Source organism: Limnohabitans sp. 2KL-17 (genome assembly GCF_003063415.1).
GTDB lineage: Bacteria > Pseudomonadota > Gammaproteobacteria > Burkholderiales > Burkholderiaceae_C > Limnohabitans_A.
Genome location: NZ_NESK01000002.1, coordinates 113464 through 156357, shown reverse-complemented (window position 1 = coordinate 156357; position 42894 = coordinate 113464). Strand labels below are relative to the sequence as shown.

Below are 42894 nucleotides of genomic sequence, written 5' to 3'. Positions count from 1 at the left end.
GGCTTACAAGTGGGCCAAGGCGAACAAAAAACGAAGGGAATATCAGAATGCGAAAGGAAAATCAAAAAAATCAAAACCATGCGGGGCGAAATTGCGCTCGCGAATGGGGTATTTCAGCAGCCTGTTAAACACCTGTCCCAAATTCGGGGTCCACTTCAAACTGCACTGCCGTGAGGTCAGGATAGTTGTCGTTAAGCAGCCGGGCGCAACAACTCTGAATTTGCCCGGTATGGCTCGGTGGGCTACACGCTGGAGAAGAAAAAGGCGGTGATTGAGCGGTTAGTGGTTTGAACAGTGGGTTGGGCTCCTTGCGGCGGAGCCAAACGACTTTCGCTGCTTGTTAAATTGCGCACGGCGCTTTACCATTAGCTACTTTTGTAGCGAAGGAGTTGCGCCATGGGTATGCCAGTCAGAATTGACAACCTGCTTTATGAACAAGCGAAAAATGAAGCCAAAGCAGAACACCGCACCATTGCTGGCCAAATAGAATTTTGGGCCAGTGTGGGTCGGGCTGCAATCGACAATCCCGAGCTGCCTGTTGAGTTTGTTGTCCAGGTATTGGGTTCGATGAAAGAGCCCCGCAGCGATGCGACGCCATTTCTGCCTCGTAGCCGCGCATGAGCTACGAAGCGGTCCAGACCCGCAGGTTCGCGCGCCAATACAAAAAGCTGCACGACAACGTTGCAGCAGATGTAGATGCAGCAGTCGGTGCTGTGACGAATTCCCCAACAAGCGGCGACAAGAAAAAGGGTGACTTGGCTGCGTTGTACGTGTACAAGTTCCGAAGTCAAGGACAACTGTATTTGCTTGGGTACACGATTGGCGAGGAACTCAAGTTGGTTTACCTCGAAGCAGTGGGGCCACATGAAAATTTTTGTCGCGATTTAAAATAATCGAATTGGTTTTTACTGACCGAAATGCCAGTAAGAAGCTAAAAAATAGCCCCAGCAGCCATCCAGTTACAGATGGCTACCCAAACGCCACCACCTTTGGCGACTTCAGGCTGCCCGTCAGCGGGTCATGCCGTACACCCACAAACCCAGCCATTCATGCAGTGCCATCTGCCAGCGCAGCAGGCTGTGGGCCAGCGAATACTCGGTGAGCGGGGTTGACTCACCCGTGCGAAAGTCCACCGGGTAGGGCGTCAGCTTGCAACCCATTTTGTCAAATTCAGCCTCAAACTCGGCCATCGCACGTGGCATGTGCCAGGCCGAAGTCACCAACAACCAAGGCTGCTGGCACTTGCCGGCCAGCAGCTTGGCGACTTGTTGGGCGTTTTCTCGGGTGGTGCGTGAGCCGCCTTCCAGCTTCACACGGCCCATGTCCAGGCCCTGCTCTGTATAGAAAGCCTTGGCCAGCTCGGCCTCTGTCACGCCCGTAGCCAGCAAGCGCCCTTCCCCACCTGAAAAAACCAACGCCAGTTGGGGGTGCTGCCGCATCAAGCCCACCGGCACCGTCATGCGCTCAGCGGCTTCGCCCAAGGGCACTTGGCCATGAGCGGCAAAACTGTCCGGATGGCCCACCGCGCCACCGAGCACGATGATGCCGATATGGCGGTCGATGGCCTGGGCCGCAGGCACCGGGTAGCGGTTTTCCAGCGGGCGCAGCAAGGCATCTGGCACAGCCAAAAACCCGAGCAGCCCCAAAACCACCAGCCCAAACCACAGCATGGTCACCGCCGCCCTGCGCCAACGCACCAACATCCACAGGGCCATGGCCCACCAAAGGGCCAGCCAGAACATGGGCTGGGTGATGGCGGACAGCAGTTTTGAAAATATGAACATGGGATGGGTTTTGGTCTTTGCGAACCGTAGACGATAACCGCACTCAGCCTGGTGACCAAGCCACTTGAAGCTGCTGTGCAGGTCCACCCGAGCAACAAGCTCAGTTGAAAGATAAGCCCCGAAACGCAAAAAACCGCCAGGTGGTTAAACCTGGCGGCCTTTGTCGTTGCATATGGTGGAGCTGGGGGGATTTGAACCCCCGTCCATAAGCCTTTTTCGTACAGTTCTACATGTGTAGTCGTCTGATTTGAGTCTCGCCAAATGAACCGCGCAGCGACACGCTGAACACCCAGCCAGTACCCTTTTTTCTCACACCATCCCAAGGTACCCGGGGTAGTGCCAGCCCATATGTTTTACCTTGCAGCCTGGACTTTGGGTGCTTTAACACCCCCATCACCCTGACCCAGCCTATCGGCCAACTGTTGCAAGGCTCACCGGATTAAGCGGCGAGTGCGAAACGTTCGTCGTTTGCAGTTAGTTTTTTTCTGCTGTTTTACGAGGATCAGAACCTCGACATGCCCTGCCACGCGTCCGAACCCATGTCGAAACCAGTGCAGCCCCTGAGTGTCGTATTTTAGGCGCTCTGGAGGAATTTCAAGAGGTCTATCGGAGAATCAATGTGCAAATGGGCGTTCCAGCGCGAAATATCAGTCTGTTGGCCTAAATAACCGTAGGTGGCAGCGACTGTGCCCATGCCCGCGGCAAGGCCCGCCACGATGTCGCGTTCGTCATCGCCCACATAAACGCAGCGGGCAGGGTCGACCGACAGCCGGCGAGCCGCCTCGAACAGGGGTTCGGGATGGGGCTTGGCGTGCGGTGTGGTGTTGCCGCTGACCACGGCACCTGCGGTCGAAAACAGCGCCATGGCCGAAGTCAGTGGATCTGTGAAGCGGCTGGATTTGTTGGTGACCACGCCCCAGGGCAAGCCTCGGGCAACCAGGCTGGCGATCATGTCGGCTACGCCGTCAAAAACGCGGGTTCGCTCGGTCATGCAGTTTTCGTAGTTGACGAAAAACTCTTCTTTCATGGCGTCGAACTCGGGGTGTTCCGGCGTGAAACCAAAAGCAATGCCGATCATGCCGCGCGCGCCGGCACCGGCCATGTGGCGGTAGTGTTCTAGGGGGAAAGAAGACAGGCCCCGGTCGGTGCGCATTTTGTCTACGGCAGCGCCCAAGTCGGGGGCGCTGTCGATCAAGGTGCCGTCCAGGTCGAACAGAACGGCTTGTGTGTTTTTAAACATATGGGATTAATCTTTGCGACAGGCCAGCAAATAGTTCACGCTGGTGTCCTGGCTGAGCCAGTAGCGCTTGGTGAACGGGTTGTATTCCATGCCCTTGAAGCCCTGTGCGTCAAGGCCTGCGTCACGCGCCCAGGTGACCAGCTCACTGGGTTTAATCAGGCGGGCAAATTCGTGTGTGCCTTTGGGCAACAGGTTGAGAATGTATTCGGCACCCACAATCGCAAAGAGGAATGATTTGGGGTTGCGGTTGAGCGTGGAAAAGAACACCCAACCACCGGGCTTGACCAACTGAGCGCAGGCTTTCACAACAGAGGCCGGGTCGGGCACATGTTCCAGCATTTCCATGCAGGTGACCACATCGAATTGCGCGGGTTGCTCGGCGGCCAGTGCTTCGGCACTCACCTCGCGGTATTGCACGCCCGTTGTGCCCGCCTCCAAGGCATGCAACTGGGCCACCTTAAGGGATTTGGTGGCCAGGTCAATGCCCAAAACATCTGCCCCTTTGCGGGCCATGGCGTCTGAGAGGATGCCGCCGCCACAGCCAATGTCGACCACCTTCAGCCCGTTCAAGGGCACCAGGCCGTGTAGCCACTCAAGGCGAAGCGGGTTGATTTGGTGCAAAGGCCGAAATTCACTCTCCGGGTCCCACCAGCGATGGGCCAGATCAGAAAACTTGGCCAGTTCGGCCGGGTCGACGTTGGACGAGACGTTGGAAGGGGCGTTCGAAGTTGAGGCGTTCATAGGTTCGATTGTCGGTGAACACGCATGAACGCTGTGCGATGGCCAAAAAAAAGCCCCATTGCTGGGGCTTTTTTGGAGCGTTGTGAAACGATCAGTTAGGGCGTGTACCCACGACTTCGATTTCAACGCGGCGGTTCTTGGAACGGCCAGCAGAAGTTTTGTTGTCAGCAACTGGCTGCTTCTCGCCTTTGCCTTCGGTGTAAACACGGTTTTTCTCGATGCCTTTGGACACCAAGTAAGCCTTGACGGCATCAGCGCGCTTGACAGACAGTTTCTGGTTGTAAGCGTCAGCGCCAACGGCGTCGGTGTGACCCACAGCGATGATGACTTCCAGGTTGATGCCCTTGACTTTACCGACCAGGTCGTCCAGCTTGGCTTTGCCTTCTGCTTTCAGGACAGACTTGTCAAAGTCAAAGAATGCGTCAGCAGCGTAAGTCACTTTGGTGGCGGCTGCTGGTGGAAGTGCTGGAGCTGGAGCTGGAGCTGGAGCGGCAGCTTTGGGGGCTGGCGCTGGAGCGGCTTGAGGAGCTGGGGCTGGGGCAGCTTTAGGAGCAACAATGGCGCCGTCGCAACCGGCAGCAGCAGTAGCAGGCGTCCAGTTGGCACCACGCCAGCACAGGTCTTGAGTGCCGTTTTTCCAGACGAGGTCGCCAGAGCCATTGCGCCAGTTGTCAACAGATTGCGCGCCGGCGGCTGTTACGAGAGCTGCGGAGGCCAACAACATCGCCACTTTGTTGAATTTATTCATGTTCTTCCTCTTGAGGGATAAAGCCGCAGACACGCTGCGAAAAAAAATACGTTTCGGGTGACCGTCACCTGAACCGTTAACAAATATTGTGCCATAGACGGCGGGGTGATTCGTTAAATGGCTCACGTACACAGAATGCAGACCTCGAATGAATAACAAATGTTGCTTATGCGCGACAGCCGCTTGCACTTAAAATCAGCCATTTAATGCGCCCCTTACCACCTCCAAGTTTATGACCCAGTTCGCCAAAGAAACACTGCCCATCAGTTTGGAAGAAGAAATGCGGCGCAGCTACCTCGATTACGCGATGAGCGTGATCGTGGGCCGCGCCCTGCCGGATGCACGCGATGGCTTGAAGCCTGTGCATCGCCGGGTCTTGTTCGCCATGCATGAGCTGAACAACGATTGGAACCGCCCCTATAAAAAATCAGCCCGTATTGTGGGCGACGTGATCGGCAAATACCATCCGCACGGCGATCAGTCGGTGTACGACACCATCGTCCGCATGGCGCAAGATTTTTCGATGCGCCACATGCTGGTTGATGGCCAGGGCAACTTCGGTTCGGTCGATGGTGACAACGCGGCTGCGATGCGTTACACCGAGATCCGCTTGGCCAAGATCGCCCACGAAATGCTGGGCGACATCGACAAAGAAACCGTCGACTTCGGCCCCAACTACGACGGCTCTGAAAAAGAGCCCCTGGTGTTGCCATCACGCCTGCCCAACTTGCTCATCAACGGCTCAGGCGGTATCGCGGTCGGCATGGCCACCAACATCCCTCCGCACAACCTGAACGAGGTGGTGGACGCCAGCCTGCATTTGCTGCGCAACCCGGAAGCCACGATCGACGACTTGATGGAGATCGTTCCGGCACCTGACTTCCCGACAGGCGCCATCATTTACGGCATGACAGGTGTCAAGGACGGTTACCGCACAGGCCGTGGCCGCGTGGTGATGCGGGCCAAGTGCCATTTTGAGGACATCGACAAAGGTCAGCGCCAGTGCATCGTGGTGGATGAGTTGCCTTACCAGGTCAACAAAAAGACCCTGCAAGAACGCATGGCCGAGTTGGTGCACGAAAAGAAAATCGAGGACATCAGCCACATCCAGGATGAGTCTGACAAGTCGGGCATGCGCCTGGTGATCGAGCTCAAGCGTGGATCTGTGCCCGAGGTGGTGCTGAACAACCTGTACAAACAGACCCAGTTGCAAGACACCTTCGGCATGAACATGGTGGCCCTGATTGACGGGCAACCCAAGCTGTGCAACCTGAAAGATCTGGTCCAGGTCTTCTTGCAGCACCGCCGCGAAGTGGTCACACGCCGTACGGTATTCGAGCTGCGCAAGGCGCGTGACCGTGGCCATGTGCTGGAAGGCTTGGCTGTGGCCTTGGCCAACATCGATGATTTCATTGCCATCATCCGGAGCGCTCCTACGCCGCCAGTGGCCAAAGTGGAGTTGATGAACCGCAGTTGGGACAGCGCCATGGTGCGGACCATGCTGACGCGTGCCCGTGACGATGGCTCGGTTATCAACGCCGACGACTACCGCCCAGAAGGCCTGGAGCGCGAATACGGCTTGAGCAAAGAAGGCTTGTACCGCCTGTCCGATACACAAGCGCAAGAGATTTTGCAAATGCGCCTGCAACGCCTGACCGGGCTGGAGCAGGACAAAATCGTGGCCGAATACAAAGAGGTCATGTCTGAGATCGAGGACTTGTTGGACATTTTGTCCAAGCCTGAGCGTGTGTCGACCATCATTGGTGACGAGTTGGTCACAGTGCGCCAGGAATTTGGGCAAACCAAGGTCGGTGCCCGCCGCAGCGAGATCGAACACAGCGCACAAGATCTGTCGACCGAAGACCTGATCACGCCGACCGACATGGTGGTGACCTTGTCGCACAGTGGTTACATCAAGAGCCAACCCTTGAGCGAATACCGCTCACAAAAACGGGGTGGGCGTGGCAAGCAAGCCGCTGTGACCAAGGAAGACGACTGGATCGACCAACTCTTCATTGCCAACACACACGACTATTTGCTGTGTTTCTCGAACCGGGGTCGCCTTTACTGGCTCAAGGTTTGGGAAGTGCCTGCGGGCTCACGCGGCTCGCGCGGTCGCCCCATTGTCAACATGTTCCCGTTGCAAGAAGGCGAGAAAATCAACGTCGTCCTCGCCCTCACAGGCGAGATGCGAACTTTCCCTGCTGACCACTATGTGTTCATGGGCACCTCGATGGGCACGGTCAAAAAGACGTCGCTGGATGAATTCAGCAACCCGCGCAAAGGCGGCATCATTGCGGTCAATTTGGACGAAGGCGACTTTTTGATCGGTGCAGCCCTGACCGATGGCAAGCACGATGTGATGCTGTTCAGCGATGGTGGCAAGGCTGTTCGCTTTGATGAAAACGATGTGCGGCCTTTGGGACGCAGCGCTCGCGGTGTGCGCGGCATGATGATCGAGGAAAGCCAGAGCGTGATCGCCATGCTGGTGGCCGGAGACGAAACACAAAGCGTGTTGACCGCCACAGAAAACGGCTACGGCAAACGCACGTCAATCGTTGAATACACCCGACATGGCCGAGGCACCAAGGGCATGATCGCGATCCAGCAATCCGAGCGCAACGGCAAAGTCGTCGCAGCCACTCTGGTGCATGCCGATGACGAGATCATGCTGATCACCGACACCGGCGTTCTGGTGCGCACCCGCGTGTCTGAAATCCGCGAGTTGGGTCGTGCCACTCAAGGGGTGACTTTGATTGGCCTGGACGAAGGGGCCAAGCTCTCAGGCCTTCAACGCATTGTCGAAAACGATGCGAACATTGCCGATGGCGAGACGGGCAGCACCGATGGCGATGACACCCCGGATGACAGCGCAGCGCCTGCCGAATAAGTGATGGGGCGCGCTTTCAACTTCTCGGCAGGTCCTGCCGTCATGCCAGAGGCCGTGCTGCAGCAAGCTGCGGCCGAAATGCTGGACTGGCGCGATGCGCAAGGCCGCTCGTCCGGCATGAGCGTGATGGAGATGAGCCATCGCGGCAAAGAGTTCATCGGCATTTACGAGCAAGCCCACAATGACCTGCGCGAGTTGTTGGCGGTGCCACCCAACTTCAAGATCTTGTTCATGCAAGGCGGGGGCCTGGCCGAAAACGCCATCGTGCCTTTGAACCTGTCGCAAGGCGGGGCCATGGACTTTGTGCTGACCGGCAGCTGGAGCCAGAAATCGCAAAAGGAAGCCAGCAAATACGGCGCAGCCCGTGTCGCTGCATCGGCCCAGGCCGACGGCTTCACCACCCTCCCCTCACCGGCCACCTGGCAAATTGGCCCAGACAGCCGGTACGTGCACATCTGCAGCAACGAAACCATACACGGCATCGAATACCACGAACTGCCCGACCTGAAAGCGCTGGGTTGCAACGCCCCTTTGGTGGTGGACTTTTCCTCGCATGTCGCTTCGCGTTCTGTGGACTGGTCCCGCATTGGTCTGGCTTTTGGCGGTGCCCAAAAAAACCTCGGGCCGGCAGGTCTGACCTTGGTCATCGTGCGTGAAGACCTGATCGGCAAAGCCCACCCCCACTGCCCCAGCGCTTTTGACTACAAGCTGGTGACCGACAACGAGTCGATGTACAACACGCCGCCGACCTACAGCATCTACATCGCCGGTCTGGTGTTTCAATGGTTGAAAAAACAGGGTGGCATCGCGGCCATGGAGCAGCGCAACATCGCCAAAGCCCAGCTGCTGTACGACTTTCTGGACAATTCCAGCCTGTATGTGAACAAGGTGGCCAAGGACTGCCGCTCGCGCATGAACGTGCCCTTTTTTCTGCGCGACGAATCGCGCAACGAGGCATTTTTGGCAGGCGCCAAAGCCGCCAACTTGCTGCAGCTCAAAGGCCATAAATCCGTGGGTGGCATGCGCGCCAGCATTTACAACGCCATGCCGATCGAGGGCGTGCAGGCCTTGGTGGCCTACATGCGCGAGTTCGAAAAAACACAGGCCTGACGCTCACCACGTCACCCCCCCCTGAACAGGCCACTTGAAAGACGCGCAGCCATGAGCCAACACCCCATTCAGTCGGACGCCCTGGGCGCCTTGCGCGTTCAGATCGACACGCTGGACAAACAACTCCTGAGCCTGCTGAACCAGCGTGCCCATGTGGCCGAACAGGTGGGCGAAATCAAGCGCGCCGAAGGTTCACCGTTTTTTCGCCCGGACCGTGTGGCCCAGGTGATCGACAAGATCACGCAGGCTAACCCAGGCCCGCTCAAGAACGAACATGTCGCTTCCATCTGGCGCGAAATCATGTCGGCTTGCCTGGCGCTTGAGGCGCCGCAACGCGTGGCAGTGCTTGGCCCTCAGGGCACATTTTGTGAACAAGCCGCCATCGAGTTTTTTGGCAGTGCGGCCAACCTGATTTATTGCGCCAACTTCGACGAAGTGTTCCACGCCACCGCCGCCGGCACCGCCCAATATGGGGTGGTCGGCATGGAAAACTCCACCGAAGGCGTGGTCGCCCGCTCGCTCGATTTGTTTTTGCGTTCGCCCGTGCATGTCGTGGGCGAGGTCAGCCTGCAGGTGCGCTTCAATCTGCTGCGCCAGCTCAACTCGGATGCAGGCATTGAGGTCGTCATGGCCCATCCCCAAGCACTGGCGCAGTGCCAGGGCTGGCTGTCCAAGCACCTGCCGCATGTAGAGCGCCGCGCTGTATCGAGCAACGCCGAAGGCGCACGGCTGGCCGCGACCAACCCGGCCTGGGCGGCCCTGGCCAGCGAACGTGCAGCCAGCCAGTTTGGCCTGCACATCGTGCACCACGCCATCCAGGACGAGGCCTTCAACCGCACCCGCTTTGCCGTGATCGCCTTGCCGCAAACCCTGGCCACGCCCCCTGCATCCGGCAAAGATTGCACCAGCCTGGTGGTCTCGGTGCCCAATCGCCCTGGCGCTGTGCACGACTTGCTGGTACCCCTCAAGAACAACGGCGTGTCTATGACGCGCTTTGAGTCGCGCCCTGCCAAATCAGGCCAGTGGGAGTATTACTTCTACATCGACTTGCAAGGACACATCAGCCAGCCCCATGTGGCGGCTGCCCTGCAAGAGTTGCAGGGCTTGTGCGCTTTCTACAAGGTGCTGGGTTCTTACCCCGTTTCGGAATGACGCCCGAGCGTCCGACCGCGCCGCATTTCAAGCGCCTCGCCCTGATCGGCTGCGGCTTGATGGGTGGCTCGTTCGCCCTGGCCTTGCGCCAGGCGGGTCTGGTGCAACAGATCGCCGGCTTCAGCGCCTCTGAAAAAACCCGTCAACGCGCCCTTCAACTGGGCGTGATCGACCAGGCTTGCAACAGCGTGGCCGAAGCCGTGCAGGATGCCGACCTGGTGCTGTTGGCCGTGCCCGTAGGCGCCATGCACAGCAGCTTTGCCGCCATGCGAGATGTGCTTCAGCCCAATGCCTTGCTGATGGACGTGGGCTCCACCAAGTGCGATGTGATTGCCGCTGCGCAAGCCGCATTGGGCGAGCGCCTGTCCTGCTTTGTGCCAGCCCACCCGATTGCGGGCAAAGAAGTGGCGGGCATTGAACACGCCGAAAGCATGCTGTACCAAAACCGGCGCACCATCCTCACGCCACTGCCCAAAACCGGTATTCAGCGCCTGCAAGCTGCACACGGTGTCTGGAGCGCCATCGGCAGCCATGTCAGCACCATGACACCCGAAACACACGACGCCACTTTTGCCGCCGTCAGCCACCTGCCCCATGTGCTGGCTTTTGCAGCGGTCAATGCCTTGACCGCCCAAACCCAAGGTGCCGAATTTCTGGAAATGGCGGGCCCAGGCTTCAAGGATTTTTCTCGCATTGCGGCCAGCGATGCGGCGGTCTGGCGCGACATACTGAGTGCCAATCACGCCGAAGTGCTGTCTCAAATGTCGCACTTTCGCAAAGCCCTTGAGCAGTTTGAAAACGCCTTGAAGAACGGCGACACCCAAGCGCTTGAGCACCTGATTCAACAAGCCAGCGATGTGCGCGCCGCCTGGACGCTGCAAGCGGGCAACGCATGCAACCCCGTTTTCGAGACTTGAACCATGTTCGCCACAGCCTTTCTTGATATTCCCGCTTTGCAAGGCGCATCTGGCACCGTGACACTGCCCGGCTCCAAAAGCATTTCCAACCGCGTGTTGCTGCTGTCGGCCCTGTGCCAGGGCACGACCGTGGTGCACGACCTGCTGGACTCAGACGACACCCAGGTCATGTTGGCCGCCTTGCGGCAACTGGGCTGCGGTGTTCAGGTCGAGGGCACCACAGTCACCATCAAGGGCTTGGGTGGGCAGCTTTCTCACCAGAAGGCGATCACTTTCTTCATGGGCAACGCGGGCACGGCCATGCGCCCGCTGACCGCCGCGCTGTCGGTGCTGGGCGGCGACTTCACACTTCAAGGCGTGCCCCGCATGCACGAGCGGCCGATTGGCGATCTGGTCGACGCCCTGCGCGAACTGGGCTGTCGCATCGACTATCTGGGCAATGAGGGCTTTCCGCCGCTGCACATCGGCCAACCGAGCTTGAAGCTGGATGCGCCCATCCCCGTGCGCGGCGATGTGTCCAGCCAGTTCCTCACCGCCTTGTTGATGGCATTGCCTTTGGCCGCCCAAGACCGCAGCATCACCATCGAGGTGGTGGGCGAGTTGATCAGCAAACCTTATATCGAGATCACCCTGAACCTGCTGGCACGCTTCGGCATTGATGTGGAGCGCCAAGGCTGGGAGCGCTTCGTGATCCCGGCCGGCAGCCGCTACCAATCACCCGGCACGATCCACGTCGAGGCCGACGCTTCTTCGGCGAGTTATTTCATCGCACTGGGTGCCATCGCCCAGGGTGACGGCATTCGCGTGAATGGCGTGGGGGCCGATTCCATACAAGGCGATATCCGATTTGTCGAGGCGGCCGAGCGCATGGGCGCCCAAGTGACGAGTGGCCCCAATTGGCTCCAAATCAGCCGAGGTGCCTGGCCACTCAAAGGCATTGAACTGGACTGCAACCACATCCCCGATGCGGCCATGACCTTGGCCGTGATGGCGCTTTATGCCGACGGCCCCACCCTGCTGCGCAACATTGCCAGCTGGCGCGTGAAAGAAACCGACCGCATCGTGGCCATGGCCGCAGAGTGCCGCAAACTGGGTGCCACCGTCGAAGAAGGCCCCGACTGGCTGCGCATTCACCCTTTGCCCAATGGCCCGTTCACCCCCCCTGCAGCCCAGGGCCAATGGCAGGCCGCGAGCATCCACACCTACGACGACCACCGGGTGGCCATGTGCTTTTCACTGGCGGCTTTCAACGCGGCGAAGTTGCCTGTGCGCATCGAAGACCCCAAGTGCGTGGCCAAGACCTTTCCCGATTATTTTGAGGCGCTGTTTTCGGTGGCCACCGCCGAGGTCACGCAAATTCCCGTGATTTGTATCGATGGCCCCACCGCCTCTGGCAAAGGCACTTTGGCCAGCCGGGTGGCAGCGCAATTGGGCTATCACTACCTCGATTCGGGTGCGCTCTACCGCGTCACGGCCCATGCCGCTCTGCAAGCCGGACTGAGCCTTGAAGCGGCCGATGAGTCCCGCATTGCCGAATTGGCCCGCCAACTGCCCGTGCACTTTGAGGGTGAGCAGGTCTTGCTGGGCGGCGAGGATGTGACCGATGCGATCCGCAGCGAACATGGCGGCATGAACGCCTCGAAAGTGTCGGTTTTGCCCGCCGTGCGCGAGGCTTTGGTGCAACTTCAGCACAGCTTTCGCCGCCTGCCCGGTCTGCTGGCCGATGGCCGCGACATGGGCACGGTGATCTTTCCCAATTCGACCTTGAAGGTGTTTTTGACCGCCAGTGCCGCCCAAAGGGCTGAAAGACGGCATAAGCAGTTGATTTCTAAGGGTTTTTCGGCTAATATCAACAATCTTCGCGCTGATTTGGAAGCGCGTGACGCCAGGGACATGTCCCGAAGCGTTGCGCCTTTGAAACCCGCGCAAGATGCCTTGCAACTGGACAACTCGTCCTTGACCATCGAAGCCTCGGTGGAACAGGTGATGGTCTGGTGGCAAAGCCGGCAGGTTTTTGGTTGAAACACTGAAAACGGCCATCCCAGTCCGCCCTGTGCGGGCTGGATAGAGGTTCCACCTGGCTCTCTTCGTGCAGCTTGCACACTGGCCAGATGGATTTTTTAAACCAACCGCGGCTCACGCTGCACAACAACCGCCACAGTCAGCTCCTGGAAACGACGCATTCCGCGTTCGTCAGTCCTGTTTTTGTGGATGAGGAAATCACATGTCTGAATCTTTTGCCGCCCTATTTGAAGAATCCCTGACGCGCACGGAAATGCGCCCAGGTGAAGTCATCACCGCTGAAGTGGTTCGCATCGAACACAACTTCGTGGTGGTCAACGCCGGTCTCAAGTCCGAGTCGTATGTGCCCCTTGAAGAGTTCAAGAACGACCAGGGCGAAGTTGAAGTCCAGGTCGGCGACTTTGTCTCCGTGGCCATCGGCTCCATCGAAAACGGCTACGGCGACACCATCTTGTCCCGCGACACCGCCAAGCGTCTGGCTTCGTGGATGTCTCTGGAAAAAGCCCTGGAAACTGGCGAATTCGTCACCGGCGTGACCAGCGGCAAAGTCAAGGGTGGCCTGACCGTGCTGGTCAATGGCATCCGCGCCTTCCTGCCCGGCTCTTTGGTCGACACACGTCCCACCAAAGACCTGTCCCCCTACGAGAACAAGACCCTGGAATTCAAGGTCATCAAGCTCGACCGCAAGCGCAACAACGTCGTGCTGTCACGCCGCGCTGTGGTGGAAGCCTCCATGGGCGAAGAGCGCGCCAAACTGATGGAAACCCTGCGCGAAGGCTCCATCGTTCACGGTGTGGTCAAGAACATCACCGAATACGGTGCGTTCGTGGACTTGGGCGGCATCGATGGCTTGCTGCACATCACCGACATGGCCTGGCGCCGTGTCCGTCACCCTTCTGAAGTGGTCACGGCCGGTCAGGAAATCACTGCCAAGATTCTCAAGTTCGACACCGAGAAAAACCGTGTGTCCCTGGGTCTCAAGCAAATGGGCGACGACCCATGGATGGGCGTTAACCGCCGCTACCCACAAGGCACCCGCATGTTCGGCAAGATCACCAACATCGCCGACTACGGCGCATTTGTTGAGCTGGAGCCAGGCATCGAAGGTTTGGTGCACGTGTCCGAAATGGACTGGACCAACAAGAACGTTGCGCCTTCCAAGATCGTTGCTCTGGGTGACGAAGTCGAAGTCATGGTCCTCGAGATCGACGAAGACAAGCGCCGCATCAGCTTGGGCATGAAGCAGTGCCGCGCCAACCCATGGCAAGAGTTCGCTCAGAACACCAAGCGCGGTGACCGCGTGAAGGGCCCGATCAAGTCGATCACCGACTTCGGCGTCTTCGTGGGTCTGGCTGCCGGTATCGACGGCCTGGTTCACCTGTCCGACCTGTCCTGGAACGAAACCGGCGAAAACGCCGTGCGCGAGTTCAAGAAGGGCCAAGAAGTCGAGGCTTTGGTCTTGGCTGTGGACGTGGACCGTGAACGCATCAGCTTGGGCATCAAACAGCTCGACTCAGACCCCTTCACCACCTTCGTGTCGATCAACGACAAAGGCCAGACCGTCACCGGCAAGGTCAAGACTGTGGACGCCAAAGGTGCTGAAATCGATTTGGGCGAAGACATCATCGGCTACTTGCGTGTCAGCGAAATTTCGCGCGACCGCGTGGAAGATGCCAGCCATGTGCTGAAAGTCGGCGACGAAGTGACGGCCGTGGTGGTGAACGTGGATCGCAAGACCCGCAACATCCAGTTGTCCATCAAAGCCAAGGACGCCGTGGACCAACAAGAAGCCATGGCTTCCTTGTCACAGCAGTCTTCGCGTGAAAACGCTGGCACCACCAGCCTGGGCGCTTTGTTGCGTGCCAAGCTGGACAACAACTGATCTGACGGATCTGAAGACGCTTGCTGTCTGAAAAGCCTGCCCCTGTCATGGGGGCAGGCTTTTTTCACAATGGTGCCAGACACTTTCAAGCCGCAACAACAACGAGGTTGACACATGACCCGCTCCGATCTGGTGGAAGAACTCGCCGCCCGCTTTGCACAGCTGACCCACCGTGACGCCGAACTGGCCGTCAAGACCGTGCTGGACGCCATGAGTGATGCTCTGGTCAAAGGTCACCGCATCGAAATTCGTGGCTTTGGCAGCTTCTCCATCAACCGCCGTCCACCGCGCGTAGGCCGCAACCCGAGATCGGGTGAAAGCGTGCAAATTCCAGAAAAACGGGTGCCCCATTTCAAACCCGGCAAAGCCTTGCGCGAAGCCGTAGATGCCAGCGCAGCCAGCACAGTCAAGGTCAAAGCCAACGCCTGATTTGTTGTGCCCTTCACCCAGCAAAGTGCCCATTGCCCAGATCGGTGCATGAGGCCTTTTCTGACCGGATAAGCCCCCGTTAGAATGAAGCCAGATTCCGAGGTCTTCCATGAAACGTCTGCTTCGGCTGCTTCAGTGGCTACTGAAAGCAGCTGTCTTTTTTACACTGTTCGCTTTTGCGCTGAATAACCAGCAAGAAACGCGTGTCAATTTCTTTTTTGGCACGTTTTGGTCTGCCCCAACCGTTTTGGTGGTGCTCAGTGCATTCAGCCTGGGTGTCGTGGTGGGGGTGCTGGGCATGGTGCCCAGATGGTGGCGGCACCGTCAGACCCTGCGCATGGCGCAACCCGTGACAGCTGAAGCCACTTCTGCGCCGCAGACTCCCCATGGAACTTGACCTGACCTGGATTTTGTTGGGTCTGCCTGCTGCGTTCGCGTTGGGCTGGATCGCTTCACGGCTGGACCTGCGCCAGATGCGCATAGCCAACCGGCAAGCGCCGCGTGCTTACTTCAAAGGTTTGAACTACTTGCTCAATGAGCAGCAAGACAAGGCCATTGACGCTTTCATTGAAGCTGTTCAAAACGACCCCGACACATCTGAGTTGCACTTTGCACTGGGCAACCTGTTTCGACGCAGAGGCGAATACGACCGTGCTGTGCGCGTGCACGAACACCTGCTGTCCCGGGCAGATTTGAGCAGCGCCGATCGGCAACGTGCCCAGCACGGCCTGGCCCTCGACTTCCTGAAAGCCGGCTTGTTGGACCGTGCTGAAGAAGCACTGCGCAAACTCGAAGGCACATCCTATGAAGGCCAGTCGCGTCTGGCCCGACTGGCCATTTACGAACGCTCGCGCGAATGGCCTGAAGCGGAACGGGTAGCCCGCCTGCTTGAAAACTCGGGTGAAGCCAAATTTGATGTCCGCATGGCCCACTACCAATGCGAACAAGCCCGCGAAGCCATTCAGCAAGGCGATGCGGCCAAGGCGCTGCTCATACTGACCGCTGCCGTAAAGGCAACGCCAGAAGCGGCCAGGCCGCGCATATTGCTTGGGCAGGTGCAGTTGTCACAAGGAAAGGCCCAACAGGCTTTTGAGACACTTTCTGTATTGTTTGAACAGGCCCATGTGGCGGCTCCGCTGGCCGCGGCCAGCTTGGCCAAGGCCGCGCAATCCGCTTCTTTGGTCAAACCGGCCATCCAGCTGCTGGAAAGCCACTACGAAAAACAGCCCTGCATTGATGTGCTCGAAGCCATCACTGCACTTGAAGAGAGCATGCCTGAGGGTGCTACCGCATCGCCGCAACGCTACCTCAGGCATTTGGACAAGCAGTCTTCCTTGATGGCAGCGACCCGTTGGCTGACCCAGGAAAGCAGCGATGCGCACCCATTGCCGGCCACGGTTCAAAAAGCACTGGAGCAGGCCATCAGGCCTTTGGCCCGCTACCGCTGTGCAGCTTGCGGGTTTGAAGCCAAAGAGCATTTCTGGCATTGCCCCGGCTGCCAGGCCTGGGACAGCTATTCGCCAAGACGCATTGAAGAACTTTGACAACCGCTTGAAACAGCTTGTTTCATGTCCGTTGCTCAAGCCCCTGTCCTGATCTAACCACCCGACCCACAATGGGCCCCCATGCAGAGCGCTGAAGGCACAACACCGGGATGGACGAGCATGTTGAAAAAACCCTTGGCGACCTTGGTCGCCACCTTGTTTGTAGGCATGGCTTGGGGCCAGATTGACCTGAACCAGGCCACAGAAATTGACCTGGATGGACTGAATGGCCTCGGGCCGACGATGACACGGCACATCCTGGCAGAGCGTCAACAGGGTCTTTTTCGCGACTGGCGCGATGTGATGAAACGCGTCAAGGGCATCGGCCCCCAAAAAGCCGCCCATCTTTCAGAGCAGGGTTTGCAGGTTCAAGGCTTGGGCTATGCACAAGCGCCTGGCGCCTCACCGGCTGCAAAACCCAAGCACAGCTCAACGCCACAAGGCCACTGATGGCCTGGATCACTTCAGACCAATGAAGCAGGGGTTGGCGTGAGGCTTTTGCCCCGACAGGGCTCATGCCTAAGCTTCGCCAAATCCACCGCCGCCCGGTGTGTGAATTTCAAAGACATCGCCCGTCTGCATGTCGACCTGCCCGATGTGCGAGAGCTCTTGCACCGTGCCATCTGCGCGCACCACCCGGTTAATGCCGGGCAAACCGCTGTGCCCACCGGCCATGCCAAAGGCCGGATGCACCCGCCCATTGGACAAAATACCCGCCGTCATGGGCTCCAGAAAGCGCACGCGTCGCACGCCGCCGTCACCCCCATGCCAGCGCCCGGCACCACCAGAGCCTAGGCGGATCGCATAACTTTCCAGGCGCACCGGAAAGCGAAACTCCAGCACCTCAGGATCGGTCAGGCGCGAATTGGTCATGTGTGTTTGCACCACCGATGTGCCATCAAAACCCCCGACCCACTGGCCTTGTGCATCAAAGCTTCCGCCTGCACCACTGCCCCCCGAAATGGTTTCGTAATACTGCACGCGGGCGTTGCCAAAAGTGAAATTGTTCATGGTCGGCTGGCTGCCCGCCATCACGCCCAAGGCCCCGAACAGCGCATTGGTGATGCAAGTGGAGGTTTCCACATTGCCCGCCACCACCGAAGCCGGGGGGTTCGGGTTGAGCATGGAGCCGGCAGGAATGATGACCTTCAGGGGTTTCAGGCAGCCTGCATTCAAAGGAATGTCATCGTCCACCAGACTGCGAAACACATACAACACCGCCGCCATGCACACCGCGCGAGGCGCGTTGAAGTTGTTGGGTAACTGGCCGCTGGTGCCAGTGAAGTCGATCTCGGCCGTGCGCTGTGTGGCGTTCACCCGCACCGCCACCTGAATCTGCGCCCCGTTGTCCAACGGCAGGGTGAATGCACCGTCTTTCAGCCGGGTGATGACACGTCGCACCGACTCTTCGGCGTTGTCCTGCACATGGCGCATGTAGGCCTGCACGACATCCAGGCCAAATTGATCGACCATGCGGCGCATCTCCTGCACGCCTTTTTCGTTGGCCGCAATCTGCGCCTTCAGATCGGCCATGTTTTGCTGGGGATTGCGCGAAGGGTATTCACCACTTTCTAGCAAGGCCACCATTTCGGCTTCGCGCAGGTGCCCTGCTTCGACCAGCTTGAAGTTGTTGATCTGCACGCCCTCTTCTTCAATGCGGGTGGAAAAAGGCGGCATGGAGCCTGGCGTGAGGCCACCCACATCGGCGTGGTGGCCTCGGGAGCCCACATAAAAAACCGGCTCGGCTTGAGCGTCCAGGTACACCGGGGTGATGACGGTGATGTCGGGCAAATGCGTACCGCCATGGTACGGGTCATTCAGCACAAACACATCGCCCGGGCGCATTCGGCCCTTGTTCTCCCGGATCACGGTCTGAATGCTTTCGCCCATGGAGCCCAGGTGCACCGGCATGTGAGGCGCGTTGGCGATCAGATGGCCTTCGGCGCTGAACAGCGCACACGAAAAATCGAGCCGCTCCTTGATGTTGACCGAGTAAGCGGTGTTCTGCAGTTGCAGGCCCATTTGTTCTGCGATGTTCATGAACAGGTTGTTGAACACCTCGAGCAGCACCGGGTCGGCCTGTGTGCCGGCGGCGTATTGCACCGCTCTGGCCTGCACACGCACCAACAGCAAATGGTCCAGCTCGGTCAGGCGCGCTTGCCAGCCGGCCTCGACCACGGTGGTTGCGTTTTTCTCGGCGATGATGGCCGGGCCGTCAATCACGTCACCCGGGCGCATGTCTTCACGCACCAGCAAGGCCGCCTCTTGCCACTGGGGTTGGCCAGCAGCGTTGGCTGCATACACCCGGACCGTGTCCCGGCGCGGCACTTCACGCTGGGGGTGCAAAGCCATGCGGGCTTCTTCAGGGGCGTCGCCCGGAAGCACCGCCTCGACCGACACCGCCTCAACCACCAGGGCTTTGCCTTGCATCAAGAAAGCAAAGCGCTGGCGGTAGGCCGCTTCAAAGCCTGCCACCAATTGGCCCAGGTCGCCCCATGGCACCACCAAAGCAGAATCGGTGCCTTCATAGCGCAAATGCACGCGTTGGCGCAACTCGATCTGTGCAGCAAAGGCCTCATCAGCGCCCTGTCCAATTTGAGCCAGCAGGGCTTGCCGTGTGGCTTCACCCAGGGCTTGCAGCCGCTCGGCCATGAGCGTCAAAGCGGCCGCATCCAGCCGGCGCTCGATGGACTCTTCACGCATCACGTTTTGATCGGCCAGGCCCATGCCATACGCCGACAACACGCCCGCCAGCGGGTGCACCAACACCTTCGACATGCCCAGGGCATCGGCCACCAGACAGGCATGCTGACCGCCTGCACCGCCAAAGCACTGCAGGGTGTAACGCGTCACGTCATAGCCGCGTGCCACCGAAATCTTCTTGATGGCATTGGCCATCTGCTGCACAGCGATCTGGATGAAACCATGCGCCACATCTTCAGCAGCTCTGCCCATTTGAGCGGCCATTTTTTCAAAATGACTGCGCACTACATCGGCATCCAGCGGCTGGTCGGCTTGTGGCCCGAACACCGATGGAAAATACGCCGGCTGCACCTTGCCCACCATCACGTTGGCATCGGTCACGGCCAAAGGTCCGCCCCGGCGGTAACTGGCCGGCCCAGGATTGGCCCCAGCGCTTTGCGGCCCCACCCTGAAACGCGCACCGTCATAGGCCAACAAGGAACCGCCGCCTGCGGCCACGGTGTGGATGCTCATCATGGGCGCGCGCATGCGCACCCCGGCCACTTGGGTTTCAAACTCGCGCTCGAACTGACCCGCAAAGTGCGACACATCGGTGGAGGTTCCCCCCATGTCAAAACCAATCACTTTGGCATGCCCAGCCAATTGGGCGGTGCGGGCCATGCCCACGATGCCGCCTGCCGGACCACTCAGGATCGCGTCCTTGCCTGCAAAAACCTGCGCATCCGTGAGGCCGCCCGAGGACTGCATGAACATCAGTTTCACACCGGGCATCTCACTGGCCACCTGGTCAACGTAACGCCGCAGGATGGGCGACAAATACGCGTCCACCACAGTGGTGTCACCCCGACTGACCAACTTCATCATCGGGCTGGTCTGGTGCGAGGTGCTGACCTGCGTGAAGCCCACCTCGCGGGCCAAACGCGCAGCGATTTGCTCGTGTGCCGTGTGGCGCCAGCCGTGCATGAACACCACCGCCACCGAGCGCAGGCCCTGGGCGTAGCCGTGCGCCAATTGGGTGCGCAAATGCGCAACATCAAGGGGCAGCAACACCTCGCCATCCACCGCCACACGCTCTTGAGCTTCCACCACGGCGCTGTAAAGCAACTCGGGCAACACGATCTGACGGTCAAACAAACGCGGGCGGTTTTGGTAGGCAATGCGCAGCGCGTCACCAAAACCTGTCGTGGTCACCAGTAGAGTGGGTTCACCTTTGCGCTCCAGCAGTGCATTGGTGGCCACCGTGGTGCCCATCTTCACGCACTCGACCAGCGCGGGCGTGACCGGCTGCCCGGGCTTCAAGCCAAGCAGGTGGCGAATACCGGCGACGGCGGCATCGCGGTACTGCTCGGGGTTTTCGCTCAGCAACTTGTGCGTGACCAGAGATCCGTCAGGCCGTTTGCCCACCACGTCGGTGAACGTACCGCCACGGTCGATCCAGAATTGCCAGCGGTTTTTACCCGGAATTGTGTTGTTTGATTCAGTCATGAAGCGCTCATCAACCCGTTGTCACAATGAAGCGGCGGCACGTGCCGCCTGGTCGTACATGCCCGAGAGCACACGCAGCAACCGGGCCAATTCGCCAATGTCCCGGTTCAGGCCATCGTCAGCCTTGAGCGCATCGATCAGGCAATTTTCGCGAATTTCCCGGTAGCGCTGCACATGCTGGCGCCCCACGTCGGTGGCGGCATAGGTCACATCCTTGCCGTTCTTTTGCGAGATCACCACACCCAGGCCTTGCAGCTTTTTCAGGGCGTAATTGACCAAATGCGTGTCTTCGATGTTCATGATGAAACAGATGTCGGCCAGACGTTTGTCGCGTGCGCGGTGCGTGACGTGGTGGAGCACCAGAACGTCCAGCGGCGTCAGGTCTTTCAGCCCGGCTGCCGCCATGCAATGGATGATCCAGCGGTGAAAGGCGTTGCCCGCCACGATCAGGCCGAACTCGAACTCGCTCATCTCAGCGCTGTCAGGTGAGACCAGATGGGCCGAGGACACGATCGGGCTGGCACCGGAAACTGTGGATGATTTTTTGCGCGGCATGAGTTCCGTCGTTTTGAGATGTGATGCGGAAGTCTAGTCTTGATGTCAACGATTTGCCAACAATTTGTTGACATTAAGGGAAAATACCCATCCCAAGACGCTGCAAGTTGCCTACAGTCAAGGCCAGCCAGATGCACCAGATGCGCGCTTGAAGCGGGCATATCTCTTGCTCAGCTTGGTTGACCGCTTATTCCATCCCTTCACAGGAGTTTTCATGCAACGTCGCGCCCTCCACCTCAGCCTGCTGGCTGGTTTGCTTGCAGTTTCTGGCCTGGCTGCTGCCCAGACCAAATGGGACCTGCCCGCTGCCTACCCCGCCACCAATTTCCACACGGTCAACATGACGCAATTTGCGGCCGATGTTGACAAAGCCACAGGCGGCAAACTCAAGATAACCGTGCATGCCAACGCATCACTCTTCAAAGCGCCCGAAATCAAACGCGCGGTTCAAGGCGGCCAGGCCCAATTGGGCGAAATTTTGCTGGTCAACTTCCAGAATGAATGGCAGCCCTTTGGCGCAGACGGCTTGCCGTTTTTGGCCGACAGCTACGACGAGTCCATGAAACTCTACAAGGCCCAAAAACCGCTGCTCGAGAAAAAACTGGGTGAGCAGGGCATGATGTTGTTGTACTCGGTCGCTTGGCCACCGCAGGGCATTTACAGCAAAAAACCCATCAACAGCGTGGCCGACCTGAAAGGCATCAAGTGGCGCGCGTACAGCCCGACCACCGCCAAAATCGCTGAACTGGTGGGCGCACAACCCGTCACCGTTCAAGCGGCTGAATTCTCGCAAGCCCTGGCCACAGGCGTGGTCGAATCCACCATGACATCGGGTGCCACCGGCGTAGACAGCAAACTGTTTGAGCACCTCAAGTATTACTACGATGTGCAAGCCTGGTTGCCCAAAAATGCGGTGATCGCCAACAAGAAAGCCTTTGATGCGCTGGACAAACCCACGCAGGACGCGCTGCTGAAAGCTGCAGCCGAGGCCGAAACCCGCGGCTGGACCGAGTCGCGCAAAGTGAACACCACCACCCTCGAGACACTCAAGGCCAATGGCATGACCGTGGCACCGCCTTCTGCGCAGCTCAAAGCCGACATGAAGAAAGTCGGAGACACCATCATGAAGGAGTGGCTGGAAAAGTCGGGTGCAGAGGGTAAATCCATCGTTGACGCGTTCAACCGCTGAACCGATGCGACGACTGCTCAATGCCGTCTATGAAAGTGCCGCCGCCCTGGCGGCACTTTGCATGTGCGGCATGCTGTTCATGGTGCTGCTGTCCATTTTGAGTAGGCAATTGCACTTTCATGTGCCCGGCACCGATGCTTATGCCGGTTACCTGATGGCTGGGGCAGGCTTTCTGGCCCTGGCCCACACCTTGAAGCGCGGCGAGCACATCCGCGTCACTCTGGTACTGGGCATGTTCAAGGGCCGGTCACGCCGGGGCCTTGAAATTTTCAGCCTGGTGCTGGCCAGCCTGCTGGCCTTGCTGTTTGCTTTTTACAGTTGTCGCCTGGTGTGGCAATCCATCGAGTTTCACGACATTTCAACTGGCAATGACGCGACGCCTTTGTGGTTGCCGCAATTGGCCATGGCCTTTGGCACCGTGATTTTTGCCTTGGCCTTTGTGGATGAACTTGTCCTCGAAATCCTCGGGCAACGCGCCATCCCTGCAAGCGGCGAGATGCTGCGCAACGAATGATCGCCATGAATGATTTGATGATCACGGGACTGCTGGTCCTGACACTGTTTTTGATTTTGGGCAGTGGGGTGTGGATCGGCCTGGCGCTGTCTGGCGTGGCCTGGGTGGGCATGCAAGTGTTTTCTGCCCGGCCTGCGGGGGATGCGATGGCGGTGACCATCTGGGGCTCGTCCTCCAGCTGGACACTAACGGCCCTGCCACTCTTCATCTGGATGGGTGAAATCCTGTTTCGCACCCGCCTGAGTCAGGACATGTTCAAGGGCCTGGCCCCCTGGATGCAGGCCCTGCCGGGTCGCTTGTTACACACCAACGTGGTGGGCTGCGCCATTTTTGCGGCCGTCTCCGGCTCAAGCGCGGCCACCTGCGCCACCATTGGCAAGATGACGCTGCCCGAGCTGCAAAGGCGGGGCTACCCTGAAGACATGGTGATCGGCACCCTGTCGGGCTCGGGGACTTTGGGGCTGCTGATTCCACCGTCGATCATCATGATCGTGTACGGCGTGGCTGCCGATGTGTCGATCGCGCAACTGTTCATCGCCGGGGTCTTGCCAGGCTTGCTGCTGGCGGGTCTTTTTTCGGGTTACATCATTTACTGGTCGCTGCGCCACCCGGACCAGATCCCCCCACGCGACGCCCCCATGACCTTTATGGAGAAGCTGCAAGCTTCCAGCAGCCTGATCCCGGTGGTCTTGCTGATTGCGGCCGTGCTCCGCTCGATCTACACCGGCTTTGCAACCGCCACCGAAGCGGCTGCCGTGGGTGTGGTGGGTGCACTGGTCTTGTCTGCCTTGCAGGGCTCCATGAGCTGGTCGGTGTTTAAGGAAGCCCTGATGGGCGCCACGCGGCTGTATTGCATGATTGCGATGATTCTGGCGGGGGCCGCGTTTTTGACTTTGTCCATGGGCTACATCGGCCTGCCCCGTCATCTGGCGGAATGGATCGGCGGCCTGGGGCTCAGCCCCTTTGCCTTGATCATGGCCTTGATGGTGTTTTTCATCATCCTGGGTTGCTTTTTGGACGGCATCTCGATGGTGGTGCTGACCATGGGCGTCTTGATGCCCACGGTGCAAAAAGCAGGCATTGACCCAGTTTGGTTTGGCATCTTCATCGTGTTTGTGGTTGAAATGGCCCAGATCACCCCACCGGTAGGCTTCAACCTGTTTGTGCTGCAGGGCATGACGGGCAAGCAACTGCCCTACATCGCCCGCGTGTCCATGCCCATGTTTGCATTGATGGTGGGGGCTGTTTTGCTGATTTATTTTGTCCCCGGCATCGTGACGTGGCTGCCCAACCAGATGAAACTCTGATTTTCTGCGGCGCTGCATCCTCTATGATTCAACCCGTCCCCAAAGGACGGGTTGTTCATTTGGGGCGATAAGGAATGCTGTGTTCAAAAATGTGATGGTTTACCGCATCGGCGAGGGCTTTGCGCCCACTTTGGCCGATGTGCAGACGGCGCTGATGCCGGTGGAATTTGTGCCTTGTGGCGCCAGCCAAGAAAAGTCCGTCGGCTGGGTGCCGCCGCGGGGTGAGCCGCATGGCCCTTTGGTGGAGTCGGTGGCGGGTCAGTGGATCCTGAAACTGATGATCGAGTCCAAAGCCGTGCCGGGCAATGTGGTGCGGCGCAAGGCCGATGAACGCATCGCCGAGATCGAAGCCGCGACGGGCCGCAAACCCGGCAAGAAAGAAAAACGCGACCTGATGGACGATGTGCTGCTGTCGCTGCTGCCGCAAGCTTTTGAACGCCAGTCGACCGTGCTTGTCTGGATGGACCTGGAGAACCGCAGGCTGGTTTTGAACGCAGGCAGCCAGGGCAAGGCCGACGAAGTCATGTCGGCGCTGATGAACGTGATGGGTGGTCTGTCGGTTTCGCTGATCCAGACCGTGACCTCGCCACAATCGGCCATGACCCAATGGCTTTTGGCACCCACAGCCGACGAATGGCCTGCCGACTTGACGGTGGAGCGCGAAACCGTGCTCAAGTCCACCGGCGAAGACGCGGCCAGCGTGCGCTTTACCCGCCACCACCTGGCCAACGACGATGTGCGAAAACACGTGCTCGAAGGCAAGCTGCCGACCCAACTCGCGCTGAGCTGGGACGGCCGTGTGGCTTTTGTGCTGACAGAGACTTTGCAACTGAAAAAGCTGCAGTTTCTTGACGGCGTGATGGACGAGTCGGGCACCGACAAAAAAGAAGACCGTTTTGATGCCGACGTGGCTTTGTCCACCGGCTTGCTGGGGCCATTGATGGACAGCCTGATCGAGGCCTTGGGCGGCGAGATGGAACTGGGGGCCGCTGCGGCTGACCAAGCCCTTCCAAACCCCTTGCGCACAGTGCTCAATTCAACCGTCGCAACAGCGGCAGCGGGGATGGATGACGAAGACCCACCGTTTTAAAACCCGGTGTTCAAATACCCGTAAGCCCCAGCCGAAAGGACCCACCCCATGCTCACTGTGATCGCGATTTGCATTGGCGCTTGCGTGGGCGCGTTGTCGCGCTGGCAATTGGGCATTTGGCTCAACCCTGGCTCCGTCAGCAGTGGCCTGCTGCCTTGGGGCACGTTGGCGGCCAACCTGATCGGCGGTTACCTGGTCGGTGTGTGCGTCGGGGTGTTCCAGCAAATGCCTGAACTGGACCCGGTCTGGCGGCTGGCTTCGGTGACAGGCTTTCTGGGGGCACTGACCACCTTCTCCAGTTTTTCAGCCGAGGTGGTCAGCATGCTGCAACAAGGCCGTTTTATGCTCGCGGTCGGCACCGCTTCGCTGCACCTGTTTGGTTCACTCGCCCTGACGGTACTGGGTTTGCAAACTGCAGCACTTTGGGCCACCCGCAGCTGAGCTTTTCAGGCCATGCCCATGGCTTGCTCCAGCACCTGCAAGGCCTGCTGGTCATCTTGCCCACGCCAAGCCACCACCTGATCGGGCCGAATCAGCACCCAGGGCGCTTCGTACAAGTCGAGCAACTCACTGGCACTGTGCTGCACCCGTTTCAGGTCCATTCCCAAAGCCTGGGCGGCCAACTCAAAAGCGCCAGCATCCGGTGACTGAGGGCCCAGTTGCAGCAAGGTCCACTCGCTGTGAAACGTGTCATAAAGCGAGCGACCATCGGCCAGCCAGGCGTGCGGTGGACGCCCGCCAGGGCAGGCGCTGGGTTGGTAACTGTTGGCCGCATCGCTTGGCGGGGTGCTGCCATCGGCCACCACGATCGGAGAGGCGTCGTAACGCCCACCAAAGGTCACTCCGGGGATGTTGAACTCCAGACGCACATGGCCATTCAGGTGCACAGACGCCTCTTGCCGCGCCTTCTCGCCCAAGGCATCGGCGGCTTCCAACTCGGGCGTGGCCACAAACAAACCCACAGAATCGGCAAATTGCCTTGCATAGCCGGTGTTGCGGTGCGCCAACGGCATGCGCTCCAGGGCATAACTGTCCAGCAAACGCGGGGGTGCAATGCCTTTGACCACGCTGGCCAGCTTCCAGCCCAGGTTGACCGCATCCTCCACCGCCGTGTTGTAGCCCAGACCACCGGTGGGCGTGAACAGGTGTGCCGCATCCCCGCCAATGAACACGCGTCCCTGCTGGAATGACTCGGCCACCAGGGCATGGCCCGCCATCCAGGTGCCGACCGACAAGACCTCGATGGGGATTTCATGACCCATGGCCTGGTTGAAGATGCGCTGGGCGTCTTGGGCAGTCCAGGCATCGGCATCTTCGCCCTCGTGCACCGCCGCATGAAAGGCAAACTCGCTGCCACCATCCACCGAAGCCATAAAAGCCCGGCGCTGAGCGTTGACCGTCACGTACATCCAGGCCTTGCCGTGTGGAAAGACTTTGTCGAAATCAGGCGCCCGCAAATACACAGCAAACATCTTGCCGCCCATGAAATCCCGTTTGGCTCCTGTGCTGCCGCCCCAGGCAATGCCAAGATGGTGGCGCACCGCACTGCGCGCACCGTCAGCGCCCACCAGGTAACGGGCCTGGACAGACACGGCTTGCCCGCCCGGTACCGGTGAAATTAAGGCATCGACACCCTGGTCGTTCTGGGCAAAACGGTCCAGCGTCCAGCCAAAGCGCAGGTCATTGGTCGCGCAAGCCCCGGCATGCTTGAGCAAAGTTTTTTCAACGAACTTTTGCGAGACCCTGTGCGGCAACTCGGCCGCACTCCAGGAGCCTTGCAGGTTTTTGATGGCTTGCTTGGCTTGCGTCGCCGTGGGCAAAGGCAACCGCGCCAGCTCATGGCCGGTGAAGCGGGTGAAATAAGCGATGTCGGTGGGGTGATCGGCAGGCAAGCCCTGCGCCCGGATCTCGTTGGCAAAACCCAGACGGCGGTAATGCTCCATGGTGCGGGCCTGCGTGGCATTGGCCTGGGGGTTGAACGCGGTGCCTGGTTTGGGGTCCACCAACAATGTCCGCACCCCACGGCGCCCCAGCTCAATGGCCAGCATCAAACCAAAGGGGCCACCACCGGCAATGAGTACATCCACCACCATCGGGTCTGCCGCGTAGGCGAAGCCTTGCTTGGCATCTTTCAAAGGCATGTTCATCGGTTTTTTTCATCCTGGGTTGCACGATCACCGAACTTGTCGTCCCGATCGAGCGGCCCGATCGCGAAGCCCAAGGGCCATTGCGTTCAATTCATCATAATGACTATCAGGCAGCGCCCGAGCTTCGAGCGTCAGTCCCGAGACACCCTTTGAGTGACCCCATTTCACAGAAAACGCCTCGCCATGGAAAACATGAACATGAACCACATCACCGAATCGGTGATCGAACGCCTGGCCAATACCCCGGATCCCCGGCTCAAAGAGATCATGCTCAGTCTGGTACAGCACCTGCACCAGTTTGCGCGTGAGGTGAAACTGACCGAGGCTGAATGGCTCAAGGGCATCGAATTCCTGACCCGCACCGGTCACATCACCAACTCGCAACGACAAGAGTTCATTTTGTTGTCAGATGTGTTGGGCCTGTCCATGTTGACGGTGGTCATGAACAACGAAAAACCTGAGGGGTGCACCCAGGCCACGGTGCTCGGGCCCTTCCATGTCGACAACGCACCTCATTACGCCCTGGGCGGCGATGTTGCTAACGGGGCCCAGGGTCATCCCTGCCAAGTTCAAGGCAGCATAAAAGGTGTGCAGGGCGAAGCTGTGGCCCATGCAAGCATCGAGGTTTGGCAATCCGATGAGAAAGGCCTTTACGACGTGCAATACGCCGACAGGACGCAGCACCAGGCCCGGGGCAAACTGACAGCGGATGCGCAGGGGCGCTTTCACTTCAAATCCATCCTGGCCATGCCCTACCCCATCCCTCACGATGGGCCTGTTGGGCAATTGCTGGAGGCCACCGCCAGGCACCCATGGCGCCCCGCACATTTGCATTTCAAGATCGATGCCCCAGGCTATGAAACCCTGATCACCCACGTCTTTCGCAAAAACGACCCTTACTTGGAAACGGACGCGGTGTTTGGCGTGCGCGAATCGCTGGTCATCGATTGCTTGAGCAAGCCGATGGCAGTTACCAACTTGATTTTGACTTTGTGCTCAATCCGGTCTGAAGCGCCCGACCCGCTGGGGTTCAGCCACCGCCGCGCTGCATGTACAAATCGAAACGTTTCATGAAGGTGTAACGCGCATCGGCGTCCAAGCCCTGAAACGCGAAGTTCACCCGCAGCACCGGCATGCGCATGAGCGCAATCACACGGGGGGGCATGACCTGCCAGTACAAACTCAATTTGCCTGCGCCGATGGTGGCCTCGGCCGTGGCCTGCGACCGCTGCCATGCGCTGTCCCCCATGGCCGCGGGCAACCAGCCGAGCCACTCGGCCTCGGTGCAGCCCATGTCGCGCTGGAATTGCTCGGCGTAACTGGACTGCATGGGTGCGGTCAGCCCCCAGCCACGGGTGGCCAGATGGCCAGCACATCGCCATCGACCAAGGTGGTGGTACCCCGATCTTCGGGGGCGATGTATTTGCCATTGACCAGCACCAGATGCACCAGCTTGGGCGGCATGCCGAAGGGCTCAATGATCTGGTTGATGCTGGCGTCAGCCGCCACATCGAGGCTGATCTGATTGCTGCGCCGGGCCTCGACAGGCAAATAATCGGTCAGCGTGGCAAACAGTTTGAAGGTGATGTTCATGCAGCGATTGTCACTTCATCGGCGGCGCGCATCAGCAGCGCCGCTCCAGCGCCCCTGACCCTGGGCACAGTCCAGGTAGGCGTCCATGAGCTTGGTGGGGTCGTGCATCAAACGGTCTTTCCAGTCGCCCAGATGCACCTGGCCTTCGACCAGGCCGCGCATCACCCCCACATGCTCGGTCCAGCCCACGCTGTTGCAGCCCACCATCACATCGTCCTTGAACTGCAAGCTCAGGTGGCGCCCAGCGGCCTTGTCGGTCAGCACCGCTGATTGCCCACCCGACACGCCCTCCCAGTTGCCAAAACTGGTGGAGATCAAGCCCAAGGTATCGAGCACGTTGATTTGCGTGACACCTTTGAGCTCGGTCTTTTGGCCCAGCATGTTGAGTGCTGCCACCCGCGCCTGCTCGGCCGCATTGGGCTGAATGGCGCTGACAATTGTTTTGCCACTGACCAGGTCAAAGGCTTCGGCGCAGTCGCCTGCCGCGTAAATGCCGGGCACATTGGTTTGCAGATGCTCGTCGGTCAAGACGCCTTGCAAACAGGTGATGCCGCTGTCCTTTAAAAAGCCAATCGCAGGTCGCACCCCGGTGGCGCTGATCACCAGATCGGCCGCCACGGTCTGGCCGTTGGACAAACGCACCTGCAGGGCCCCGCCAGCATCGTCTGAAGACAAGCCCACAGCAGCTGCCAGTTTGCCGAACAAGCCTTTTTCAGCGCCAGCGCTGTCCGAGGTGATGGCTTCGACCTTGGTGCCAGTGAACACCTGCACGCCTTTGGCTTCGCACCAGTCACGGATCATGCCGCCCGCTACCGGGCCCATCATGCGGGGCACCATGCGGTCGCCCATCTCGACCACGCTGAGTTTGACGCCGCGTGCTGCCAGTGATTCCATGATGATGCAGCCAATGAAGCCTGCGCCCATTTGTAACACCCTGGCGCCTGGCTTGGCCAGCGCCTGGATGGCACGGGCATCTTCCAGCGTCCAGCAAGGGTGCACGCCGGGCAGGTCCATGCCCGCAATCGGGGGGCGCACTGGGTGCGAGCCCGTGGCGATCAAGAGCTTGTCAAAACTGAGCGACTGGCCGTTGTCCAGTTGCACCTTTTTACCCGCTGCATCCACCCGTGTCACTTTGGCCTTGACCTGGGTGATGCGCAGGTCATCGAAGTGCGAGGCGCTCTTGCGCAGATAGGTGCCACGCTCGTCGATGTTGCCAATCAGCAGGTAGGGAATGGCCATGCGCGAGTAAGGCGCATCGGGCTCGTCACCCACCAGGGTAATGGTGTCAGCAGGTGCGTGTTTGCGCAGGGTCTCGGCGGCAATGACGCCGGCAGGGCCTGCGCCCAAAATGACGTGGTGCATGGTTCACTCTCCAAATGCAGGCAGCGGCCCAAAAAGGCCGCTGCACAGGTGTTCATCAAGCCTCAAACCTTGCAGCCCCGCCAAAGTGCTTGGCCGCAAAGTCGGAGGCATGCAACTCAAAGCCCCAAACGGGCCTTGGTCTCGGCCGTTGGGCGGCCCTCTGTGTCCCAGCCGCGGGCAGCGTAGTACTTGGGCAGCATCTCGGGCAACATGCTCACTTTGCCTTTTGAGGGGCCGGTTTTGGCGGCTTCAGTCAAGAGGCGCTTGGGCAGGCTATCGTCGGCCTTGGTGAAGCCGGCAGCATTGTTGAACTCACGCTCCATGTTCCAGATGCGTTCGCCGATTTTTTCCAGCTCTTCAGTGGTGTATTCGTCGTCACAGGCTGCTTGCAACTGCGGTGCCAGATCGGCCACACCCCACGCAAAGGTGGTGAACACGCACAGGCCCGAGGAGTCAAACGCGGCCGTGGCGTCTTGGAATGCCTTGACCAGTTCGGGTTTGCCTTCGTGCTCAAGCGGATCGGTCTTGACCGGTATGCCCAGCACTTCAGACGCGATGGTGTAACCGCGCAGGTGGCAGGCACCGCGGTTGCTGGTGGCGTAGGCCAAGCCAATGCCCTGGATCGAGCGCCCGTCGTAGGCCGGGAATTCCTGGCCCTTGACGCTCATCGACAAATCGGGGTGGCCGTACTTGGCGGTCAGGCGCTTGGAGCCTTGGCCGATTTCGATACCAAAACCTTCGCCCCTGGCGGTGATTTCAGCAAAGTGGGCAAGCGCCTCGGCAGAGCCGAACATGGCGTCAATGCCCAGTTGCTCTTTGGTCAGCACACCCATTTCATAGAGTTCCATGACCGCGCCCACGGTGGCACCAAAGCTGATCGGGTCAAAGCCCTCTTCGTTGCACAGCAAGTTGGCGTACTGCAGGGCTTCCAGGTCTTTCACACCGTTGGCAGCACCCAGTGCCCAGGCCGCTTCGTATTCCAGGCCGCCATTGGCACCCCAGTATTGCGGTTTGTTTTGCACAGTGAAGTGGCCTTCGTCCATGCGGCTGATGCGGCCGCAAGCAATGGTGCAACCAAAGCAAGCCTGGTTGGTGACCAGGTGCTTTTTGCCGTCGGTTTCACGGGGCGTGACCATGGCTTCGGCTGAAATGTCCTTGGCACCTTCGAACTGCACGTCGCGGTGGTTGCGGGTGGGCAAGGCGCCCATCTCATTGATCACGTTCATCAGCACCTGGGTGCCGTAAGCCGGCAGGCCTTGACCAGTGACAGCGTTTTCGGCGAGGATTTTCTTCTTCTCGAAGGTCACCTTCATGAAGGCCTTGGGGTCGCGGATATTGCCCACGCCCTTGGTGCCGCGCACGGCAATGGCTTTCAGGTTTTTGCTGCCCATGACCGCGCCCACACCCGAGCGGCCTGCCGCACGGTGCAGGTCGTTCACCACGGCGGCGAACAAGACCTTGTTTTCACCGGCCTTGCCAATGCTCGAGACACGCAGCAGCGGGTCTTGCAGGCTGGATTTGAGGACTTCTTCGGTCTTCCAGACGCTTTGACCCCACAAGTGCGAGGCATCGCGCAGCTCAGCCACATCGTCATTGATGTAGAGGTACACCGGCGTGGCCGATGCACCTTCAAAGATGATCATGTCCCAACCGGCCATTTTCAGCTCGGCACCCCAGTAGCCGCCCGAGTTGGAGCAGGCAATGGCACCCGTGAGAGGGCCTTTGGTGATGACGGTGTAGCGGCCGCCTGTGGAGGCCATGGTGCCGGTCAAGGGGCCAGTGGCCCAGATCAGCTTGTTATCGGCCGACAGCGGGTCGACTTTGGGGTCGACTTCGTTGATCAGGTATTTACTGCCCAGGCCGCGAGAGCCGATGTAGGCACGTGCCCACGCCATGTTCAGCGGTTCGGATTTGACGGTGCCCGCGGTCAGGTTGACGCGGAGAATTTTTCCAGCCCAAGACATGTTGATGCTCCTTGCAGGTGCTTGATTTAAGCGGCTAAATTAAGAGGCTGAAGGCTGATTGCCCAACTTGTCGGCCCACTGCTTCATTTTGTCGATGCCGGTCCAGTTGGCGTCGACAAAGGTGATGGCGCCGGTGGGGCAAGCCTCGACGCAAGCCGGATCGCCACCGCACAGGTCGCACTTTTGGACTTTGCCGGTCTCTTGCACATAGTTCACGGTGCCGAATGGGCAGGCGATGGTGCAGACCTTGCACCCGACGCAGGTCGACTCGTTGACCACTTTCGCACCCGTGGCTTTGTCCACGGTAATGGCTTCCACAGGGCAGGCATGCAGGCACCAGGCTTCATCGCACTGGGTGCAGGTGTAAGGCACCTTTTTACCGGTGTGGTGGAAGTCAAAGACCTTGATGCGTGATTTGGAGGTGGCGTATGTGCCGTAGTTCTCAAAAGAACAGGCCATTTCGCACTGCAAGCAGCCGGTACATTTGTCCGGGTTGATGTGCAGGACTTTCTGCATGGGGATCTCCTGTGAGGTGGCGGGCTGTTCAAGCCCACGCTTATGAATCAGAATGCATAGCCATTGTGTTGGCATGCGCCTGCAATATGATGCGGATTAACCCTAGGTTCGTCAGGGTTCCTTCAAAAATTCTCAGCTTGATACACACCTGACATGCCCTTGACTTCCATCAACAACGACCGCCTTGAACGGATTGCTCTGGCCCGTGAACTGGTTTTTCAGGGGCGCTCTTTTGCCGCAGGCGCTGGCGTTTCCCCTTGGATCACCCAGTCCTGGCAGCGCTGCCTGGCCATGGGCTTGCAACCCGACAAGTCCGTGGGTTTTGACGCCGTGTCGGTCCAGCACATGCGCCGCGTGCAGGAGGCCAGCGGCCCTTTGGTCCAAGCTGCCCAGCCCGTATTGACCGAGTTGGCGCGGGCGATTGCCGACATCCGCTATTTCGCCATCCTGACCAATGCCGAGGGCATCGTGGTGGATGTGCATGGCCCAGTCAACCGGCAAGACCGCCGCGCCGGGGTGATTGCCCGTGTGGGCGTAGATTTGTCTGAAAAGGCCGTGGGCACCACCGCCATCAGCGCGGCACTGGCCGAACTTCAGCCCGTATGGATGCACCGCGGCGAGCACTTCTTTCAGGACACCAGTGTCTACAGTTGCGCAGGCGCACCCGTGTTTGGTCCGGACGGTTTGTGCGCGGGCATGCTCGACCTGACAGGCATTGAGACCACGGAGCGCCCTGCCCTGAAGCATTTGGTGCGCCGCTCGGCCCGAAGCATCGAAAACGGCTGGTTACTGTCGAGCGCGCATGCCCTGGTCTTGCGTCTGAATTGGCCTGGCAACCAGCCGGGCGACGACAGCGATGGCTTGCTGAAGCTGGACCCCGATGGCCATATCTTGGGCGCCAACCCCACCGCCCGGCAAATGCTGTCTTTGTCCCCTGCGACCCCCGGCCAGCCGCTGCACGCCAGCGATGTTTTTGCCTCACCCTGGGAAAACCTGTTCGACGCCGCCAGCCATTCGGGCAACACCCAAGAGTTGCCGCTTTGGTCAGGCTTGCGCTTGCAAACCCAAGCCTTGCGCTGTGGCAACACTTCAGCGTCTGTGAGCCCCGTCAAGACCGGCGCTCTGTCCAACGTAACCGCCAAACCCCTGAAGGACAGGCAGACCGACATGATCCGTGAAGCCGTGAACCAGGCGCGGGGCAATGTGGCCGAAGCCGCCCGAAGCTTGGGCATCAGCCGGGCTACGGTTTACCGCAAGCTCGGCGAGCCCAGACACTGAGCCTTACTTGTTCACGTTTGGAAAGAACAGCTGCTCACCACCGATTTTGTAGTCGGCAATCGTGGTCTGGCCAGCGGCCGAGGTGATCCAGTCGACAAACTTCTGTGCATCGGCTTGTTTGACGTGCGCATGCTTGGCGGGATTGACCACCATCACGCCGTACTGGTTGAACAGCCGCTGATCACCCTCAACCAGGATGGCCAAATCGGCGCGGTTCTTGAAGTTGAGCCAGGTGGCTCGGTCTGCCATCACATAGGCCCCCGAAGACGCAGCGATGTTCAAGGCCGGGCCCATGCCGCAGCCGCACTCCTTATAGCCACTGCCTTTTTGATCGGTTAAGTTGGCCATTTTCCAGAAACGCAATTCCGCCGCATGGGTGCCACTTTTGTCCCCCCGCGAGACAAATGCCGTGTTGCTGGCAGACAGCTTGGCCAAAGCCGCCACGATGTCTTTGCCCTTGGTGCCTGCCGGGTCGGCCTTGGGGCCGATCAGCACAAAGTCGTTGTACATGACGGGCAAGCGCTTGAGGCCAAAGCCGTCAGCCACAAATTTCTCTTCCGCCACCTGGTCGTGCACAAACACCACGTCGGCATCGCCACGGCGCGCCATGTCCAGCGCCTGACCCGTGCCCAGCGCCACCACTTTCACGTCCAGCCCGCTGGCTTTCTTGAAAGCGGGCAAGAGGTGGGCAAACAGGCCCGACTGCTCGGTGGAGGTGGTGGACGACATCACGATGGACTGGGCTTGTGCCCAGATCGGGGTGCTGGCCAGCACAGCACACACAAGCACCCGGCGGGTGATGGCAATACAAAAGGTCATGACAGTTCTCCTTGAACAAAAGCATGCGCTGCTGGGCTGTGCAAAGCCAACTCGGCAGGGTTAAAAAAATCGGCCACGGGCAGGTCGGCCAAAAGTCGACCGCCTTCCAGATAGATGACTCTGCTGGCCAAGCGCTTGACCTGCCCGAGGTTGTGGCTGGCCCAGATCAGGGTCAGCGGCTGCGCCTGACCTGCTGCGAAATCGGCCATCAAGGCCTCGACTTCGCGCTTGGCATGCGGGTCCAGGCTGGCGGTGGGCTCGTCCAACAACAACACATCGGGCTGACGCGCCCAGGCCCTGGCCATCGCCAGGCGTTGCTGCTGTCCACCCGACAACTGACGCCCGAGTTGGCGGGTCACAGCGCTCAAGCCCACGCGCTGCAAAGCCGCGCCCGCACGCACCTTGGCCTGCGCCCAGCTCAAACCCTGGCCACGGTCCAACCAAAGGCCCAGCGCCACGTTGTTCAAGGCCGACATGCGCAACAGGTGTGGCCTTTGAAACAGCATGGCTTGGCGCAAACCGGGGTGCCACTCGATGCGCCCCTGGTCAGGTGGCAACAAGCCGTGCACCGTGCGCAGCAAGCTGCTCTTGCCTGAGCCATTTGAGCCCACCAAGGCCACGCGCTCGCCCGGCTGAACACGAAGGTCGACGCCCTTCAGGGCCCAAACCGGACCCAGACGCACCGAGACATCGTTCAACTGAACCACCGATGGGGCCGTCATGCGACCCAGCCTTTGGGCGAAGCCACGCTGCTACCCTGGCGTTTTTCGCCCCAGCGGCGCAAACCGGCTACCGCCGCATTGAGCAGCAAGACCACCGACAACAGCACCAGCCCCAAGCCCAGCGCCAGGGGCAAATCGCCTTTGCTGGTTTCCAGCGCAATGGCCGTGGTCATGACGCGGGTGAAGCCATCGATATTGCCCCCCACGATCATCACCGCACCGACTTCAGAAATGGCCCGGCCAAAAGCGGCCACGCCAATCGTCATGAGGGCCAGACGTTCGTCCCAGGCCAGCAAAATGCCGCGCAACCAAGGGCCTGCACCCAGCGAGGCCCATTGCTCACCGTGTTGGCGCTCGACGTCTTCGACCACCTGCCGGGTCAGCGCGGTCACCACGGGCACCACCAAAATGAATTGGGCCAACACCATGGCCTTGAAGCTGAACAGCCAGCCCAGAAAGCCCAAAGGCCCGGTGCGCGAGAGCAGCAGATAAACCACCAGCCCCACCACCACCGAAGGCAAGGCCAGCAAAGTGTTCAGCCCCAGCAACACGGCACCCCGGCCAGAAAACCGGGCCACCGCCAGCCAGGCACCCAACACGACGCCCAGGCCATAGGCCAGCAGACAGGCCGTGGCACTGACCGCCAAAGAGCGCAGCACCACCGTCCAGAGTGCCGGATCGAAAGATCCAATGAGGTTCAGCGCCGTCACGACGCTGTCGGTGAAAGTGTTCATAAAGAGGTCCCAATGCTAAGAGAAAAAGGGGGTGCAGCGCATGAGGGCTGTCCACTATGAAACACTTTGCATAGGTCCAATCCATGAAAAAAGCCCGGCGAACCGGGCTTTCAAAGAGCATTCATCAGGCTTTTATCAGGCCTTCAAAAAGATTATTTTTTGCCCGCTTTCATTTCGGCTTCCAAAGCTTTAGCGGGGTCTAGGTCCGCTGGCCCATCAGCAGCAGGCTTCAGGTCATCCATGTTCACTTCGTCGTCCCCGTCCTCAGCCGTGCCCTCTAGCATTTGCTCAAACGCGGCATCGGAATCGATCTTGACGCCTTCCTTGATGCCACCCGTGACCATATTGGGGTAAATGATGACGGCGGCCACCATGATCAGCTGCAAGACGATGAAGGCGATCGAGCCCTTGTAGATTTCAGAGGTCTTGACCGCGCTGATGTTCTCACCGGTGATGCGGTCTTTGTAGTCGTTCTTGGGGGCTACGCTGCGCAAATAAAACAGCGCGAAACCAAAAGGCGGCGTCAAGAACGAGGTCTGCAGGTTCATCGCAATGATCACCCCAAACCAGATCATGGCCTGGTCTGGCGTCATGCCAGGCACCAAACCCGGCAAGATTTTTTCGGCCACTGGCGCCAGGATCGGAATCACAATGAAGGCGATTTCAAAGAAATCAATGAAACACCCCAAGATGAAAATCAGTATGTTCACCACAATCAAGAAACCGATCGCGCCACCCGGCATGTCCAAGAACAAATGCTCGACCCAAATGTGGCCATCGGCCGCATTGAAAGTGAAACTGAACACGGTCGAACCGATCAGGATGAACAACACAAAAGATGCCAACTTGGCTGTGTTTTCCAGCGCTTGATTCATCAATTTTTTGTCAAGGCGCTTTCTGCTCACGGCCAAGATCAAGGCTCCCAGGGCGCCCATGGCGCCACCCTCTGTGGGTGTCGCAACGCCCAAAAAGATGGTACCCAAAACCAAAAATATCAGAATCAGGGGCGGCATCAGCACAAAGGTCACTTGCTCGGCCAAACGCGACAACAAGCCCATGCGAGTGGCCTTGTTCACAATGGCCAAGGCCAAAGCCACCAGTGATGCCACGGTCATGGACATGATCACCATCTCGTCCCCAGGCGACTCCTGGGTGCGGTCAAGCCAAGCGGTCATGATGGCATCGTGAGACGAGGCCCATGCAAAACCGACCACCGTGCACACAATCAAAAGAAACAACAGCGACACATGACCCGATTTCCCGTTGGGTTCACGGTAGATGCGGGCCTCGGGTGGCAAGGCGGGCACCATGGCCGGCTTGAAGATGGCCACCACCACAATGAACAGCACATACAAACCCACCAACAACAAGCCGGGCAACAAAGCGCCGGCGTACATGTCACCCACCGATCGGCCCAACTGGTCGGCCAGAACAATCAACACCAACGAGGGCGGGATGGCTTGGGCCAGGGTGCCCGATGCGGTGATGGCACCCGTGGCAATGACGCGGCTGTAACCGTAGCGCAGCATGATGGGCAAGGAGATCAAGCCCATGGAAATCACCGCAGCCGCAACCACACCCGTGGTGGCCGCCAACAAAGCGCCCACCAAAATCACCGCAATGGCCACGCCACCACGAACCGGACCAAACACCTGGCCTACGGTCTCCAGCAAATCTTCGGCCATGCCGGATTTCTGCAAGATGATGCCCATAAAGGTAAAAAACGGGATGGCCAGCAAGGTGTCGTTTTGCATGATGCCGAAAATACGCAGCGGCAAAGCCTGGAACAAGGATGGCGGGAAAAGCCCCGCCTCCATGCCGATGAAGCCGAAACCCAAGCCGCAGGCTGCCAAGGCGAAGGCCACCGGAAAACCGGTCAGCAGCAGCACAAACAAACCGGCAAACATGATGGGCACAAAGTTCTGTGCCAAAAAAGTCGCTTCCATCATCGTGCTCCCTGCGCTTGCTGCGCAATTTTCTCAAGTTCCAGCATTTCTTTTTCTTCGTCCGACATGGTGCTTTCAGATGACAAGGGATCTTCACCGGCTCCGATCAAGAAAGAAAGACGCTTGATCAACTCGGACACCCCTTGGAGCATGAGCAAAGCAAAACCGATGGGCACCAATGCATAGACAGGCCACCGAATTAGCCCCCCCGCGTTGGAAGACATTTCGCCGGTGTTGTAGGCCTGAATGAACAAAGGCCAAGAAAGGTAAATGCACAAGATGCAGAATGGAAACAGGGCCAGAAAAATGCCGCCCACATCGATCCAATTGCGGGTCCGCGCGGTCAACATGCTCGAAATAAAGTCAATGCGGACATGGGAATTTTTCAGCAACCCGTAACCTGCGCCCAGCAAAAAGACAGCCGCAAACAGGTACCACTGAATCTCCAGCAAACCGTTCGAACTCACATTGAAGGCCTTGCGCACAATGGCGTTGCCAGCGCTGACGAGCGTCACAATCAAAATCAGCCACGTGGTGAATTTGCCCACCGCTTGGTTTAAACGGTCAATGCCGCTTGAAAGTTTCAAAAAATAAGACATATGAACTCCCAAAAACTTGCGCGATTGTAAGTCTGCGTTGACCTGTTAAACCCCAAAAGCTTGAAATCACCGATTGATATTTTTGGCGGTTGGATTGAAAACCCGAAGATCAGACAAGCACTGCAGATCAGGCCGCTGCCGTGTGCCGCTCCGAACGAAATCGCCACCACGGCAGCATGCTGCGCAGGGACTGCACCTGCCCTGCCTCGGGCACAGTGCTGTAGCCGCTCAACTCCTGCAGTCTGACTTGCCACGCCGCACTGCCAAGTAAGTGCCGCAGTTGCACAACCGGCTCGGTGTCCAGCGCCGTGGCCAAACACACCAGCCAATAATGCTCTTGCGCCAAGGGGACGAAATCAAGGCCATGGACCTGTGCGGCATGGGCCATGCCCAAACCCACATCGGCCCGACCTGCCGCGATGCAGGCGGCGACGGCGGCGTGTGAATTTTCTTCATGCCCATAACCGCTGAGTGCTCCAGCCAAGAGGCCTCTTTCTTGCAACGATTGGTCCAGCAACAAACGGGTCCCTGTGCCGGGGCTGCGGTTCACAAATGTGAGCCCGGGCCGAAACAAATCGGCCCAATCCTGCAAACCCCAGGGGTTGCCTTGGCGAACCATCAAGCCTTGCGCTCGCTGGGCAAAACCAATCAATTTGTGTTGCCCCGGCTTGAGCAAGGGCTTGTAAGTGCGGGCCACCAAAGACTGGACGTCCGGTTGCCAAGGGGCGTGAAAGCCAGCCACATGGCACCGCCCTTCGTTCAGGGCACGGATCGCATCCACACTGCCACAAAACCGCATGTCCAAGTGCAGGGCCTTGGCTGCGGCCTCTTCACGCAGCAACACCATGGCATCGTCGTGACTGGCAAACATGGGCAAGGCCCAATGTGCAGGGTCAAAGGCCACGGCAAATGTTTTTTCAAGGTCCGCCTGCAAAGCATTGATCTGGGGCATCAGACGGGCCTGCGCTTGGCGCTCAGCCCAGAGCAACTTGTCCGCAAATCCTGTCAATTTGGCGGCCTGCCCCTTCTCCCAAAGAATCAAAGGCTGGCCTAAAGACTGCTCCCAGCGCTTGAGTTCGCCCCACACGTGGCGGTAAGACAGCCCCAATGACTTGGCAGCGCCGCCAATCGCGCCCGCATCGCGCACGGCTTGCAGCAAGTCCATGAGCGGATTACGCAGTGGGCTTTGGCGGTTGCGCGCAGGGTCAGCGCCCAGGGGGCGCCATTGGTAAGAAAGCTCAATGTGCTGCATAACGGCGAGTTTGCACGAAGGGACGCCAAATAATCACCAGGGCCAACGAAAAAAGGCCCCGAGGGGGCCTTTTAAACGATCGCGCCAGCTGCTTACAGCTTGGCCGATTGCATGTAGCGATCGAACGTGGCTTCGGTGAAACGGAACCACTGGTTTTGATCTCTGCGAAACGTCGAGTAGTCGTCGTAGATTTTTTTCCAGTTGGGATTGGACTGGCGCAGTTCCTCGTAAAGGGCCATGGACTGCTTGAAGGCCTCGTCCATCACCACCTTGGGGAACGGCCGGAGTTTGACACCGCTGGCCACCAAGCGACGAAGTGCCGGAGGGTTACGGTTGTCATAACGCGCTTGCATTTCGGTGTGCGCGTAAGAAGCGGCTGCTTCGACAATGGCCTGGTTCTCTTTGGACAAGGCATTGAAAGCGGTCTTGTTGATGTAGAAGTCCAGTTGTGCGCCACCTTCCCAGAAGCCTGGGTAGTAATAGTTCTTGGCGACTTTTTGGAAACCGAGCTTTTCATCGTCATATGGGCCAACCCATTCAACGGCATCGATCGTGCCTTTTTCCAGGGCTTGGTAAATCTCGCCGCCAGGGATGTTCTGAGGAATGGCACCCATGCGGGACAGAACTTTGCCAGCGAAACCGCCGACGCGGAACTTCAAGCCTTTGATGTCAGCCAACGTCTTGATTTCCTTGCGGTACCAGCCACCCATTTGAGCACCTGTGTTGCCACCGGGGAAGTTCACGATGTTGTACTTGTCGTAGAACTCGCGGAACAACTTCATGCCGTTGCCGTCGTAGTACCAAGCAGTGAGCTGACGGCTGTTCAAACCAAAAGGAATGGCCGTGCCCAGGGCGAAGGTGTCGTCCTTGCCAAAGAAGTAGTAAGGAGCTGTGTGAGCCGCCTCGACTGTGCCTTGCTGAACACCGTCCACCACGCCAAAAGCGGGCATCAATTCGCCGGCAGCGTGCACGGTGACGACAAACTTGCCGCCAGACATCGCATTGACCTTTTCGGCAAAAACTTCAGCTGCACCAAAAATGGTGTCCAAAGCCTTGGGGAAGCTTGAAGCAAGTCGCCAGCGAATGGCGGCCTGTGCTTGGACTGCAGGTGCAACACCAGCAGCCAAAACACCAGCAATGCCGGCGCTTTTGATTACGGAACGACGATCCATGAAGGACTCCTTGTTTAAAAAAATGCATCCGGCGATCAGGATTTTGGTAATTCCCGGATGCCATATTGTAGGAATCCAAATTCATCAAAGTCGTGCGGGTTTACCCTTTTTTAAATCATTAAATAAAAAGGGTTTTAGCAAAACCAACATTCACATGAAATTCAAATAATTCTGATCGGAAATCGGCTCAATCGCACCAGCGTTGGCGCACTGAGCGCTCGATGCCCGCAGCATCCAGCCCTTGCAAAGCCAGCAGCTTGACCGGGTCGCCATGCTCGATGAACTCATCCGGCAATCCCAGATGCAAAACAGGGCGGTTGATCTGCAATTGCTGCAAAGCCTCACCCACAGCACTGCCCGCCCCGCCCATGATGCAACCCTCTTCTAAAGTGACCAGCCGATCGTGGTCTTTGGCGATTTGCGCGAGCAACTCGGTATCCAGCGGTTTGACCCATCGCATGTTGACCACCGTAGCGTCGAGTTTTTCGGCCGCCTCCAAAGCCGGGGCCAACAATGTGCCAAAGGCCAGAATGGCCAACTGCTTGCCTTGGCGGCGCACTTCAGCCTTGCCAAAAGGCAAGGTGTCCAGGTCACGCCCAGGCAAGGCCCCCACGCCCGCACCACGTGGGTAGCGCACTGCCACCGGATGATTTTGGGCGTAGGCGGTGCTCAACAACTGACGGCATTCACGCTCATCCGCAGGGCAAGCCAGGCTCATGTTGGGAATGCAACGAAGAAAGGCGATGTCGTAAGCGCCGGCATGTGTGGCGCCATCGGCACCGACCAGGCCAGCGCGGTCCAGCGCGAAAACCACCGGCAAATTTTGCAAAGCCACATCGTGGATCAGTTGGTCATAGCCGCGCTGCAAGAAAGTGGAATAAATGGCCACAACCGGCTTGAGCCCCTCGCAGGCCAGGCCTGCTGCAAAGGTCACGGCGTGCTGCTCGGCAATGCCCACGTCGTAATACCGCTTGGGAAAGCGCTGGTGAAACGCCACCATACCCGAGCCCTCGCGCATGGCGGGTGTGATGCCCACCAGGCGCGGGTCTTGTTCAGCCATGTCGCACAGCCATTGGCCAAACACCTGGGTGAATGTGGTTTTAGGCGGTGTGGTGGCAGGCAGCAAACCCACGCTGGGATCGAACTTGCCAGGGCCATGGTAGGCCACCGGGTCGGCTTCTGCCTTTTCGTAGCCCTGGCCTTTTTTGGTGACCACATGCAAAAACTGAGGCCCCTCTAGGTGCTTGATGTTTTCAAGCGTCGGGATCAGCGACTCCAGGTCGTGTCCGTCGATGGGCCCAATGTAGTTGAAGCCGAATTTCTCGAAGAGCGTGGCTGGCACAACCATGCCCTTGGCATGTTCTTCCAGCCGCTTCGCCAGCTCAAAAAGGGGCGGCGCGTTCTTGAGCATGTTTTTGGCACCGGCTTTTGCCGCCGAATAAAAGCGCCCGCTCATGAGTTGAGCCAAATACCGGTTGAGGGCCCCTA

General features: G+C 59.0%; 38 protein-coding genes, 1 other RNA gene and 1 pseudogene (1 of these 40 only partly in view). 19 read left to right on the top strand and 21 right to left on the bottom strand.

The window, feature by feature from the left end:
- The first annotated feature begins 396 nt into the window (after nt 1–396).
- Complete coding sequence (locus B9Z45_RS01740; protein WP_108405507.1) at nt 397–621, top strand: ParD-like family protein; 225 nt, start codon at nt 397–399, stop codon at nt 619–621.
- A complete protein-coding gene (locus B9Z45_RS01735; protein ID WP_108405506.1) occupies nt 618–893 on the top strand; it encodes a type II toxin-antitoxin system RelE/ParE family toxin in 276 nt (91 codons plus the stop codon). Before B9Z45_RS01740 ends, B9Z45_RS01735 begins: the two co-directional genes overlap by 4 nt.
- 117 nt (nt 894–1010) lie before the next feature.
- Here the strand turns inward: B9Z45_RS01735 and B9Z45_RS01730 are convergent, their stop codons facing one another.
- The 5 genes from B9Z45_RS01730 to ompA form a co-directional block, all read right to left on the bottom strand.
- On the bottom strand, nt 1011–1784 hold the full coding sequence (locus B9Z45_RS01730) for a YdcF family protein (protein WP_146180857.1): 774 nt from the start codon (nt 1782–1784) through the stop codon (nt 1011–1013).
- A gap of 173 nt (nt 1785–1957) precedes the next feature.
- Nucleotides 1958–2345: a transfer-messenger RNA gene (ssrA, locus tag B9Z45_RS01725) on the bottom strand.
- Between the two features lie 13 nt (nt 2346–2358).
- A complete protein-coding gene (locus B9Z45_RS01720) occupies nt 2359–3024 on the bottom strand; it encodes an HAD-IA family hydrolase (RefSeq protein WP_108405504.1) in 666 nt (221 codons plus the stop codon).
- Nucleotides 3025–3030: 6 nt separating this feature from the next.
- Nucleotides 3031–3765: a bifunctional 2-polyprenyl-6-hydroxyphenol methylase/3-demethylubiquinol 3-O-methyltransferase UbiG gene (gene ubiG, locus B9Z45_RS01715; RefSeq protein WP_108405503.1), complete on the bottom strand. Its 735-nt coding sequence runs from the start codon at nt 3763–3765 to the stop codon at nt 3031–3033.
- Nucleotides 3766–3856: 91 nt separating this feature from the next.
- Nucleotides 3857–4513: an outer membrane protein OmpA gene (gene ompA / locus B9Z45_RS01710; RefSeq protein ID WP_108405502.1), complete on the bottom strand. Its 657-nt coding sequence runs from the start codon at nt 4511–4513 to the stop codon at nt 3857–3859.
- 232 nt (nt 4514–4745) lie between these two features.
- Here ompA and gyrA point away from each other — a divergent pair, with 232 nt between their 5' ends.
- The 10 genes from gyrA to B9Z45_RS01660 all read left to right on the top strand — a co-directional run bounded on the left by gyrA (nt 4746) and on the right by B9Z45_RS01660 (nt 16909).
- On the top strand, nt 4746–7403 hold the full coding sequence (gyrA, locus tag B9Z45_RS01705; protein WP_108405501.1) for a DNA gyrase subunit A: 2658 nt from the start codon (nt 4746–4748) through the stop codon (nt 7401–7403).
- Nucleotides 7404–7406: 3 nt separating this feature from the next.
- A complete protein-coding gene (gene serC, locus B9Z45_RS01700) occupies nt 7407–8513 on the top strand; it encodes a 3-phosphoserine/phosphohydroxythreonine transaminase (protein ID WP_108405500.1) in 1107 nt (368 codons plus the stop codon).
- A gap of 51 nt (nt 8514–8564) precedes the next feature.
- A complete protein-coding gene (gene pheA, locus B9Z45_RS01695; RefSeq protein WP_108405499.1) occupies nt 8565–9665 on the top strand; it encodes a prephenate dehydratase in 1101 nt (366 codons plus the stop codon).
- Nucleotides 9662–10582, top strand: coding sequence for a prephenate dehydrogenase/arogenate dehydrogenase family protein (locus tag B9Z45_RS01690; protein ID WP_108405498.1), 921 nt, complete (start codon nt 9662–9664; stop codon nt 10580–10582). Before pheA ends, B9Z45_RS01690 begins: the two co-directional genes overlap by 4 nt.
- Nucleotides 10583–10585: 3 nt before the next feature.
- On the top strand, nt 10586–12604 hold the full coding sequence (locus B9Z45_RS01685) for a bifunctional 3-phosphoshikimate 1-carboxyvinyltransferase/cytidylate kinase (protein ID WP_108405497.1): 2019 nt from the start codon (nt 10586–10588) through the stop codon (nt 12602–12604).
- Between the two features lie 202 nt (nt 12605–12806).
- Nucleotides 12807–14486 carry a 30S ribosomal protein S1 gene (rpsA, locus tag B9Z45_RS01680; RefSeq protein WP_108405496.1) on the top strand — a complete coding sequence of 560 codons (1680 nt, stop codon included), beginning with the start codon at nt 12807–12809 and terminating at the stop codon, nt 14484–14486.
- A 114-nt stretch (nt 14487–14600) separates the two neighbouring features.
- A complete protein-coding gene (locus tag B9Z45_RS01675) occupies nt 14601–14915 on the top strand; it encodes an integration host factor subunit beta (RefSeq protein ID WP_108405495.1) in 315 nt (104 codons plus the stop codon).
- A 109-nt stretch (nt 14916–15024) separates the two neighbouring features.
- On the top strand, nt 15025–15312 hold the full coding sequence (locus B9Z45_RS01670; RefSeq protein ID WP_108405494.1) for a lipopolysaccharide assembly protein LapA domain-containing protein: 288 nt from the start codon (nt 15025–15027) through the stop codon (nt 15310–15312).
- Nucleotides 15302–16459 (top strand): lipopolysaccharide assembly protein LapB, encoded by a 1158-nt coding sequence (gene lapB, locus B9Z45_RS01665; RefSeq protein ID WP_108405493.1) that lies wholly within the window; start codon nt 15302–15304, stop codon nt 16457–16459. Before B9Z45_RS01670 ends, lapB begins: the two co-directional genes overlap by 11 nt.
- A 120-nt stretch (nt 16460–16579) precedes the next feature.
- Entirely contained in the window at nt 16580–16909 is a 330-nt protein-coding gene (locus B9Z45_RS01660; protein ID WP_108405492.1) for a helix-hairpin-helix domain-containing protein, read from the top strand.
- A gap of 69 nt (nt 16910–16978) precedes the next feature.
- On the opposite strand, the gene B9Z45_RS01655 is transcribed toward B9Z45_RS01660, so the two are convergent.
- Nucleotides 16979–20647 carry a hydantoinase B/oxoprolinase family protein gene (locus B9Z45_RS01655; RefSeq protein WP_108405491.1) on the bottom strand — a complete coding sequence of 1223 codons (3669 nt, stop codon included), beginning with the start codon at nt 20645–20647 and terminating at the stop codon, nt 16979–16981.
- 21 nt (nt 20648–20668) lie between these two features.
- The gene (locus tag B9Z45_RS01650) at nt 20669–21202 is read right to left on the bottom strand and encodes a winged helix DNA-binding protein (protein ID WP_108405490.1); all 534 of its coding nucleotides are present in this window, start codon (nt 21200–21202) and stop codon (nt 20669–20671) included.
- Nucleotides 21203–21416: 214 nt separating this feature from the next.
- On the opposite strand from B9Z45_RS01650, the gene B9Z45_RS01645 reads away from it, so the two are divergent.
- The 5 genes from B9Z45_RS01645 (at nt 21417) to crcB (ending at nt 25743) form a co-directional block, all read left to right on the top strand.
- Nucleotides 21417–22391: a TRAP transporter substrate-binding protein gene (locus B9Z45_RS01645; protein ID WP_108405489.1), complete on the top strand. Its 975-nt coding sequence runs from the start codon at nt 21417–21419 to the stop codon at nt 22389–22391.
- A 4-nt stretch (nt 22392–22395) separates the two neighbouring features.
- Nucleotides 22396–22905 carry a TRAP transporter small permease gene (locus B9Z45_RS01640; protein ID WP_108405488.1) on the top strand — a complete coding sequence of 170 codons (510 nt, stop codon included), beginning with the start codon at nt 22396–22398 and terminating at the stop codon, nt 22903–22905.
- 5 nt (nt 22906–22910) lie between these two features.
- Complete coding sequence (locus B9Z45_RS01635) at nt 22911–24212, top strand: TRAP transporter large permease (protein ID WP_108405525.1); 1302 nt, start codon at nt 22911–22913, stop codon at nt 24210–24212.
- A gap of 79 nt (nt 24213–24291) precedes the next feature.
- Nucleotides 24292–25302 (top strand): recombination-associated protein RdgC, encoded by a 1011-nt coding sequence (locus B9Z45_RS01630; RefSeq protein ID WP_108405487.1) that lies wholly within the window; start codon nt 24292–24294, stop codon nt 25300–25302.
- A gap of 48 nt (nt 25303–25350) precedes the next feature.
- Nucleotides 25351–25743, top strand: coding sequence for a fluoride efflux transporter CrcB (gene crcB, locus B9Z45_RS01625; RefSeq protein ID WP_108405486.1), 393 nt, complete (start codon nt 25351–25353; stop codon nt 25741–25743).
- 5 nt (nt 25744–25748) lie between these two features.
- Here crcB and B9Z45_RS01620 read toward each other — a convergent pair whose 3' ends face one another.
- A complete protein-coding gene (locus B9Z45_RS01620) occupies nt 25749–27449 on the bottom strand; it encodes an FAD-dependent oxidoreductase (RefSeq protein WP_233252038.1) in 1701 nt (566 codons plus the stop codon).
- 183 nt (nt 27450–27632) lie between these two features.
- On the opposite strand from B9Z45_RS01620, the pseudogene B9Z45_RS01615 reads away from it, so the two are divergent.
- Nucleotides 27633–28459, top strand: a pseudogene (locus tag B9Z45_RS01615) (intradiol ring-cleavage dioxygenase).
- Between the two features lie 20 nt (nt 28460–28479).
- Here the strand turns inward: B9Z45_RS01615 and B9Z45_RS01610 are convergent.
- The 5 genes from B9Z45_RS01610 to B9Z45_RS01590 form a co-directional block, all read right to left on the bottom strand.
- Entirely contained in the window at nt 28480–28779 is a 300-nt protein-coding gene (locus B9Z45_RS01610) for a hypothetical protein (RefSeq protein ID WP_108405484.1), read from the bottom strand.
- Nucleotides 28780–28787: 8 nt separating this feature from the next.
- Nucleotides 28788–29042 (bottom strand): MoaD/ThiS family protein, encoded by a 255-nt coding sequence (locus B9Z45_RS01605; protein WP_108405483.1) that lies wholly within the window; start codon nt 29040–29042, stop codon nt 28788–28790.
- A 15-nt stretch (nt 29043–29057) separates the two neighbouring features.
- On the bottom strand, nt 29058–30404 hold the full coding sequence (locus tag B9Z45_RS01600) for an NAD(P)/FAD-dependent oxidoreductase (protein ID WP_108405482.1): 1347 nt from the start codon (nt 30402–30404) through the stop codon (nt 29058–29060).
- Between the two features lie 116 nt (nt 30405–30520).
- Complete coding sequence (locus B9Z45_RS01595) at nt 30521–32368, bottom strand: aldehyde ferredoxin oxidoreductase family protein (RefSeq protein ID WP_108405481.1); 1848 nt, start codon at nt 32366–32368, stop codon at nt 30521–30523.
- 39 nt (nt 32369–32407) lie between these two features.
- Entirely contained in the window at nt 32408–32884 is a 477-nt protein-coding gene (locus B9Z45_RS01590; protein ID WP_108405480.1) for a 4Fe-4S dicluster domain-containing protein, read from the bottom strand.
- A gap of 153 nt (nt 32885–33037) precedes the next feature.
- Between B9Z45_RS01590 and B9Z45_RS01585 the strand changes: the two genes are divergently transcribed.
- A complete protein-coding gene (locus tag B9Z45_RS01585; RefSeq protein ID WP_108405479.1) occupies nt 33038–34162 on the top strand; it encodes a sigma-54-dependent Fis family transcriptional regulator in 1125 nt (374 codons plus the stop codon).
- Between the two features lie 3 nt (nt 34163–34165).
- Here B9Z45_RS01585 and B9Z45_RS01580 read toward each other — a convergent pair whose 3' ends face one another.
- The 8 genes from B9Z45_RS01580 to dxs form a co-directional block, all read right to left on the bottom strand.
- Nucleotides 34166–34981 carry an extracellular solute-binding protein gene (locus B9Z45_RS01580; RefSeq protein WP_108405478.1) on the bottom strand — a complete coding sequence of 272 codons (816 nt, stop codon included), beginning with the start codon at nt 34979–34981 and terminating at the stop codon, nt 34166–34168.
- The gene (locus tag B9Z45_RS01575; protein WP_108405477.1) at nt 34978–35703 is read right to left on the bottom strand and encodes an ATP-binding cassette domain-containing protein; all 726 of its coding nucleotides are present in this window, start codon (nt 35701–35703) and stop codon (nt 34978–34980) included. Before B9Z45_RS01575 ends, B9Z45_RS01580 begins: the two co-directional genes overlap by 4 nt.
- Nucleotides 35700–36437, bottom strand: a complete 738-nt coding sequence (locus B9Z45_RS01570) for an ABC transporter permease (RefSeq protein ID WP_108405476.1) — start codon at nt 36435–36437, stop codon at nt 35700–35702. Before B9Z45_RS01570 ends, B9Z45_RS01575 begins: the two co-directional genes overlap by 4 nt.
- A gap of 152 nt (nt 36438–36589) precedes the next feature.
- Nucleotides 36590–38383 carry a TRAP transporter large permease subunit gene (locus B9Z45_RS01565; RefSeq protein WP_108405475.1) on the bottom strand — a complete coding sequence of 598 codons (1794 nt, stop codon included), beginning with the start codon at nt 38381–38383 and terminating at the stop codon, nt 36590–36592.
- Nucleotides 38383–38982, bottom strand: coding sequence for a TRAP transporter small permease subunit (locus B9Z45_RS01560; RefSeq protein ID WP_108405474.1), 600 nt, complete (start codon nt 38980–38982; stop codon nt 38383–38385). The genes B9Z45_RS01565 and B9Z45_RS01560 overlap by 1 nt, the downstream gene beginning before the upstream one ends.
- 127 nt (nt 38983–39109) lie before the next feature.
- Nucleotides 39110–40234 (bottom strand): substrate-binding domain-containing protein, encoded by a 1125-nt coding sequence (locus B9Z45_RS01555; protein WP_108405473.1) that lies wholly within the window; start codon nt 40232–40234, stop codon nt 39110–39112.
- A 92-nt stretch (nt 40235–40326) separates the two neighbouring features.
- Nucleotides 40327–41406: a TRAP transporter substrate-binding protein gene (locus B9Z45_RS01550; protein WP_108405472.1), complete on the bottom strand. Its 1080-nt coding sequence runs from the start codon at nt 41404–41406 to the stop codon at nt 40327–40329.
- A gap of 187 nt (nt 41407–41593) precedes the next feature.
- Nucleotides 41594–42894, bottom strand: partial view of a 1-deoxy-D-xylulose-5-phosphate synthase gene (gene dxs / locus B9Z45_RS01545; RefSeq protein WP_108405471.1) — the 3' portion only. 547 nt of this gene lie beyond the right edge of the window; the window shows 1301 of its 1848 coding nt (coding positions 548–1848); the start codon falls outside the window, past its right edge; it ends in the stop codon at nt 41594–41596.

Bases quoted from the DNA above. Each gene is read 5' to 3' on its own strand.
- B9Z45_RS01590 (WP_108405480.1), bottom strand. From the start codon at position 32,884: ATGCAGAAAGTCCTGCACATCAACCCGGACAAATGTACCGGCTGCTTG.
- serC (WP_108405500.1), top strand. From the start codon at position 7,407: ATGGGGCGCGCTTTCAACTTCTCGGCAGGTCCTGCCGTCATGCCAGAG.
- B9Z45_RS01660 (WP_108405492.1), top strand. From the start codon at position 16,580: ATGTTGAAAAAACCCTTGGCGACCTTGGTCGCCACCTTGTTTGTAGGC.
- B9Z45_RS01690 (WP_108405498.1), top strand. From the start codon at position 9,662: ATGACGCCCGAGCGTCCGACCGCGCCGCATTTCAAGCGCCTCGCCCTG.
- B9Z45_RS01565 (WP_108405475.1), bottom strand. From the start codon at position 38,383: ATGGAAGCGACTTTTTTGGCACAGAACTTTGTGCCCATCATGTTTGCC.
- B9Z45_RS01640 (WP_108405488.1), top strand. From the start codon at position 22,396: ATGCGACGACTGCTCAATGCCGTCTATGAAAGTGCCGCCGCCCTGGCG.
- ubiG (WP_108405503.1), bottom strand. From the start codon at position 3,765: ATGAACGCCTCAACTTCGAACGCCCCTTCCAACGTCTCGTCCAACGTC.
- B9Z45_RS01675 (WP_108405495.1), top strand. From the start codon at position 14,601: ATGACCCGCTCCGATCTGGTGGAAGAACTCGCCGCCCGCTTTGCACAG.
- ompA (WP_108405502.1), bottom strand. From the start codon at position 4,513: ATGAATAAATTCAACAAAGTGGCGATGTTGTTGGCCTCCGCAGCTCTC.
- lapB (WP_108405493.1), top strand. From the start codon at position 15,302: ATGGAACTTGACCTGACCTGGATTTTGTTGGGTCTGCCTGCTGCGTTC.
- B9Z45_RS01580 (WP_108405478.1), bottom strand. From the start codon at position 34,981: ATGACCTTTTGTATTGCCATCACCCGCCGGGTGCTTGTGTGTGCTGTG.
- B9Z45_RS01600 (WP_108405482.1), bottom strand. From the start codon at position 30,404: ATGCACCACGTCATTTTGGGCGCAGGCCCTGCCGGCGTCATTGCCGCC.
- B9Z45_RS01645 (WP_108405489.1), top strand. From the start codon at position 21,417: ATGCAACGTCGCGCCCTCCACCTCAGCCTGCTGGCTGGTTTGCTTGCA.
- B9Z45_RS01610 (WP_108405484.1), bottom strand. From the start codon at position 28,779: ATGCAGTCCAGTTACGCCGAGCAATTCCAGCGCGACATGGGCTGCACC.
- B9Z45_RS01550 (WP_108405472.1), bottom strand. From the start codon at position 41,406: ATGGATCGTCGTTCCGTAATCAAAAGCGCCGGCATTGCTGGTGTTTTG.
- B9Z45_RS01655 (WP_108405491.1), bottom strand. From the start codon at position 20,647: ATGACTGAATCAAACAACACAATTCCGGGTAAAAACCGCTGGCAATTC.
- B9Z45_RS01570 (WP_108405476.1), bottom strand. From the start codon at position 36,437: ATGAACACTTTCACCGACAGCGTCGTGACGGCGCTGAACCTCATTGGA.
- B9Z45_RS01620 (WP_233252038.1), bottom strand. From the start codon at position 27,449: ATGAACATGCCTTTGAAAGATGCCAAGCAAGGCTTCGCCTACGCGGCA.
- pheA (WP_108405499.1), top strand. From the start codon at position 8,565: ATGAGCCAACACCCCATTCAGTCGGACGCCCTGGGCGCCTTGCGCGTT.
- B9Z45_RS01650 (WP_108405490.1), bottom strand. From the start codon at position 21,202: ATGCCGCGCAAAAAATCATCCACAGTTTCCGGTGCCAGCCCGATCGTG.
- B9Z45_RS01685 (WP_108405497.1), top strand. From the start codon at position 10,586: ATGTTCGCCACAGCCTTTCTTGATATTCCCGCTTTGCAAGGCGCATCT.
- B9Z45_RS01740 (WP_108405507.1), top strand. From the start codon at position 397: ATGGGTATGCCAGTCAGAATTGACAACCTGCTTTATGAACAAGCGAAA.
- B9Z45_RS01575 (WP_108405477.1), bottom strand. From the start codon at position 35,703: ATGACGGCCCCATCGGTGGTTCAGTTGAACGATGTCTCGGTGCGTCTG.
- rpsA (WP_108405496.1), top strand. From the start codon at position 12,807: ATGTCTGAATCTTTTGCCGCCCTATTTGAAGAATCCCTGACGCGCACG.
- B9Z45_RS01585 (WP_108405479.1), top strand. From the start codon at position 33,038: ATGCCCTTGACTTCCATCAACAACGACCGCCTTGAACGGATTGCTCTG.
- B9Z45_RS01555 (WP_108405473.1), bottom strand. From the start codon at position 40,234: ATGCAGCACATTGAGCTTTCTTACCAATGGCGCCCCCTGGGCGCTGAC.
- B9Z45_RS01595 (WP_108405481.1), bottom strand. From the start codon at position 32,368: ATGTCTTGGGCTGGAAAAATTCTCCGCGTCAACCTGACCGCGGGCACC.
- gyrA (WP_108405501.1), top strand. From the start codon at position 4,746: ATGACCCAGTTCGCCAAAGAAACACTGCCCATCAGTTTGGAAGAAGAA.
- B9Z45_RS01735 (WP_108405506.1), top strand. From the start codon at position 618: ATGAGCTACGAAGCGGTCCAGACCCGCAGGTTCGCGCGCCAATACAAA.
- B9Z45_RS01560 (WP_108405474.1), bottom strand. From the start codon at position 38,982: ATGTCTTATTTTTTGAAACTTTCAAGCGGCATTGACCGTTTAAACCAA.
- B9Z45_RS01605 (WP_108405483.1), bottom strand. From the start codon at position 29,042: ATGAACATCACCTTCAAACTGTTTGCCACGCTGACCGATTATTTGCCT.
- B9Z45_RS01635 (WP_108405525.1), top strand. From the start codon at position 22,911: ATGAATGATTTGATGATCACGGGACTGCTGGTCCTGACACTGTTTTTG.
- B9Z45_RS01730 (WP_146180857.1), bottom strand. From the start codon at position 1,784: ATGTTCATATTTTCAAAACTGCTGTCCGCCATCACCCAGCCCATGTTC.
- B9Z45_RS01670 (WP_108405494.1), top strand. From the start codon at position 15,025: ATGAAACGTCTGCTTCGGCTGCTTCAGTGGCTACTGAAAGCAGCTGTC.
- B9Z45_RS01720 (WP_108405504.1), bottom strand. From the start codon at position 3,024: ATGTTTAAAAACACACAAGCCGTTCTGTTCGACCTGGACGGCACCTTG.
- crcB (WP_108405486.1), top strand. From the start codon at position 25,351: ATGCTCACTGTGATCGCGATTTGCATTGGCGCTTGCGTGGGCGCGTTG.